This window comes from Sphingobium sp. TA15, assembly GCF_037101235.1.
In the GTDB taxonomy this organism is placed as follows: domain Bacteria; phylum Pseudomonadota; class Alphaproteobacteria; order Sphingomonadales; family Sphingomonadaceae; genus Sphingobium; species Sphingobium indicum.
On record NZ_AP025355.1, the window covers coordinates 1,739,754 to 1,794,123 of the forward strand.

At 66.1% G+C, this 54,370-nt stretch carries 57 protein-coding genes and 1 tRNA gene (2 of these 58 only partly in view); 29 read left to right on the forward strand and 29 right to left on the reverse strand.

Annotated elements, in window-relative coordinates; all coding sequences use genetic code 11:
* From sucD to Sj15T_RS08650, 5 genes are all read right to left on the reverse strand, one after another.
* Positions 1–560 carry the 5' portion of a succinate--CoA ligase subunit alpha gene (sucD, locus tag Sj15T_RS08630; RefSeq protein ID WP_007684281.1) on the reverse strand. 325 nt of this gene lie to the left of the window's left edge, so the window shows 560 of its 885 coding nt (coding positions 1–560); it begins with the start codon at positions 558–560; its stop codon lies off the left edge, out of view.
* A 102-nt stretch (positions 561–662) separates the two neighbouring features.
* Positions 663–1,625: a malate dehydrogenase gene (gene mdh / locus Sj15T_RS08635; RefSeq protein WP_007684279.1), complete on the reverse strand. Its 963-nt coding sequence runs from the start codon at positions 1,623–1,625 to the stop codon at positions 663–665.
* 305 nt (positions 1,626–1,930) lie between these two features.
* Positions 1,931–3,043 (reverse strand): cell division protein ZapE, encoded by a 1,113-nt coding sequence (gene zapE / locus Sj15T_RS08640; RefSeq protein WP_013040647.1) that lies wholly within the window; start codon positions 3,041–3,043, stop codon positions 1,931–1,933.
* A complete protein-coding gene (locus Sj15T_RS08645; RefSeq protein WP_013040648.1) occupies positions 3,040–3,486 on the reverse strand; it encodes a PaaI family thioesterase in 447 nt (148 codons plus the stop codon). Before Sj15T_RS08645 ends, zapE begins: the two co-directional genes overlap by 4 nt.
* 34 nt (positions 3,487–3,520) lie before the next feature.
* Positions 3,521–4,309, reverse strand: a complete 789-nt coding sequence (locus tag Sj15T_RS08650; protein ID WP_007684273.1) for a succinate dehydrogenase iron-sulfur subunit — start codon at positions 4,307–4,309, stop codon at positions 3,521–3,523.
* A 115-nt stretch (positions 4,310–4,424) separates the two neighbouring features.
* Here Sj15T_RS08650 and Sj15T_RS08655 point away from each other — a divergent pair, with 115 nt between their 5' ends.
* From Sj15T_RS08655 to Sj15T_RS08665, 3 genes are read left to right on the forward strand one after another with little or no spacing between them, the layout of a single operon-like run.
* Positions 4,425–5,537 carry a glycosyltransferase gene (locus Sj15T_RS08655; protein ID WP_013040649.1) on the forward strand — a complete coding sequence of 371 codons (1,113 nt, stop codon included), beginning with the start codon at positions 4,425–4,427 and terminating at the stop codon, positions 5,535–5,537.
* Positions 5,538–5,560: 23 nt separating this feature from the next.
* Positions 5,561–6,640 (forward strand): CDP-alcohol phosphatidyltransferase family protein, encoded by a 1,080-nt coding sequence (locus Sj15T_RS08660; protein ID WP_253720653.1) that lies wholly within the window; start codon positions 5,561–5,563, stop codon positions 6,638–6,640.
* Positions 6,637–7,065 (forward strand): HIT family protein, encoded by a 429-nt coding sequence (locus tag Sj15T_RS08665; protein WP_013040651.1) that lies wholly within the window; start codon positions 6,637–6,639, stop codon positions 7,063–7,065. Before Sj15T_RS08660 ends, Sj15T_RS08665 begins: the two co-directional genes overlap by 4 nt.
* On the opposite strand, the gene Sj15T_RS08670 is transcribed toward Sj15T_RS08665, so the two are convergent.
* Positions 7,053–7,820, reverse strand: coding sequence for a phosphocholine cytidylyltransferase family protein (locus tag Sj15T_RS08670; RefSeq protein WP_013040652.1), 768 nt, complete (start codon positions 7,818–7,820; stop codon positions 7,053–7,055). The genes Sj15T_RS08665 and Sj15T_RS08670 overlap by 13 nt on opposite strands.
* Before the next feature lie 119 nt (positions 7,821–7,939).
* On the opposite strand from Sj15T_RS08670, the gene Sj15T_RS08675 reads away from it, so the two are divergent.
* On the forward strand, positions 7,940–9,271 hold the full coding sequence (locus tag Sj15T_RS08675; protein WP_013040653.1) for an oligosaccharide flippase family protein: 1,332 nt from the start codon (positions 7,940–7,942) through the stop codon (positions 9,269–9,271).
* A gap of 3 nt (positions 9,272–9,274) precedes the next feature.
* Here the strand turns inward: Sj15T_RS08675 and Sj15T_RS08680 are convergent, their stop codons facing one another.
* Together Sj15T_RS08680 and Sj15T_RS08685 are read right to left on the reverse strand one after the other, a co-directional pair.
* Complete coding sequence (locus Sj15T_RS08680) at positions 9,275–10,378, reverse strand: FAD-dependent oxidoreductase (protein ID WP_013040654.1); 1,104 nt, start codon at positions 10,376–10,378, stop codon at positions 9,275–9,277.
* A complete protein-coding gene (locus tag Sj15T_RS08685; protein WP_013040655.1) occupies positions 10,375–11,355 on the reverse strand; it encodes an alpha/beta hydrolase in 981 nt (326 codons plus the stop codon). Before Sj15T_RS08685 ends, Sj15T_RS08680 begins: the two co-directional genes overlap by 4 nt.
* Positions 11,356–11,418: 63 nt before the next feature.
* On the opposite strand from Sj15T_RS08685, the gene Sj15T_RS08690 reads away from it, so the two are divergent.
* The 8 genes from Sj15T_RS08690 (at position 11,419) to Sj15T_RS08725 (ending at position 19,057) form a co-directional block, all read left to right on the forward strand.
* Positions 11,419–11,871, forward strand: a complete 453-nt coding sequence (locus Sj15T_RS08690; RefSeq protein WP_007684264.1) for a prepilin peptidase — start codon at positions 11,419–11,421, stop codon at positions 11,869–11,871.
* Between the two features lie 52 nt (positions 11,872–11,923).
* The gene (gene cpaB, locus Sj15T_RS08695) at positions 11,924–12,940 is read left to right on the forward strand and encodes a Flp pilus assembly protein CpaB (protein WP_013040657.1); all 1,017 of its coding nucleotides are present in this window, start codon (positions 11,924–11,926) and stop codon (positions 12,938–12,940) included.
* Between the two features lies 1 nt (position 12,941).
* Complete coding sequence (locus Sj15T_RS08700) at positions 12,942–14,441, forward strand: type II and III secretion system protein family protein (RefSeq protein WP_013040658.1); 1,500 nt, start codon at positions 12,942–12,944, stop codon at positions 14,439–14,441.
* Between the two features lie 17 nt (positions 14,442–14,458).
* Positions 14,459–15,127: a CpaD family pilus assembly protein gene (locus tag Sj15T_RS08705; protein ID WP_013040659.1), complete on the forward strand. Its 669-nt coding sequence runs from the start codon at positions 14,459–14,461 to the stop codon at positions 15,125–15,127.
* Between the two features lies 1 nt (position 15,128).
* Positions 15,129–16,415 carry a pilus assembly protein CpaE gene (locus Sj15T_RS08710; RefSeq protein ID WP_007684258.1) on the forward strand — a complete coding sequence of 429 codons (1,287 nt, stop codon included), beginning with the start codon at positions 15,129–15,131 and terminating at the stop codon, positions 16,413–16,415.
* A gap of 70 nt (positions 16,416–16,485) precedes the next feature.
* Complete coding sequence (locus Sj15T_RS08715; protein WP_007684256.1) at positions 16,486–17,484, forward strand: type II secretion system F family protein; 999 nt, start codon at positions 16,486–16,488, stop codon at positions 17,482–17,484.
* A gap of 13 nt (positions 17,485–17,497) precedes the next feature.
* Positions 17,498–18,490: a type II secretion system F family protein gene (locus Sj15T_RS08720; protein WP_007684254.1), complete on the forward strand. Its 993-nt coding sequence runs from the start codon at positions 17,498–17,500 to the stop codon at positions 18,488–18,490.
* A 135-nt stretch (positions 18,491–18,625) separates the two neighbouring features.
* Complete coding sequence (locus Sj15T_RS08725; protein WP_013040660.1) at positions 18,626–19,057, forward strand: DUF2147 domain-containing protein; 432 nt, start codon at positions 18,626–18,628, stop codon at positions 19,055–19,057.
* Between the two features lie 199 nt (positions 19,058–19,256).
* Here the strand turns inward: Sj15T_RS08725 and def are convergent, their stop codons facing one another.
* Together def and recR are read right to left on the reverse strand one after the other, a co-directional pair.
* Complete coding sequence (def, locus tag Sj15T_RS08730; RefSeq protein WP_007684250.1) at positions 19,257–19,787, reverse strand: peptide deformylase; 531 nt, start codon at positions 19,785–19,787, stop codon at positions 19,257–19,259.
* Positions 19,788–19,835: 48 nt separating this feature from the next.
* Positions 19,836–20,432, reverse strand: a complete 597-nt coding sequence (gene recR, locus Sj15T_RS08735) for a recombination mediator RecR (protein ID WP_013040661.1) — start codon at positions 20,430–20,432, stop codon at positions 19,836–19,838.
* Positions 20,433–20,619: 187 nt separating this feature from the next.
* Between recR and fmt the strand changes: the two genes are divergently transcribed.
* Together fmt and truA are read left to right on the forward strand one after the other, a co-directional pair.
* The gene (gene fmt, locus Sj15T_RS08740; RefSeq protein ID WP_013040662.1) at positions 20,620–21,528 is read left to right on the forward strand and encodes a methionyl-tRNA formyltransferase; all 909 of its coding nucleotides are present in this window, start codon (positions 20,620–20,622) and stop codon (positions 21,526–21,528) included.
* A gap of 4 nt (positions 21,529–21,532) precedes the next feature.
* Positions 21,533–22,279, forward strand: a complete 747-nt coding sequence (truA, locus tag Sj15T_RS08745) for a tRNA pseudouridine(38-40) synthase TruA (RefSeq protein ID WP_013040663.1) — start codon at positions 21,533–21,535, stop codon at positions 22,277–22,279.
* 27 nt (positions 22,280–22,306) lie between these two features.
* Here the strand turns inward: truA and Sj15T_RS08750 are convergent, their stop codons facing one another.
* Entirely contained in the window at positions 22,307–23,026 is a 720-nt protein-coding gene (locus Sj15T_RS08750) for a queuosine precursor transporter (protein ID WP_041386488.1), read from the reverse strand.
* An 86-nt stretch (positions 23,027–23,112) separates the two neighbouring features.
* Here Sj15T_RS08750 and Sj15T_RS08755 point away from each other — a divergent pair.
* Positions 23,113–23,189: transfer RNA gene (locus Sj15T_RS08755), tRNA-Arg, on the forward strand.
* Positions 23,190–23,203: 14 nt separating this feature from the next.
* Here the strand turns inward: Sj15T_RS08755 and Sj15T_RS08760 are convergent.
* Positions 23,204–25,216: an acyltransferase family protein gene (locus Sj15T_RS08760; RefSeq protein WP_013040665.1), complete on the reverse strand. Its 2,013-nt coding sequence runs from the start codon at positions 25,214–25,216 to the stop codon at positions 23,204–23,206.
* 505 nt (positions 25,217–25,721) lie between these two features.
* Between Sj15T_RS08760 and Sj15T_RS08765 the strand changes: the two genes are divergently transcribed.
* A complete protein-coding gene (locus Sj15T_RS08765; RefSeq protein WP_013040667.1) occupies positions 25,722–26,039 on the forward strand; it encodes a hypothetical protein in 318 nt (105 codons plus the stop codon).
* Positions 26,040–26,048: 9 nt separating this feature from the next.
* On the opposite strand, the gene Sj15T_RS08770 is transcribed toward Sj15T_RS08765, so the two are convergent.
* The gene (locus Sj15T_RS08770; RefSeq protein WP_013040668.1) at positions 26,049–26,918 is read right to left on the reverse strand and encodes a neutral zinc metallopeptidase; all 870 of its coding nucleotides are present in this window, start codon (positions 26,916–26,918) and stop codon (positions 26,049–26,051) included.
* A 157-nt stretch (positions 26,919–27,075) separates the two neighbouring features.
* Between Sj15T_RS08770 and Sj15T_RS08775 the strand changes: the two genes are divergently transcribed.
* The 4 genes from Sj15T_RS08775 (at position 27,076) to Sj15T_RS08790 (ending at position 31,268) form a co-directional block, all read left to right on the forward strand.
* Entirely contained in the window at positions 27,076–28,254 is a 1,179-nt protein-coding gene (locus Sj15T_RS08775) for a DUF3734 domain-containing protein (protein ID WP_007684238.1), read from the forward strand.
* Positions 28,251–29,057 (forward strand): 3-hydroxybutyrate dehydrogenase, encoded by an 807-nt coding sequence (locus Sj15T_RS08780; protein ID WP_007684237.1) that lies wholly within the window; start codon positions 28,251–28,253, stop codon positions 29,055–29,057. Before Sj15T_RS08775 ends, Sj15T_RS08780 begins: the two co-directional genes overlap by 4 nt.
* Positions 29,058–29,217: 160 nt before the next feature.
* Positions 29,218–29,772: a hypothetical protein gene (locus Sj15T_RS08785; RefSeq protein WP_013040670.1), complete on the forward strand. Its 555-nt coding sequence runs from the start codon at positions 29,218–29,220 to the stop codon at positions 29,770–29,772.
* A gap of 143 nt (positions 29,773–29,915) precedes the next feature.
* Positions 29,916–31,268, forward strand: coding sequence for an amidohydrolase (locus Sj15T_RS08790; protein ID WP_013040671.1), 1,353 nt, complete (start codon positions 29,916–29,918; stop codon positions 31,266–31,268).
* 263 nt (positions 31,269–31,531) lie between these two features.
* On the opposite strand, the gene ftsH is transcribed toward Sj15T_RS08790, so the two are convergent.
* From ftsH to ptsP, 6 genes are all read right to left on the reverse strand, one after another.
* A complete protein-coding gene (ftsH, locus tag Sj15T_RS08795; protein ID WP_007684226.1) occupies positions 31,532–33,481 on the reverse strand; it encodes an ATP-dependent zinc metalloprotease FtsH in 1,950 nt (649 codons plus the stop codon).
* A 67-nt stretch (positions 33,482–33,548) separates the two neighbouring features.
* Entirely contained in the window at positions 33,549–33,740 is a 192-nt protein-coding gene (locus Sj15T_RS08800; protein ID WP_007684224.1) for a hypothetical protein, read from the reverse strand.
* A gap of 128 nt (positions 33,741–33,868) precedes the next feature.
* On the reverse strand, positions 33,869–34,813 hold the full coding sequence (gene tilS / locus Sj15T_RS08805; RefSeq protein ID WP_013040672.1) for a tRNA lysidine(34) synthetase TilS: 945 nt from the start codon (positions 34,811–34,813) through the stop codon (positions 33,869–33,871).
* A gap of 7 nt (positions 34,814–34,820) precedes the next feature.
* The gene (locus Sj15T_RS08810) at positions 34,821–35,732 is read right to left on the reverse strand and encodes a tetratricopeptide repeat protein (RefSeq protein ID WP_041386490.1); all 912 of its coding nucleotides are present in this window, start codon (positions 35,730–35,732) and stop codon (positions 34,821–34,823) included.
* A 99-nt stretch (positions 35,733–35,831) separates the two neighbouring features.
* A complete protein-coding gene (locus Sj15T_RS08815) occupies positions 35,832–36,713 on the reverse strand; it encodes a helix-turn-helix domain-containing protein (protein ID WP_013040674.1) in 882 nt (293 codons plus the stop codon).
* Positions 36,714–36,816: 103 nt separating this feature from the next.
* Positions 36,817–39,093 carry a phosphoenolpyruvate--protein phosphotransferase gene (gene ptsP, locus Sj15T_RS08820; RefSeq protein ID WP_007684218.1) on the reverse strand — a complete coding sequence of 759 codons (2,277 nt, stop codon included), beginning with the start codon at positions 39,091–39,093 and terminating at the stop codon, positions 36,817–36,819.
* A gap of 143 nt (positions 39,094–39,236) precedes the next feature.
* Here ptsP and Sj15T_RS08825 point away from each other — a divergent pair, with 143 nt between their 5' ends.
* On the forward strand, positions 39,237–40,394 hold the full coding sequence (locus tag Sj15T_RS08825) for a pyridoxal phosphate-dependent aminotransferase (protein ID WP_007684217.1): 1,158 nt from the start codon (positions 39,237–39,239) through the stop codon (positions 40,392–40,394).
* A 123-nt stretch (positions 40,395–40,517) separates the two neighbouring features.
* Complete coding sequence (locus Sj15T_RS08830) at positions 40,518–41,687, forward strand: pyridoxal phosphate-dependent aminotransferase (protein WP_007684215.1); 1,170 nt, start codon at positions 40,518–40,520, stop codon at positions 41,685–41,687.
* 280 nt (positions 41,688–41,967) lie between these two features.
* Here the strand turns inward: Sj15T_RS08830 and Sj15T_RS08835 are convergent, their stop codons facing one another.
* The 5 genes from Sj15T_RS08835 to Sj15T_RS08855 all read right to left on the reverse strand — a co-directional run bounded on the left by Sj15T_RS08835 (position 41,968) and on the right by Sj15T_RS08855 (position 44,938).
* Positions 41,968–42,435, reverse strand: a complete 468-nt coding sequence (locus Sj15T_RS08835; protein WP_013040675.1) for an SRPBCC domain-containing protein — start codon at positions 42,433–42,435, stop codon at positions 41,968–41,970.
* Positions 42,432–42,923: a VOC family protein gene (locus Sj15T_RS08840; protein WP_013040676.1), complete on the reverse strand. Its 492-nt coding sequence runs from the start codon at positions 42,921–42,923 to the stop codon at positions 42,432–42,434. Before Sj15T_RS08840 ends, Sj15T_RS08835 begins: the two co-directional genes overlap by 4 nt.
* A gap of 25 nt (positions 42,924–42,948) precedes the next feature.
* A complete protein-coding gene (locus Sj15T_RS08845; RefSeq protein ID WP_013040677.1) occupies positions 42,949–43,743 on the reverse strand; it encodes a VOC family protein in 795 nt (264 codons plus the stop codon).
* 12 nt (positions 43,744–43,755) lie between these two features.
* On the reverse strand, positions 43,756–44,118 hold the full coding sequence (locus tag Sj15T_RS08850; RefSeq protein ID WP_013040678.1) for a DUF1428 domain-containing protein: 363 nt from the start codon (positions 44,116–44,118) through the stop codon (positions 43,756–43,758).
* A gap of 79 nt (positions 44,119–44,197) precedes the next feature.
* On the reverse strand, positions 44,198–44,938 hold the full coding sequence (locus Sj15T_RS08855; protein WP_013040679.1) for an SDR family oxidoreductase: 741 nt from the start codon (positions 44,936–44,938) through the stop codon (positions 44,198–44,200).
* A gap of 102 nt (positions 44,939–45,040) precedes the next feature.
* Here Sj15T_RS08855 and Sj15T_RS08860 point away from each other — a divergent pair, with 102 nt between their 5' ends.
* On the forward strand, positions 45,041–45,475 hold the full coding sequence (locus Sj15T_RS08860; protein ID WP_007684204.1) for a helix-turn-helix domain-containing protein: 435 nt from the start codon (positions 45,041–45,043) through the stop codon (positions 45,473–45,475).
* Positions 45,476–45,631: 156 nt separating this feature from the next.
* On the opposite strand, the gene Sj15T_RS08865 is transcribed toward Sj15T_RS08860, so the two are convergent.
* The 3 genes from Sj15T_RS08865 to Sj15T_RS08875 form a co-directional block, all read right to left on the reverse strand.
* Positions 45,632–46,444 carry a hypothetical protein gene (locus Sj15T_RS08865; protein WP_013040680.1) on the reverse strand — a complete coding sequence of 271 codons (813 nt, stop codon included), beginning with the start codon at positions 46,442–46,444 and terminating at the stop codon, positions 45,632–45,634.
* A 114-nt stretch (positions 46,445–46,558) separates the two neighbouring features.
* The gene (locus tag Sj15T_RS08870) at positions 46,559–47,569 is read right to left on the reverse strand and encodes a nitronate monooxygenase (RefSeq protein WP_013040681.1); all 1,011 of its coding nucleotides are present in this window, start codon (positions 47,567–47,569) and stop codon (positions 46,559–46,561) included.
* Between the two features lie 120 nt (positions 47,570–47,689).
* Positions 47,690–48,955 (reverse strand): aspartate kinase, encoded by a 1,266-nt coding sequence (locus Sj15T_RS08875; RefSeq protein ID WP_013040682.1) that lies wholly within the window; start codon positions 48,953–48,955, stop codon positions 47,690–47,692.
* A gap of 163 nt (positions 48,956–49,118) precedes the next feature.
* Here Sj15T_RS08875 and Sj15T_RS08880 point away from each other — a divergent pair, with 163 nt between their 5' ends.
* Genes Sj15T_RS08880 through Sj15T_RS08890 form a run of 3 tightly spaced genes read left to right on the forward strand, consistent with a single transcriptional unit; the run spans position 49,119 to position 50,726 of the window.
* Entirely contained in the window at positions 49,119–49,331 is a 213-nt protein-coding gene (locus Sj15T_RS08880; protein WP_253720654.1) for a hypothetical protein, read from the forward strand.
* 33 nt (positions 49,332–49,364) lie between these two features.
* On the forward strand, positions 49,365–50,102 hold the full coding sequence (gene ubiG, locus Sj15T_RS08885) for a bifunctional 2-polyprenyl-6-hydroxyphenol methylase/3-demethylubiquinol 3-O-methyltransferase UbiG (RefSeq protein WP_013040684.1): 738 nt from the start codon (positions 49,365–49,367) through the stop codon (positions 50,100–50,102).
* Between the two features lie 6 nt (positions 50,103–50,108).
* On the forward strand, positions 50,109–50,726 hold the full coding sequence (locus Sj15T_RS08890; RefSeq protein ID WP_013040685.1) for a YdeI/OmpD-associated family protein: 618 nt from the start codon (positions 50,109–50,111) through the stop codon (positions 50,724–50,726).
* A 166-nt stretch (positions 50,727–50,892) separates the two neighbouring features.
* Here Sj15T_RS08890 and Sj15T_RS08895 read toward each other — a convergent pair whose 3' ends face one another.
* Positions 50,893–51,495, reverse strand: a complete 603-nt coding sequence (locus Sj15T_RS08895) for a hypothetical protein (RefSeq protein ID WP_013040686.1) — start codon at positions 51,493–51,495, stop codon at positions 50,893–50,895.
* Positions 51,496–52,239: 744 nt separating this feature from the next.
* Between Sj15T_RS08895 and Sj15T_RS08900 the strand changes: the two genes are divergently transcribed.
* The gene (locus tag Sj15T_RS08900; protein WP_013040689.1) at positions 52,240–53,145 is read left to right on the forward strand and encodes a DMT family transporter; all 906 of its coding nucleotides are present in this window, start codon (positions 52,240–52,242) and stop codon (positions 53,143–53,145) included.
* Here Sj15T_RS08900 and Sj15T_RS08905 read toward each other — a convergent pair.
* On the reverse strand, positions 53,137–53,568 hold the full coding sequence (locus Sj15T_RS08905; protein WP_041386492.1) for an OsmC family protein: 432 nt from the start codon (positions 53,566–53,568) through the stop codon (positions 53,137–53,139). The genes Sj15T_RS08900 and Sj15T_RS08905 overlap by 9 nt on opposite strands.
* A gap of 88 nt (positions 53,569–53,656) precedes the next feature.
* Between Sj15T_RS08905 and Sj15T_RS08910 the strand changes: the two genes are divergently transcribed.
* Together Sj15T_RS08910 and Sj15T_RS08915 are read left to right on the forward strand one after the other, a co-directional pair.
* A complete protein-coding gene (locus Sj15T_RS08910) occupies positions 53,657–54,022 on the forward strand; it encodes a PRC-barrel domain-containing protein (RefSeq protein WP_007684193.1) in 366 nt (121 codons plus the stop codon).
* A 173-nt stretch (positions 54,023–54,195) separates the two neighbouring features.
* Positions 54,196–54,370, forward strand: the start of a protein-coding gene (locus Sj15T_RS08915; protein WP_007684191.1) for an alpha/beta hydrolase. The gene runs 494 nt beyond the window's last position; 175 of the gene's 669 nt are visible here — the first part of the coding sequence; it begins with the start codon at positions 54,196–54,198; the stop codon falls past the right edge of the window.

A 54,370-nucleotide genomic window follows, 5' to 3' on the forward strand; every position in this document is an offset into this window, starting at 1 on the left:
TTGGTGCCGTTGACCGGATCGCCGCCAATGCCGACGGCCGTTGTCTGGCCCAGGCCCGCATTGCTGGTCTGGAACACCGCCTCATAGGTCAGCGTGCCGGAGCGCGAGACGACGCCGACGCTGCCCTTGGAGAAGATGTTGCCCGGCATGATGCCGATCTTGCATTCGCCGGGCGTCAGCAGGCCGGGGCAGTTGGGGCCGATCAGGCGCGACTTGCTGCCCGACAGGGCGCGCTTCACCTTCACCATGTCCAGCACCGGAATGCCCTCGGTGATGCAGACGATCAGCGGGATTTCCGCATCGATCGCTTCCAGGATCGAGTCGGCCGCGAACGGCGGCGGGACGTAGATGACCGATGCGTCGGCGCCGGTCTTCGCCTTCGCCTCGGCGACGGTGTCGAACATCGGCAGGCCGATATGCGTCGTGCCGCCCTTGCCGGGCGTGACGCCGCCGACCATCTGCGTGCCATAGGCCAAAGCGGTTTCGGTGTGGAAGGTGCCGGTGGCGCCGGTCATCCCTTGGGTGATGACCTTGGTGTTCTTGTTCACCAGAATGGACATGAGCGTCCCTTCATTGTCTGTGGACGTGGCACTTTGGGTCTAAAGGCGGACCGACCCAGGCTGCGCACTCACCTGGGACGGTCCGGTGCAAGCTCGTGCGGATCAGGCCAGCGAAGGATCGATGCCCTTGCAGGCTTCCAGAAGCTCCTTCACGGCGTCGACCGACACCTGAAGGTTGGCCTTGGCCTCGTCGTCCAGCTCGATCTCAACGACCTGCTCGACGCCGTCCTTGCCGATGATCACGGGCACGCCGACATAGAGGTTGTCGACGCCATATTGGCCGGTCAGGTTCGCGGCGCAGGGCAGCAGGCGCTTCTGGTCGAACAGATAGGCCTCCGCCATGGCGATGCCGCTGGTGGCGGGCGCGTAGAAGGCCGATCCGGTCTTCAGCAGGGCGACGATCTCGCCGCCGCCCGAACGGGTGCGCTGCACGATGGCGTCGATGCGTTCCTTGGTCGAACGGCCCTGCTTGATGAGGTCGGGGATGGGGATGCCGGCGACGGTCGAATATTCCACGACCGGAACCATGGTATCGCCATGGCCGCCGAGCACAAAGCTGTTCACTTCCTTGACCGACACCTGGAATTCCTCGGCCAGGAAGTGGCTGAAGCGGGCGGAGTCGAGAACGCCCGCCATGCCGACGACCTTGTTGTGCGGCAGGCCGGAAAATTCGCGCAGCGCCCACACCATCGCGTCCAGCGGGTTGGTGATGCAGATGACGAAGGCGTTGGGAGCGTTGTTCTTGATGCCCTCGCCCACGGCCTTCATGACCTTGAGGTTGATGCCCAGCAGGTCGTCGCGGCTCATGCCCGGCTTGCGGGCGACGCCGGCGGTGACGATGATGACGTCCGCGTCCTTGATGTCGGCATAATCGTTGGTGCCGGTGATCTTGGCGTCGAAGCCTTCGACCGGGCCGCACTGCGACAGGTCGAGCGCCTTGCCCTGCGGCACGCCTTCGACGACGTCGAACAGCACGATGTCGCCCAGGCCCTTGAGAGCCGCGAGATGCGCGAGGGTGCCACCGATATTACCAGCGCCGATGAGCGCGATCTTCTTACGGGCCATATGCAATCATCCTCCAAGCCGTAAACCGGAACCGCATGTGCGCTTAGGCCTATCCGGCCGAGGTTTCAACCGCGCAAAAGCCCTCAGGCCAATTTATCTTTGCAATTCATTCGCAGTTGCATTAATAGGGCTGCCGCCTCTGTTGCCCAAGCGCTCCTACCCTGGCGCATGGCCCTTCCCCGCAGCGGCCACCTGCCGCACGCCTCCCTTGACGGGGGCGTGCGGACCCTTTTCGCGAAACCGGATTGCAGGGGAACAAGCGTTTTGGTCCAGTCATACTGAACCCAATCCATCGCGTGCCGGGGCTATTTCTCGCCGTGACCCAGCGCCAGATAATCGTCGGACTGCATTTCCATCAGGCGCGACACGGTGCGCTCGAACTCGAACGCGCCGTCCCCTTCGGGATAAAGGCGCGCCGGCTCCGCATCGGCGGAGGCGAGCAGCTTCACCTTATATTCGTAGAGCGCGTCGATCAGCGTCACGAACCGGGCCGCCTCGTTGCGCTTCTCCGGCCCCAGCACCGGAATGCCGACGATGATGACGGTATGATATTTGCGCGCGATCGCCAGATAGTCGGGCGCGCCCCGCGCCTCGGCGCAGAGGCGCTTGAAGGAAAAGACCGCCACGCCCTTCAGGCTCTTGGGCACATGGAGCGTGCGGCCGCCCTGGACCTTGATCTCCTCGACCGGCACCTTGGCCCGGTCCTCCACCGGATAGTCGGTCAGGCGGAAAAAGGCCTCCGACAGCGCCCTCGTCGCCTCCGGCCCGTTGGGCGCATGCCATAGCTGCGCATCGCCCAGGCGGTCGAGCCGATAGTCGGTCGGCCCGTTCAGGGTCATGACGTCCAGCTTCGCCTTGATAAGGTCGATGAAGGGCAGGAAAAGCTGGCGGTTGAGGCCGTTCTTGTAGAGTTCGTCCGGCTCGCGGTTGGATGTGGTGACGATCGTCACCCGCCTTTCCATCAGGCCGGTGAACAGCCGCGACATGATGGCGGCGTCGGCCATGTTGTTGACGACCATCTCGTCGAAGCAGAGCAGCCGCGCCTCCTCCGCCAGCGAATCCACCACCGGCGGGATCGGATCGCCCGCCTCCGACTTGCGCGCCTCGGCCAGCCGGGCGTGGACGTCGAGCATGAATTCGTGGAAATGGGCGCGCTTCTTGCGCTGGATATGCACCGTGTCGAAGAACAGGTCCATCAGCATCGATTTGCCGCGACCCACGCCGCCCCACATGTAAAGGCCGCGCGGCGGCTCGGGCGCCTTGCGCAGCAGCTTCCACAGGGTCGAACCGCGCGGCGGCGACGCCTCCAGCTCCTGTTGCAGCCCGTCGAGTCGCACTGCCGCCGCCCGCTGGTCGGGGTCGGGCCGCAATTCGCCCGCGGCCACGAGCGCGTCGTAACGGGCGAGGACGCTGCTCACTTGGAAAGCGGCTTCCTGGCTTCGGGCGCCTTGCGCACGGTCGCGTTCGATGCCGCGATCAGATCGTCATCCTGGAAAACGGTCAGGCGCAGGAACATCAGCCGTCCGGTTTCGCGCAGCAACTCCACCTCCGCGCGCAGGACGGGACCGATCTTTCCGGAACCACAATATTGCATGCCAAGGTCAACGGTCACCGCCGCCGCCTGTTCCGGACGGCCCATCGCCGCCAGGGCGGCGAAATAGGCATGGTCGGCAAAGGCCGCCAGCAAGCCGCCGTGCAGCAGGCCCAGGCGGTTGGCGTGCGACGGCCTGCTTTCCAGCATGACCGTCGCCCTGTCCGCCGCGTCGCTGCGCGAATAGCTGGTGCCGATGGCTGAATCGAGGAAGGTTCCCGGCGCCGTATCGGTCCAGCATGACCAGCCCGCCCAGGGCCCTTCGGCCACCGGGCTCAGACGACCCGTTCCGCCGCTCACCGCGTCAGAGCTGCCGTTCGACCATCATCTTCTTGGTTTCCGCGATCGCCTTCGCCGGGCTCAGTCCCTTGGGGCAGACATTCGCGCAGTTCATGATGGTGTGGCAGCGATAGAGACGGAAGGGATCTTCCAGTTCGTCCAGGCGCTCCCCGGTATATTCGTCGCGGCTGTCGGCCAGCCAGCGATAGGCCTGGAGCAGGATCGCCGGACCCAGGAACTTGTCGCTGTTCCACCAGTAGCTGGGGCAGGAGGTCGAGCAGCAGGCGCACAGGATGCACTCGTAGAGGCCGTCCAGCTTCTCGCGGTCGGCGGGCGACTGGAGCCGTTCCTTGCCGCTGGGCGCCGGGCTGACGGTTTGCAGCCAGGGCTTGATGCTGTTGTACTGCGCGTAGAAATGGGTGAAGTCGGGGACCAGATCCTTGATAACGTCCATATGCGGCAGCGGCGTGACGCGCACTTCCTTGCCCGCGCATTCCTCGATCGAGGTGGTGCAGGCCAGGCCGTTGCGGCCGTTCATGTTCATCGAGCAGGAGCCGCAAATACCCTCGCGGCAGGAACGGCGGAAGGTCAGCGTCGGATCATATTCGTTCTTGATCTTCAGCAGCGCGTCCAGGACCATCGGCCCGCAATTGTCGAGATCGATCTCGAACGTGTCGTAGCGCGGATTCTGCCCGGAGTCGGGATCGTAGCGATAGACCTTGAAGCTCTTGACGTTCGTCGCGCCGTCCGGCGCCTTGTGGGTTGCGCCCTTGGCGCTGATCTTGCTGTTCTTGGGCAACGAAAATTCGGCCATTGACACTTTCCTTGCTAGTTGCCGGTGCCATTAGCCGCTTGAACCGTCCATCTCAATACCCTAGTTGCGCCCTATTCGGACCATAAGGCCGGTTTTTCAGAGTTGATCCATTTTCATGACGAAAATCGCTCTTGTCACTTATGAAATGAACCAAGGCGGCACCAATCGCGTCCTATGCCAGCTGGCGGACGGCTTCGCGGCCTCAGGTTACGAAACGACGATTCTCTCCTGCACTTCGGCCGGCGTCCTGAATGCCCATTTCAGCAACAGCCTGCGACAAGGGGTAAAGACCGTCTCTTTCAGCAATGTCGCCTGGAGGAGCAGAAGCTGGGGGCAGGTTCGCACCTTCTTTCGCTACACGCGCTGGCTGACAGAAACCAAACCGGACATCGTGCTGGCGACCGGCAACAATATAAGCTGGTTCACGGGCATCGGCGCGCTGCTGGCCCCCACGCGCACGCCCCGGCTGCTCATCAAGACGACGAACCCCATCATCCGCGAACGGGACAGCCGCTTCATCACCGCCATACGCAGGCGGGTATATGGCGCGCTGTTCCGCAGGGCGGAAAAGGTGCTGACCTTGAGCGACGCGGAAACCGCCATGCTGCAGCGCCAGTTCGCCGCGAATTCCAACAAGTTCACCACCGTCTTCAATGCTTATATAACCCAGTCCTTCGACCGGCCCGGACTGGCCCCGGCTGCCCGCAGCGACAGGAAGGTCGTCGCCGGCGTCGGCCGCCTGGTCGCGCAGAAGAATTTTCCGCGCCTCCTGCGAGCCTTTGCGCAGGGAACGGACGAAAACGTCATCCTGAAGATAGCCGGAGACGGACCGGACAGGAAAGCGCTGGAGGATCTGGCCCGTGAACTGGGCATTGCGGATCGGGTGCATTTCCTGGGCTTCGTGCAGGATATTCCCGCGCTGCTCGCCGACGCTGACCTCTTCATATTGTCGTCGGATTATGAAGGACTGCCTGCCGTCGTCGTCGAGGCTCTGGGGTGCGATTGCCCGGTCATCGCCACGGATTGCTTCGCCAATGCCCGGGATTTGCTGGAAGGCCTGCCGGGATGCCGGGTCACGGAACTCAGCGCGGAAGCGCTCGCGGACGCTCTGCGTGACTGGTTGAATGCGGACGCCCCCCGTCCATCGCTGCGCGATTATGCGGAACCATATACCACCGCCTCGTCGGTTCGCAGCCATTTGGCAGCCATGCGACTTTCCGTTGCATGAATCCGTCAAACGGGCAGACGATCATGACCGCGCTCGGCCCGGTGCGGCTGCTGGGCGAAAACGCCACCCGCATCTGGGGCATGTCCAATGCCGAACGATGCCGCCGCATGGCCGAAAGCTCCGCGAAGAACGGCAGCGCGTTGGCGGACGGCCATGAACTGCTGTTCAACCTGGCCTACGCCTTCGATCCGATGCTGCTGCGGCTGGCGCTGGAGGAGCCGGGGACGGTCTTCGCCTGGGGCGCGGCGCCCATCGTCGGACAGGTGCCGGCGGGCAGCGATCCGCTGGGCGCGGCGCATGTCGTCGATCTTTCGGACGGGCGGAAGCTCTACAACCGGCAACTCCGCAAGCTGGAACAACCCTTCGTCCGGGAACTCACCCCCGCCACCCGGCGCGACATAGAGCGGCAAAGCTATTTCGGCGCCTATAAGGGCGTCACCGACCTGCTCACCAAATATCTCTGGCCCGAACTGGCGCTTTGGCTGACTCGGCTGGCCGCTTCCATCGGCATGACGCCCAATATGGTGACGGCCATCGGCGCGACGCTCTGCGTGGCCGCGACCTGGTTCTTCGCGCAGGGACTTTATTGGACGGGCATGCTCGCCGGCTTCGTCTTCATGGTGCTGGACACGGTGGACGGGAAGCTGGCGCGCTGCACCATCACCTCGTCCAAATGGGGCAATGTCGCGGACCATGGCGTGGACCTGATCCACCCGCCCTTCTGGTGGTATTTCTGGGGCGTGGGGCTTTCGGCCTGGGGGCTGGCGCTGTCGGCGCGGGACTTTGCGCTGGTGATGGCGGCGGTGATCGCGGGCTATGTTCTCCAACGGGTGATCGAGGGAATGTTCATCAAGGACTTCGGGATGGACATCCATGTCTGGCAGCGGTTCGACAGCCGGTTCCGCCTGATCACCGCGCGGCGCAATCCGAACATGGTGATCCTGTTCGTCGCGCTGCTGGCCGGACGTCCGGACATCGGCCTGATCGCATTGGCCTGGTGGACGATCATCTCGCTGGCCGTCCATGCCGTCCGGCTGGTGCAGGCCTATGGCGCGAAGCGCGCCGGGCGGCCCGTCGTCAGTTGGATGGAGGCAGGCGCATGAACGCGACCATCGAGAAATTCGGTTATCCCTCCACACTGATCGCGGAGTTCGCGCACTGGCTGGTGCTGCTGCGCCCCGCCCAGCCGACGCTGGGATCGCTGGTGCTGGCGGCGAAATCCGACGCGGAGGCCTTTGGCGACCTGCCGCCGGCAGCCCATGCCGAACTGGCGAGCGTGACCAAGGCGATCGAAAGCGCGCTCGGCCAGGCGGTCGGCTACGGCAAGATCAACTATCTGATGCTGATGATGGTGGACCCGCATGTCCATTTCCATGTGCTGCCCCGCTATGAGGGCAGCCGCGAACATGCAGGCGTTGCGGTCCCCGATGCCGGATGGCCGGGACAACCCGACCTGGGCAGCGCGGCGAAACTTTCGCCGGAGCAGATCGCCGCGCTGACCGGCTGGCTCAAACTCTACTTCGCGTAGCGCCCTTCGGCCAGCCAGCGGGCGGTGAGCGCATTCGCCGCCTCCACATCCTGCGGGAAGTCGACTTCCTGCCAGTCCAGCCCCTCGATGGAGACGGTGCCGACCCGGTTGCCCTTGGCGATGATGTCGATGGCGCGCAGATACCAGCGCTCCACCCCTTCGGGCGTGCGCATCATCTGGTCGATCTGGTTGCGGAAAATCGCGGCCCCCTCTCCCTTGAAGGCCAGCATGCCGATGGATTCGGCATTGGTGTCGTGCGGCAGCAACCGCTTGCCGATGGCGAGCAGGCGCCCCGTCTCGTCCCGGTTCACCTTCATGTCGTCATCGTCATAGTCGCCGGGCTTGACGTCCACGGTCACGGTGATGGCGTCCTGCGCCCCCGCGATCAGCTTCGCCACGATCTCGTCCGAAACGATGGTATCGCCGTTCAGGATGATGAAGTCCCGGTCCATCTCCTCCCGCACGATCCAGCAGGTGCCGAGATTGTCCGCCACCTGGAAGAAGGGGTTGAATACGGTGCGGATGCGCGCGCCGGTTTCGCGATAGAGTTGCAGGGCATGGTCCTCCACCCGTTCGGTGCGGAAGCCGGTGACGACGACGATGTCGGTCACGCCGTTCGCCACCAGCGCGGCGACCTGCCAGCTTATGAGAGTCCGGCCGTTGAAGTCGATCATGCATTTGGGCACGTCGCGGGTCAGCGGCAGCAGGCGCGATCCCTGGCCCGCGGAAAGGATGATGGCTTTCGAAATAGTCATGGGGCGGGGCATTAAAGCAAAGACCGGCCGATGGACAGGGTGTGTTGCATCGCAGCCGGCCCAATCCTAGATAGGCGCGCGCCCCAGCGACGGCGTTGCATCGAAAGGCCGGAACCCAAGTGACGATCAAGCGCGGATCGGGTGGCGCTCAGGAAGGCTTCGCCCGCATCCTGGCGAACACCGGCTGGCTGCTGGGCGGCAAGGGCGTGGGCGCGGTGCTGAGCCTTGCCTATCTCGCCATCGTCACGCGGACCCTGGGCGTCGCGGATTTCGGCCGCTTCGCGCTGGTGCTGAGCGCCACCGGCCTCATCCAGACGCTGGTCAATTTCGACAGTTGGCAGATCGTGGTACGCTACGGCCAGCCGCATCTGGCGTCCGGCAATGGCGACGCGCTGAACCGGGTGCTGCGCTTCTGCATCCTGATCGACCTGGGTTCGGCCGTCGCGGGCGGGCTGATCGCGGCGTTCATCATCCTCGCCTTCGGGCCGCTGATGCAATTGTCGGCGGGCATGGGTTGGCAGGCATGGATCTTCTGCATGGTGATGATGATCACCATCCGCTCCAGCCCGACCGGCGTGCTGCGGCTGTTCGACCGATTCGATACCGGCGCCTTCGCCGAAACCATGATTCCGGTCGGGCGCATGATCGGCGCGGCGCTCGCCTGGATGCTGATGCCCAATGTCACCGGCTTCCTGATTGCCTGGGGCGCTGCCGAACTGCTCTGCGCGATCAGCTACTGGTGGCTTGCGCTGCGCGTTGGGGGCGACAGGCTCGGAAGCTGGCGGGCCGGCCGGGCGCTGGACGCGCGCAGGGAAAATCCCGGCATCGTCGGCTTCCTCACCGCCACCAATTTGCAGACGACCCTGTCCTCCGTGGGCCAGCAGGTGGCCGTGCTGGTGGTCGGCCTGTTCGCGGGACCGGCGGGGGCCGGCCTCTATCGGCTGGCCAACCAGCTCGCCAATTCCCTGACCAAGATTTCCGGCCTGCTCTCCCGCAGCATCTTCGTGGAATTGAGCCGCACCCATTCCAGCCATGGCCATGAGGCGCTGGGCACGTTGTTCCGGCGGACCAACCGGCTGGCGCTGGTCGCAGGGGCGGTGATCATTGCCCTGATCCTGGCCGTCGGCCATCCCTTGCTGGGCCTGATCGCCGGCAAGGCGTTTCTGCCGGCCTATCCGCTGCTGCTGCTGCTGGGGATAGCGGCCTGCATCGACCTGGTCGGGGTCAGCTATCGTCCGCTGCTGATGGCGACCGACCGGGCCAGCCTTTCGCTGCGCATCACGCTGGTTTCGACTGTGCTGCTGCTGGGGATGCAGGCGGCCTTGCTGCCGATATATGGAACGGTCGGGGCGGCCAGCGCGAATATCGTCGCCTCGATCGCCGGCTTTGCCATGATGGGCCTGGCGAGCCGACGGGTCTTGGCCCGGTCCGACATGAAGGAAGCGGGCTGAAACTTAGCGGAACCGCGCCGGAGAATAAGGCGCCGGATCGATCCCCGCGATCTGCGGCGGCAAAGCCTCTCCCCTGAGAAGGGCAGCGCCCAGCAGAGCCGCCGCGGGCGAGGTCTGGATGCCGAACCCGCCCTGCCCGGCGAACCAGAAAAATCCCCGCGCCGCCGGATCGAAGCCATAGACCGGCGCGCGGTCGCGGGAGAAGCTGCGCAGCCCGGCCCATTTGCGCTCCACCGCCTCGACCGGCCAGTCGACCACCGACTCGAAACGCGCAATCGCCTCCGCCACCGCCATTTCCTCGGGCGCGGCGTCGCAGGGGGGCGATGGTTCCTCGTCATGCGGGGTCAGCCAGACGCGGCCCTCCCCTTCCGGCTTGAAATAGAATTGCGATCCAAGGTCCATGACCAGCGGCAGATCGGCCGAGGGCATGGCCGGCACGCGCAATTGCACCACTGTCCTGCGCAGCGGCGCAATGCCGATGGGCGCCACGCCGCAGGCCCTGGCCACATCGTCGGCCCACGCCCCCGCCGCGTCGACGATCACGCCGCAATCGATCGCGCCCGCATCGGTTTCGATCCGCCAACCGCCGTCCCGCGCTTCGGCGCGCCGCAACGCCGTGGCCAGCCGCACCTCGCCGCCCAGGCGCCGGAACCGCCGCAACCAGGCCTGATGCAGCGCCGCCACGTCGATGTCGCACACCCCCGGCTCCAGCACGCCCAGCGACCATTCCGGCCTTAGTCCGGGGACCAGCGCGGCGGGATCGACCGGAACCAGGTCCACCTTGGCGCCGAACTGCTCCAGCAGACGGTCGCGCGCCGCCGCGTCTCCCGCCCGCCCGACATGCAGCGTCCGGCGCGGCGTCAGAAAGGGGCTTTCGCAAAAGTCCGGATCGGGCGCGGCCAGCATCGGACCCGACGCCGTGGTCAGCGGCTGGACGGCCAGCCCGCCATAGGTCTCCTCCCAGAAGGAGACTGCCCGCCCCGTGGCGTGATAGCCGGCGCTGTCCTCCATCTCCAGCATCAGCACGCCGGCATGTTCCGCCAGCACCGCGCCAAGGCTCGCCCCGGCGATCCCGCCTCCCACGATCACGATGTCGTGCCGGTTCATCCCGCGCCGATCCGGTTCGGGGCGACTTCATCCAGGAAGCGGTCGATGCGCGCCAGCGCGTCCAGCCGCACCGGGTCCAGTTCCCGCAATATCTCATGCGCCGCCTCGCGCCCGTAGACATGCAGCCGCGCGCCGGCGATCCGCGCCGCGATCCGCTCGATGGCGGGCGTGGAGACCAGCCGGTCCGTCCGCGCCGCGAGTATGAGCAAGGGCACCGCGATCCGCTCGATCGCCCCTCCCTTTTCCAGCGCGCGGGTCGAATGCAGCGCCTGCGCCACCCATTTCCAGCTAGGCGGCCCCAGCGCCACCTCCCGCCCATGGTCGCGCCACCACAGTTCATCGGCATAGCGTTCGGGATCGTGGGTCAGCCGCTTCTGCCGCATGCGGCGCTGCCGTTCCGACTCCTCCTTCTGCGTCCAGGCCTGTTTTTCGGCAAAGCCCAGCGCGCACATCGCTTCGGCAATGGCCACCGCCAGCCAGCGGGGCAGCGGCGCGGTGCGCAGGCCCATCATCGGCGCGACGGTCACGGCCGCGTCGGGCGGCGCCATCCCCTCCGCCAGCGCGCGCAGCAGCAGGTGGCCGCCCATGCTGTGCGCGACGATCGCGCTCGGCCCCTCCCCCTGACCGCGCCAATCGGCGGCGAAGGCATCCAGGTCGGCGATCCATTGCCCGAAATCGTCGATATGCCCGCACAGCGGATCAGCGGTCGTGCGGCCCGATCCGCCCTGACCGCGCCAGTCGAAGCCGGTGACCGCCCATCCCCGGTCGGCCCAGTGGCGGATGACCTCAAGATATTTCTCGATCATGTCGCCGCGTCCGCCCAGCACCAGCATCCTGCCGCGACCGCCCTCGCCCAGCCGGTAGCGGCGCAGGCCCCAGCCGTCGGGCGCGGTCCAGTAATCGAGCCGCCCGTCCATCGGCCAGGCGCGCCGGTCGAAGGGAGCGGGAACGAAGCGGGGCGAATCCATGCGCCGCATGGTTACGCTTTGGTAAGCCATGCGGTCTATAGTTTCGAACCCATGATGGGGGATATTTTCCGAATGGCGCTGATCGGCGCCCTGGCATTGCTGCTGATCGTGGCGTCCGTCACAGATCTGCGGTCTCGCATCATTTCCAACCGGCTGAACCTGACGGTGGCCGGGCTGGCGCCGCTCTGGTGGCTGGCCTGCGGCCTGCCGCTCTGGCCGGGCATGGCGGTGCAGTTGCTGGCCGGGCTGATCGTGTTCATGGCGTTCGCCGTCCTGTTCGCGCTCGGCTGCATGGGCGGCGGCGACGTGAAGCTGCTGGGCGCGCTCGCGCTCTGGTTTCCCTGGCAGGCGACCCTGTCGATGCTGATGCTGATGGCGGTGCTGGGGGGCATCGTCACCATCGTGACCGTCGTGCACCATCGCATGACCCGCCGGCTGGGCCAGCCGCAAATCCCCTATGGCATAGCCATCTCGTTCGCGGCGCTTTGGCTGCTTGGCGAACGATATATTAACCAATTTGCGTGAATAAACGGGGGCTCGGGCGCAACTCGTCCGATTGAGGGAGGCGAATTTCATCATGGATGCCAAGAAGATCGTGCTGCTGGTGGGGGCGCTGATCATAGCGGTCACTACAGCCTTGCTTGCACGCAACATGCTGAGTTCGTCGAGCGCTCCCCCGGCGGGCGCGTCGTCCATGCCGGTCGAGGCTGACCAGCCCCATGTGCTGGTCGCGACCAAGGCCCTGCCGGTGGGCACCATTTTGGACGCGGAGAGCTTCCGCTTCCAGCCCTGGCCCAAGGATCTGGTCGAGCAGGCCTATTATATCAAGGGCCAGGCCGACCCCCAGAAGCTGGTGGGCAGCGTCATCCGCACCGCCATTTCCGCCGGCCAGCCGATGACGCTGGGTTCGGTGATCAAGCCGGGCGAGCGCGGCTTCCTGGCCGCCGCACTGGGGCCGGGCATGCGCGCCGTGACCGTGCCGGTGTCGGCGCAGAACAGCGTCGCGGGCTTCGTCTTTCCGGGCGACCGCGTCGACCTGGTGCTGACGCAGAGCGTCAGCGGCGGCGGCGAGGGCGAACCGCTCAAGGTTTCCGAAACCATCCTGCGCAACCTGCGCGTGCTCGCCACCGACCAGCGCATGGACGCGCTGGGCGATGACGGCAAGCCGGTCGTCCAGACCTATTCCAACGTCACCATCGAAGTGACGCCCAAGATCGCCGAGAAGATCGCGGTGGCGCAGACCATCGGCTCGCTCTCGCTCTCGCTGCGCTCTCTGGCGGACAACAGTTCCGAACTGGACGCCGCCATCGCGGGCAGCGACGTGGACCTGCCCGACGGCAGCAATCCCAGCGCGGAAAAGAAGCTGCTGGCCAGCATCGCCGCGCGTCCGGTCGACAAGGGCAGCACCTATTCCACCGGCGCCGACGTCTCGCGCTATCAGCGCAGCAGCGTCCCAGCCAAGCCCTTGCAGAGCATGGGCGCTGGCGGCCCGGCCATGGGCGTGCCGGTCGGCGGAGCCATCGCCGGCCAGGGGCCGGTGATCCGCGTCGCCCGTGGAACCAGTGTGACCGTCGTTCCGGTCGGGGGGAAGTAAGATGAAGGGGTTTACAGTTCACACAGCGGCGGCCAAGCCGCTGCTCGGCCCGGCCATCGCGCTCGGCCTGGCGGTCGCCGTGGCTGCCGCTCCGACGAGCGCGCTCAACGCCGCGCCCGCCTCCATGCAGGACAATGCGATCCTGCTCTCCGTGGGCGGCAGCAAGGTCATCAACCTGCCCGCCAAGATGTCGGACGTGGTGATCGGCGATCCGGACGTGGTCGACGTCCATGTCCGGTCGCAGAACCAGCTTTACCTGATCGCGAAGAAGGCCGGGGAAACCACCGTCTTCGCGACGGCGACCAACGGCAAGGTGCTGTTTTCCGGCACGGTGCGCGTCGGCAACAACCTGACCAGCATCGACGACATGCTGAAGCTGGCGATGCCGAACGCGGACATCGCGGTCAACAAGATGAACGGCATGGTCCTGCTGACCGGCACCATCGCCGCGCCGGAAGACGCGGCGGAGGCCGAAAGGCTGACCCAGGCCTTCGTCGGCAAGGAAGTGACCGTGGTCAGCCGCCTGCGCACCGCGACGCCGCTTCAGGTCAACCTGCAGGTCAAGATTGCTGAAGTGTCCCGCGATGTCGGGCACAAGATCGGCATGAACTGGAAATCGCAGGATCTGACCGGCGGCAAATGGGCCGGCGGCATCGGCGGCGGCACCCGGGACGCCATCACCTTCAACAGCGGCGGCGGGGGAACGTTCAACTTCACAGCGGACGGCGGTTACAGCCTTGGCGGCGTGGCACGCGTGCTGGGCCTCGACATCGGCGCGGTGCTGGACCTGGCGGAATCGAGCGGCCTTGCCACCACCCTCGCCCAGCCCAACCTGACCTCGCTGTCCGGCGAAACCGCCAGCTTCCTGGCGGGCGGCGAATATCCCTACACGGTCAGCAACGGCACGCAGGGCAACAGCATCGAATTCAAGCAATATGGCGTGCAACTGGCCTTCACCCCGACCGTGCTGGCCGATGGCCGCATTTCGCTGCGCGTCCGCCCGACGGTGTCGAGCCTCGACTTCTCCGTCGACTCCAGCGTGCCCGCTCTCAGGAGCCGCACGGCCGAAACCACGGTGGAACTGGGTTCCGGCCAGGCGTTCATGATCGCCGGCCTGCTCAACAACGACACCGCGAACAGCATCAGCAAGGTTCCGGGCATCGGCAACCTGCCGATCCTGGGCAGCCTCTTCAAGTCGCGCAACTTCCAGCGTCATGAGACGGAACTGGTCATCGTCGTCACCCCCTATCTGGTGAAGCCGATGAACGCATCCGACGTGCGCCTGCCGACCGACGGCTTCCGCAACGCCAATGAGGGCCAGGGCCTGTTCCTGCAACAGGGCCATGACGGCATCAGCGGCGCGCACGCGCCGATGCCGAGCCGCGCGCCCGGCGCCCCGGCGCCCACGCCCGGCCCGCAGGCATCGGCCGCTCTGCCGCCCGTCGCCTCCCGTGACATCGGCAAGCGTTCGAAGGACGCCGCGCCGGGCTTCAGCTTCTGATCCGAAGGACGAAAGACATGACTTTCCAGTCTCGCAAGACCCTCTTGCTCTTTGGCGTCCGCCTCGGCACCCTCGCGCTGATGGCGCTGCCGCTCTCCGCCTGCCAGACCGACCAGGCCGCCAATCGCGGCGTGCAGTCGGTCCATCAGCCGGTCGTCAGCAACGCTGCCTTCACCTACGACGTGCAGGCAGGCCCCGATGGCGGCCTCACCGCATCGGAGGCCCGCCGGCTGGACGACTGGTTTGTTTCCATCGGCCTTGGCTATGGCGACCAGGTCGCCATCGCGACGGACGCGGGCTATTACAGCCCGGCCCTGCGCGAAGGCATAGCCGATGTGGTGGCGCGCCACGGCATGCTGGTGGGCGAAGACGGCACCGCCGTCGCCGGCGCCGCGCCGCAAGGGGCCGTCCGCCTGATCGTGCGCCGCGCCATCGCCAGCGTGCCCGGCTGCCCCGACTGGTCCGACAAGCCGGAAACCGACCAGCAATTGGGCACGTCGACCAATTTCGGCTGCGGCGTGAACGGCAATCTGGCGGCGATGATCGCCAATCCGGAGGATCTGGTGCGCGGCCAGACCACCGACAGCGACCTGCGCACCGCCACGTCCAACCGGGCGATTTCGACCTATCGCGAAAAGGCGCCGACCGGCTCCGGCGACCTTAAGACCCTGTCGGGAGGCAATTGACATGAACGCACCCTGGAAACCCGGCGCATCCGGCCAGCGTGACCCCTTCCATGCCTTCGTCTGCGACGATCACAGTTTCGACCTGCTGCGCGTCGTCGCGGCGGAAATGGGCTGGGCGCCGGAAAAGGTGAACAAGGGCGGCATGCGCAACGCCGTGCAGTCCCTGTCGATCACCGCCTCGCCCCAGATCCTGTTCATCGACATGTCGGAAAGCGGCGATCCGCTGAATGACATCAACAGCCTGGCCGAAGTGTGCGAACCCGGCACCGTCGTCATTGCGGCGGGCCAGGTCAATGACGTGCGCCTCTATCGCGACCTGCTGGCCAGCGGCATCCAGGACTATCTGCTCAAACCCTTCGGCGCCGACCAGTTGCGCGATGCGCTGGCCCAGGCGCAGGCGGTGTTCTTCGCGCCCCGCGACGCCGGCCCCGAACGTCCGCATATGACGGCGGCGGTGATCGGCACGCGCGGCGGCGTGGGCGCGTCCAGCATCGCCACCTCGCTCGCCTGGCTGCTCAGCGACAAGCAGAAGCGCCCGACCGCCCTGCTGGACCTGGACGTCCATTTCGGCACCAATGCGCTGGCGATGGACCTGGAGCCGGGCCGCGGCCTGACCGACGCCATCGAAAATCCCAGCCGCATCGACGGGCTGTTCATCGAACGCGCCATGGTGCGCGCAAGCGACACGCTGGCCATATTGTCGGCCGAAGCGCCGATCAGCCAGCCGTTGCTGACCGACGGCGGCGCCTTCTACCAGTTGCTGGAGGAGTTCCGCGCCGCCTTCGAATGCAGCGTCATCGACCTGCCGCGCGCCATGCTGATCCAGCATCCGCACCTGATGAGCGACGTGAACGTCACCGTCGTGGTCACCGAACTGACCCTGGCGGCGGCGCGGGATTCGATCCGCATCCTGTCCTGGCTCAAGACCAATGCCCCGCAATCGCGCGTGCTGGTGGTCGCCAACCGCGTCCATCCCGGCGCCCCGGAAATCAGCCGCAAGGATTTCGAACAGTCGATCGAGCGCAAGGTCGACGTGCTGATCCCCTTCGACCTCAAGGTCGCTTCGCAGGCGGCGAAACTGGGCAAGACTCTGGCGGAAACGGCCAAGGGCAGCAAGGTCGGCGCCGCCTGCAACACCCTGATGGATGCGGTGGTGGGCGCGGCGGAGGATGCGGAGGCCGATGAAGGTCGCCCGACCGCGTCGAAGAAGGGCGATTCCCTGCTGGGCAAGATCAGCGATCTCAAGAGCATGATCCCTTCGCGCCGCAAGGACAAGGCTTCGGCCTGAACAGGACGGGGCGTGCCGCCGAGGGCGGCGCGTCCGCTTTGATGGAACCGGACGGGGAACGGGCAGGCACATGAACGGCAATATCATCCTGATGGCGGTGCTGCTCGCAACCATGCTGGGCCTGGTCGTCATGGCCTTCAGCGGCCCGTCGCCCGAAAAGGCGCAGAAGCGCCGCATGGAACTGATCCGCGGCCGGCACAGCGATTCCACCGACGCCATATTGGAAGCGCGCATGCGCAAGGCGATTTCGAACCGCCCCGCCGGCAATGAAGCGTCGATGCTGGTGTCGCTGGTGCCCAACCCGGAAAACCTTGCCAAGCGCATCCGCATGACCGGCAAGAAATGGACGGTCAGCCAGTATATGACGGCCTGCGCGGTTATATTCTTGGCTCTGTGCGCCCTGCTGATGCTGCGCGGATTCCCGCCGCTGTTCGCGGTGATGCTGGGCCTGGCCGCGGGCCTGGGCCTGCCGCATATGTGGGTCAGCCGTCTGATCAAGGGCCGCGTGCTGAAATTCAATGCCAAATTCCCCGACGCGCTGGAACTGCTGACCCGCGGCCTGCGCTCCGGCCTTCCCATCGCAGAGACGCTGAACGTCGTGTCGAACGAGGTTCCCGGTCCGGTGGGGGAGGAATTCAAGCTGATCACCGAACGCATCAAGATCGGCAAGACGATGGACCAGGCGTTGCAGGAAACCGCCGACCGGCTGGGCACGCCCGAATTCCAGTTCTTCGTGATCAGCCTGGCGATCCAGCGGGAAACCGGCGGCAACCTGGCGGAAACCCTGTCCAACCTTGCCACCGTGCTGCGCCAGCGCGCCCAGATGAAGCTCAAGATCCGCGCCATGTCCTCCGAATCCAAGGCGTCGGCCTATATCATCGGCGTGCTGCCGTTCACGGTCTTCGGCCTGATCTGCTACATCAACTATGATTACATGTCGCCCTTCTTCACGCCCGATCCGGCGGGGTTGTTCGGCCTTTCGACCATGCAGGTGATCGGCATAGGCGGCATGTGCTGGATGAGCATCGGCGCCTTCATCATGGCGCAGATGATCAACTTCGAGATTTGAGGAAGCCGACAAGATGGAAAGCACACCCGTCCCCGCCGGCACCCTTTTCGGCCTGACCGCCACGGATTTCGGCACGCTGCTCGCCGCCCTGGCGACGCTTGCGACGCTGTTCGCCCTCTATGCGGTCATGACCGTGCGCGATCCGATGGCCAAGCGCGTCAAGGCGCTGAACGAACGACGCGAGCAGTTGAAGGCGGGCATCACCGCCTCCACCGCCCGCCGCCGCGCCAAGCTGGTGAAGAAGAACCAGGCGACCGACCAGATGCGGTCGTTTCTTTCCAATCTGAAGGTTCTGCAGGACGATCAACTCAAGGAAGCGCAGATCAAGCTGGCGCAGGCGGGCATCCGTTCGAAGGACTGGGCGGTCGCAGTGATCTTCGGCCGGCTGATCCTGCCCATCGTCATCGGCGGCATGGCGGCGCTGCTGCTCTATGCCGTGGGCATCTACCCGGAATGGGGCGGCGCCAAGCGCTTCATGGCGTTCGCCGGCGCGTTGCTGCTGTCCTACAAGGCGCCCGACATCTTCATCGACAACAAGATTCAGAAGCGTTCCGCCGCGATCCGCAAGGGGCTGCCCGACGCGCTCGACCTGCTGGTGATCTGCGCAGAGGCCGGGTTGACCGTCGACGCCGCCTTCAGCCGCGTCGCCCGCGAACTCGGCAAGGCCTATCCGGAACTGGGCGACGAATTCCACCTGACCGCCATCGAACTCAGCTTCCTTACCGAGCGGCGCATGGCGTTCGAGAATCTGGCCACCCGCGTCAAGCTGGACGCGATCAAGGGCGTGGTCACGACCATGATCCAGACGGAAAAATACGGCACGCCGCTGGCTTCGGCCCTGCGCGTCCTGTCCGCCGAGTTCCGCCACGAACGCATGATGCGCGCCGAGGAAAAGGCCGCGCGCCTGCCCGCGATCATGACCGTGCCGCTGATTCTCTTCATCCTGCCGACCCTCTTCGTCGTCATTCTGGGTCCGGCCGCCTGCTCGATCAGCCAGGCCTTCTAAATTCTGGAGGACGCGGCAAGGGGCGCTGCCGTAGCGTCCCCTGCTGCGCCCCTGAAGGCCGCTGATTTTCCGCCTTGGCGAAGCGGCCGATCCTGCCCTATCCCCTTTTGCAAAGACGCAAATCCGGAGAGGTCCATGGTCGCCTTCACCCGCATCGCCGCCCGCGCCGCGCTGCTCATCCCGCCCCTGCTCGCCGCCCTGCCCGCGCAGGCCGCGCAGCCCATCACCGGCCGCTGGGCCACGGTCGACGGCAAGGCCATCGTCCAGATCGCCCCTTGCGGCAAGACGCTCTGCGGGCGGATAGAGAAGATCGTGAAGCCCACCCCCGGCCGCCCCCCGACCGACATCAAGAACCCCGATCCGGCCCAGCGCGGCAAGCCGCTCACCGGGCTGGCGCTGCTCACCGGCTTTGCCGATGCGGGCGATCTGTGGAAAGGGTCGATCTACGACCCCGAAAGCGGCAAGACCTATAACAGCAAGGTCAGCCGCAACAGCGACGGCACGTTGAAGGTGCAGGGCTGCATCATGATGTTCTGCAAGACCCAGACATGGACGCCAGCGCGCTGATCGAATGACCCCTTTTGGATGAATCCAGCCATCCCCCCTCCCGCAGACGGTAGGGGTTCAGGGGGTTGGCCAGCACGACATCAGCGGCGATTCCCGGCGGCCAGGCCGGAAGCTGGCCGCGCTCGCCCTCAGCCTCCGGCCCGAAAAAGAAATGCCCCGGCGACGGCCGGGGCATTTCTTTTCATCTCTGCCGCCCGGTTCAGGCCGCCTTGCGCGCCTTGGTCAGCTTCTTCATCAGCATGTCCCGCTTCAACCGGGACAGATGGTCGATGAACAGCACGCCCTGCAGATGGTCCATCTCATGCTGGAGACAGGTGGCCAGCAGCCCTTCCAGCCGCTCCTCATGGATGCGTCCGTCCCTGTCCATCCAGCTTGCCCGGATGCTCGCCGGCCGCTCCACTTCCGCGAACTGGTCGGGGACGGACAGGCAGCCTTCATTATAGACCGACAGATCCTCCGACCCATCCAGAATTTCCGGATTGATGAACACCATCGGTTTCTTGACCGGCGGCGCGCCTTCCTCGTCGGATTCGGGTTCCTGCAGGTCGATCACCAGCACCCGCTTGGGCACGCCCACCTGGATCGCGGCCAGACCGATGCCCGGCGCGTCGTACATGGTTTCGAACATGTCGTCGATCAGGCGCTGCAAATCGTCATCGATCGCCTCCACCGGAGACGAGATGGTGCGCAGGCGCGGATCGGGCGCCTCCAGGATGGGAAGAATGGCCATGGCGTCAAAATAATCGGGCGGCCGGAAAATTTCAAGCGACCGCCACAGTCACCCCAGCGGCCGCCGCGCCCGAAGCGCCTGCGCCAACGTGCCCTCGTCCAGATAGTCCAGTTCGCCGCCAACGGGCACGCCATGCGCCAGTTGCGTCAGGCGCACGGGAAAGCGCTCCAGCCGTTCGGCCAGATAATGGGCGGTGGTCTGTCCCTCCAGCGTCGCGTTCATCGCCAGCACCACCTCGTCTATGCCGCCCGCCTCCACCCGCGCCACCAGCGCATCGATGGACAGATCCTCCGGCCGCACGCCCTCCAGCGCCGACAGCCGGCCGCCCAGCACATGGAAGCGGCCCGGAAACAGCCGCGACTTGTCGAGCGCCCAGAGGTCCGCCACATCCTCCACGACGCAGAGCGCCCGCGCATCCCGGCGCGGATCGGCGCAGATGCCGCAGGGATCGACGGTGTCGACATTGCCGCACAGGCTGCACGTCACCAGCCGCTCGTTCACCGCGTCCAGGGCGCGCAGCAGCGGCTCCAGCGCGGATTCCCGCTTCTTGAGCAGGTGCAGCACGGCGCGCCGCGCCGAACGCGGGCCAAGGCCGGGCAGGCGGGACAGCGCCTGCGTCAGCTCTTCGATCTCTGGAGAAGCCATGGAACCGGAATAAGGGCTTGCAAGTCGTGGACACAAGGGGTTTGAGGAGCGTCTTTGAAAATGCGTCTCTCAGCGCTTTTCGGAGGCGGCACGGGCCCGCTCCCCCACCCGGCCACCCAACGGCAATATCATTTGGGTGGCCGGGTGAGGGAGCGGGCCGGCGCCGAGACCCAACAAAAGGCCCGCCATGCGTATCGTCTATATGGGAACCCCCGATTTCGCCGTTCCGGCCCTGGTCGCGCTGGCCAAGGCGGGGCATGGGATCGTCGCCGCCTACAGCCAGCCGCCTCGCCCCGCCGGACGCGGCAAGGCGCTGCGCCCCTCCCCCGTGCATGCGAAGGCGGAAGAGATGGGCATAGAGGTGCGCACGCCGGTTTCGCTGAAGGATGCGGACGTGCAGGCCGCCTTCGCCGCGCTGAACGCCGATGTCGCGGTGGTCGCCGCCTATGGGCTGATCCTGCCCCGCCCGATCCTGTATGCGCCGCGCCTGGGCTGCATGAACATCCACGCCTCCCTCCTGCCCCGCTGGCGCGGCGCTGCGCCGATCCAGCGCGCCATCCTCGCCGGCGACAATGTCACGGGCGTCACCATCATGGACATGGAGGCAGGGCTGGACACCGGCCCGATGCGCGCCAAGCATGTGACGCCCATAGAGGACAAGACTGCCGGGGCATTGACGCGGGAACTGGCCGATGCGGGCGCGGAACTGATGGTCGAGGTGCTGGACGACATCGCCCTCCATCCCCCCGTCGCCCAGCCGGAGGAAGGCGTCACCTATGCCTCCAAGATCGAAAAAGCGGAATCGCGGATCGATTTCGGCCGCGACGCGCATCAGGTCGAACGGCAGGTGCGCGCCTTCAACCCGGTGCCCGGCGCCTTCTTCGAATATCGCGGCGAGCGCTTCCGCATCCTTGCCGCCCATGTCGAGGGGGATGAAGGCCCGGCGGGCGAATTGCTCGACAACAGCCTGCTGATCGGCTGCGGCCATGGCAGCATCCGCCCGACGCTGATCCAGCGCGCCGGCAAGGGCGCCATGTCGGCGGGCGAATTGCTGCGCGGCTATGAGATGCCGGCGGGCAGCCGGGTCGACGCCTGAACCCATGGCCCGTTTCGCCTTCACCGTCGAATTCGATGGCCGCCCCTTCATGGGCTGGCAGCGGCAGGCCCATGGGCCGAGCGTGCAGCAGGCGATGGAGGACGCCATCTTCTCCGTCACCGGCGAACGGGTCGCCGTGCATGCGGCGGGCCGCACCGATGCCGGCGTCCACGGCCTTGGCATGCGCGCCCATGCCGACATTGCGAAGGACATGACGCCGTTCCGCCTGATGGAGGCGCTGAATGCGCGCCTTCGGCCGGCGCCGGTCGCGATCCTCGCTTGCGAGACCGTGCCGGACGACTGGCATGCGCGCTTCTCCTGCACCGGCCGCTCCTATGTCTATCGCATCGTCAACCGCCGCGCCCCGCTGACCTGGGAAAGCGGACTGGCCTGGCGGGTGATCCAGCCGCTGGACGCGGAGGCGATGCAGCGGGCCGCGCAACTGCTGGTCGGTCGGCACGACTTCACGACCTTCCGCTCGGTCCATTGCCAGGCGGAAAGCCCGGTGAAGACGCTCGACCGGCTGGACGTGGAGCGTGCGGGCGACCGGCTTGCCATCCATGCGGAGGCGCGGTCCTTCCTGCACCATCAGGTGCGGTCGATGGTGGGATGCCTCGTCATGGTGGGCATGGGGCGCTGGTCCGTCGGCGATCTGGAAGCGGCGCGGGATGCGAAGGACCGGGCGGCCCTGGGGCTGAACGCGCCGCCGGACGGGCTGTATTTCGTGAGCGCGCATTATCCCAACGCGTGAGACGCGCGCGCGGGCGGGAGTGCTGGGTTAAAGGCTCGTCCGGAACGGCGTGAAATTCGTGCCCTCGTCGAACACGTCCAGCCCCTCGGCGCGCTTGAGGCGGCCGACCACCACATAGGTGACGGGCGTCAGCACCGCTTCCCAGGTGACCTTCATCAGCCAGTTGGTGACCATCACCGTCGCCACCTGCGCGCTGGTCCAGTCGCCGTAGAAGGCGAGCGGATAGAAAAGCAGGCTGTCCACCCCCTGCCCCACCACGGTGGAACCGATGGTGCGCATCCATAAATGCCTGCCCTGCGTCAGCAGCTTCATCTTGGCGAGGACGAAGCTGTTGGCGAACTCCCCCGCCCAGAAGGCGGCGACGGAGGCGAAGACGATGCGCCATGTGCTGCCGAACACCGCCTCATAGGCCTTCTGGTCCGGCCAGCCCTCCGCCGGGGGCAGCTTCACCACCACCCAGCTCATCAGCGCCATGAACAGCATCGCGCCAAAGCCGGCCCAGACGCAACGCCGCGCCCGCGCATAGCCATAGACTTCGGTCAGCACGTCGCCCAGCACATAGCCCAGCGGAAAGAAGAGGATGCCGGCGCCAAAGGTGAAGCCGCCCAGCGTCGAGAGCTTCGCCGCGCCGATCAGGTTGGACAGCAGCAGGATCGCGACGAAGCCCGCCATGCAGAAATCGAAATAGCGCAAGGGCCGCCCGCCCAGCGCATAGGCATCGATTTTCCTGACCCCCGCATCGTTCATGCGCCCCTGCATATCGGGCCGACGCGCAAATGCAATGCCGCCCATGATTGCAAGCTGGGCGAAGCCCAGCTATCGAACGCGCCGACGGCCCCGTAGCTCAGCTGGATAGAGCATTCGCCTTCTAAGCGAATGGTCACAGGTTCGAATCCTGTCGGGGTCGCCATCTCCCCTTTCAGTTCAGCGCTTTTCCTGGTGATCGGCGCGATCCCGGATCGGCCGCATGGCCTGATAGACCATGCCGCTCAGCAGCAGGCTGCCCTGCCGCGACAGATGGTCGTCGTCCGAATAAAGCGGCACGCCATGCATCATGGTCGCGCAATGGCCGCTGCGGCAAAGAAGGCGGTGCGGATAGACGATGCCCGCCGCGAAACGCCGCCGCATCTCGTCGAAGGCGCCGAACACGCCGCGCTGCCGCCGGAGGTAATCCGCCAGCGACAGGTCCAGTCGCGCCGGTTCGCTGTAGAGTTCCGCCCGCGCCAGGCTTTCCGGCACGTTGCGGCGGAATTCGGGAATGGGCGCGACCAATATGACCCGCTTGCCCATGCCGGTCAGCGCCCGCACGCTCTCCCTCAACCCGGCGCGGAACAGCAGGGCGTCGCGGCTGAGGCTCCTGTCGTCATCCGCGTCCCGGCCCAGATAGCAGGGCGTCCCGCCTTCGGGACGGCGCCCATTGGCGCACAGGCCCCAGCGGGACACCAGGAAGACGGTGTGGATGGTCGGGCTGTCGCGCAGCATCGCCAGCACCTGGGCGTTAAAGGCGCTGCAGTCATGGCTGGCGGGCTGGTCCAGCCGGTCCAGCCCCAGCAGGGTGGGACAGGCGGGATAGGATGCTATCCGGCCGGACAGGCCCAGCGCATCGCCCGCCTGGTCGAACGCGGGTTTCAGCGCATGGGCGTGGGAATCGCCCCACAACAGGAAGCTGGGCGGCGTGCCGTTATGCGCGCCCACCGCGCACAGCGCCCGGTGCCGCACCGCCGCCATGCCCGAACAACGCTCCGGCAGATAGGCCATGCTCCCGCTCGCCGCATCGAGCGCCGCGACGGAGGGCGCCACCCGCGCGGGCAGGCCGCCGGACAGATAGAGCAGCGCGCCCGCCCCGCACCCCGCCGCCATCATCGCGCCGGCGAGGGCAAAGGCGCGGCCGGTCGTGAAGCGGCGCGCCCTGCGGAACGGCTCCTCGATGAAGCGCCAGGAGAGAGCGGCGAGGAGGAGCGAGAGCAGGATGATGAACAGTTGCTCCCGCAACCGCCAGTCGCCGTCCGTGCGATAGGTCCAGAAGACGACCAGCGGCCAGTGCCACAGATAGAGCGAATAGGAGATGCGGCCGACCGCCACCGGGACCGCGCCGGCCAGCATTCGGCTGACCGCCGACCCGCCTTGCCCCGCATGCAGGATCAGCATCGCGCCCAGCACCGGGTAAAGCGCGTTCAGGCCGGGAAAGACGGTCGCGCCGGAAAAGCCGAACAGCGCCCAGCCGATCGACGCCAGGCCGGCCAGCGCGCAGATCTGCGCCGCCCATCGGCTCCGCAGCGGCGGCAACAGCCCGGTCGCCAGCAACGCGCCCGCTAGCAGCTCCCAGGCCCGGGGAAAGGGAAGGTAGAAGGCCAGCACCGGCGCCCGGTCGACCAGCAGCAGCGCCGTGCCGAAGGACAGGAGCGCCACCGCCCCCAGCAGGAGCCTTGTCCGCCCTCCCGCCCGGACGGCGCAGAGCATCAGCAGCGGGAAGAGGATGTAGAATTGCTCCTCCACCGCCAGCGACCATGTGTGCAGCAACGGCGCTTCCTCCGCCGCGCTGCCGAAATAGCCGCTGTGCCGCGCGAAATGGAGGTTGCTGGCGAACAGCACCGTCGCCGCCGCGCTCAGGCCAAGCGCGCGATAGTCCAGCGGCAGCAGGATGCGGCTGCCGACGATGATGGTGACGGCGATGGTCGCAAACAGCGCGGGGAATATCCGGCGGATGCGCCGAGCATAGAAATCGGCGATGCTGAACCGGCCCTCCGCCAGTTCCCGGCCGATGATCGAGGCGATCAGATAGCCGGAGATGACGAAGAAGATGTCGACGCCGACGAAGCCGCCGGAAAAGGGCCAGAGGTCGACATGGTAAAACAGCACCGGCAGCACCGCCAGGGCGCGCAGCCCGTCTATGTCGCGCCGATAGGCGGTTGACGGACGGGCTTCGCCGACGGGCAAAGCGGAACAGGATATGCTGGCGGCGATGCTCTTTTCCTCCCTGTTTTAGGGACTTGGCGGGCAGGCATTGGTGATAAAGCCCGTAGCGGCGAGCGCACCGGCGCATCGGGACAGGTGCAAGGGGCAAAGGTGTTAGGCGACGTGGACAGGTACCGGAGACTGACCGATTTGGGTGAATTCCCGCCATTCCCCCTTTCGTCACCCCGGGCTCGACCCGGGGTCCCGCTTTCTTTCTGAGTCCGCGCCCAGCCCAAGGCAGCGGGACCCCGGATCAAGTCCGGGGTGACGGGAAACTAATGACCGCAACTGGCCCCTTCCCGACATTCGAATATGCCCCCTCCGCCCAGGCTCTCATGAGCCACCTGTCTCGCTCGAGCGCCTCCCCAGGAGCAAGGCGCGCCGTGGGGAGAATCCCGCGATCTGACCGTCCGCCATTCCACGGCGGCCCACAGCATTTATTTACCATCAGCACCTATGATGGCGCGATCATGAATGGACGCGCCCCATGATCTACAAGGCCTTCGCCGCCGTGACCCTGATCGCCGCTCCGGTCATCGTATTGACGGTGCAGAGCTTCGCGCCCCGCGCCAGCCATGCCGTGCCGACGGCCGCCGTCGCCCCGGCTCCAGCGCCTGTGGTGATGCCCGCCGGGGCCATGCCCTCCCCGCCGCCGGCCCCAATGCCGGGCGCCGCCGACTTCGGCCAGCCCATGCCAGAGGCGGGAAAGCCCTTCCTCGCTCCAGGCGCCGGGCTGCCCGCCGCGCCGGCATCGAACGTGACGCCGGTCGAGGACGCGCAGTCGTCGGACGAGACGTCCCGATAAGGCCGGGCCTCACATTCCCTTGAACGTATCGCACTGCGCGGGGTCGCCGCTGTCCAGCCCCTTGCGCAGCCAGATCATTCGCTGCTCGCTGGTGCCATGGGTGAAGCTCTCCGGCACGGGACGGCGACCGGCCGCCTTTTGCAGGGTGTCGTCGCCTATGGCTTGCGCCGCCTTCATCCCCTCCTCCAGATCGCCCGGCTCCATCAGGCCGGTGCGCTTGGCCCAGACGCCCGCATAGCAGTCCGCCTGCAATTCGACCCGCACCTGCAACGCATTGCCCTGTTCCTCGCTGACGGCGCGCTGGCGCTGGTTCACCTCGCCCAACGTCCCCTCCAGATCCTGCACATGATGGCCGACCTCATGCGCGATCACATAGGCCTGGGCGAAATCGCCGGGCGCGCCGAAGCGCTGGCGCAGTTCGTTGAAGAAGTCGGTGTCGAGATACACTTTCCGGTCATTGGGGCAGTAAAAGGGGCCCATGGCGCTCTGCGCCGCGCCGCATCCCGACACGCCGCTTTGGGAATAGAAGGACAGGACCGTCGGCTGATATTGCCGCCCGGCCTGCTGGAACAGCGGCCCCCAGACGCGCTCGGTCGATCCCAGCACCTTCAGGGACCAGTGCTGCACGTCGCTCAGCCGGGAAGCGTCGCGACTGACCTGCCCGCCCTGCGGCATCTGGCCGCCGCCGCCCATCAGGCTCAGGGGATTGACGCCCATGACGGCAAGAATGATCAGCACCACCACGATGCCGCCGCAGCCGAACCGGCTGCCGATCAGCGGCAGCAACAGGCCCAGCCCCGCGCCCAGCCCACCACCCGGCCCCCCGCGACCGTCCTGAATCTCGAAATTGGCGCTTTCCCGTTCGTCGTCGAGCCGCATCTCGTCCCTCTCTTTCCCCGCCCTGCCTATTCCATTCCGCCGCCGGTGGAAACGTCCCGATGCCCTGCGGGTTGCGGCGGGCGCGCTGTCCCATGACGAGATTGTAACGAGACATTCAGTTGGAATGCGACAAGACTATTCTATATTGCGGTGCGACATGGCCGATACCGAATCCCAGCCGCGCCGCCGCGCCAACATGCCGCTGCCCCTCCCCCGCGAAGTCGCCCTGTTGCTGCAGGGCGGCGGAGCGCTCGGCTCCTTCCAGGCGGGGGTCTATCAACGGCTGGACGAGCTGGGAATCGACGTCAGTTGGGTCGCGGGCATCTCCATCGGCGCAGTCAACGCCGCCATCATCGCCGGCAATCCGCCGCACAAGCGCCTCGCCCGGCTCAAGAAATTCTGGCTGACCGTGTCGGGCGGCATGCCCAATGTCGTGCTGCCGGAAATCGACCATATCCGGGAGGCCGCCCATCTGATGGCGGCGGGTTCGGTCGCCACCTTCGGCGTGCCGGGCATGTTCCGCCCGCGCCTGTGGCCCGCGACGCTGATGCCGGAAGGGACGCCGGGCGCGATCAGCTTCTACGACAGCGCGCCGCTCAAGGACACGCTGGACGCCTGCGTCGACTGGGATCTGCTGAACGACGGGCCGGTGCGCCTGTCGGTGGGCGCGGTGGACGTGGAAAGCGGCAATTTCGCCTATTGGGACACGCGCGGCCGGGGCGGCAACACCCGGATCGACGCGCGCCACATCATGGCGTCGGGCGCCCTGCCCCCCGGCCTGCCGCCGATCGAGATCGACGGGCGCTGGTATTGGGACGGCGGCATCGTGTCCAACACGCCGCTCGCCCATGTGCTGGACCATCAGAGCGCCGACATGCTGGTGTTCCAGGTCGACCTGTTCCCCGCCGAAGGGCCGATGCCCCGGCAGATGACCGACGTCTATTCCCGGACCAAGGACATTCAATATTCCAGCCGCACCCGCCAGGTGACCGACCAGTATCTGCGGCTGCGCAAGGAGCACAAGGCGATCCGCGCCCTGCTGGACAAGCTGCCGCCCGAATTGCAGGAGGATGCCGACGCGCAGCGGCTGCGCCAGTTGCTGGACGTCGGGTCGGTCAACATCGTCCACCTCATCTACCGCAGCCGCGCCTGGGAAAGCGGGGCGCGGGACTTCGAATTTTCCCGCTCAACCATGCTGGATCACTGGTCGCAGGGCCGCGACGCGGTGGAGGAAGTGATGCACCAGGGCGACCTCATCGCCCGCAACATCGTCAACGGGAAAAGCTCCACCTTCGACCTCGACGCGCCCGACCATCTCAAGGAGAAGCAGGCATGAGCAAGTCCCTGTCCGGCCAGAACTTCGCTGGAAAGACCGCCCTCATCACCGGATCGACCTCCGGCATCGGCCTCGCCTATGCCAAGGCGCTGGCCGGGGAAGGCGCGAATGTGGTCATCAACGGCTTCGGCGATGCGGACGCGATCGAGAAGGAACGCGCCGGGCTGGAGGCGCTGAGCGGGGCCAAGGCGCTCTACAGCGGACACGACCTGACCAGGACCGACCAGATCGAGGCGATGATGCAGGAGGCGGCCGACGCCTTCGGCGGCGTCGACATCCTCATCAACAATGCCGGGATGCAGCATGTCGCCCCGGTCGAGGAGTTTCCGGTCGACAAATGGAACCTCATCATCGCGCTCAACCTCAACAGCGCCTTCCACACCTCCCGCCTCGCCATTCCCTATATGAAGCGCAAGAAATGGGGGCGCATCATCCAGACGGCATCGGCGCATTCGCTGACCGCCTCCCCCTATAAGAGCGCCTATGTGACGGCCAAGCACGGGCTGGCGGGCTTCACCAAGACCCTGGCGCTGGAACTGGCGACCTTCGGCATCACGGCGAACTGCATCTCGCCGGGCTATGTCTGGACGCCGCTGGTGGAAAACCAGATTCCCGACACGATGAAGGCGCGCGGCATGACGCGGGAGCAGGTGATGAACGACGTGCTGCTCGCCGGGCAGCCGACCAAGCAGTTCGTGACGGTCGAGCAGGTGGCGTCCATGGCGCTCTATCTGTGCAGCGATGCCGCCGCCAACATCACCGGCGCCAATATGAGCATCGACGGCGGCTGGACCGCGCAATAGCCATGGGCGTCCTACCGCCAATGGCGGCTGTTTCCTAACATGGATCGTGTCATATTGGGAACAGCTGGAAGGATTTGTATTCATTGAGGAAACCCGATGCGGTCGGCGCAGGTTATCCCCTCCGACACGCCAAGCGGCGAAATTGGAAAAGGGACTCCTCATGAAGAAATATCTCGTTGCGGCCGCACTGGTTGCGGCCCTGCCCTCGGTCGCGTCGGCGCAGGAGGAAGCCGCTCCCGACGGCACCCAGGCCTTCGGCATCGAACCCTATGTCGGCATATTGGGCGGCTATCACAGTTTCGACCGGCGCACCGAATTCGGCAGCGTTCCGGGCGAGACGATCATGAACGGCGCGATCATCAGCGGCGTCGCGGGCGTCAACGTGCCGCTCGGCCCCGTCTTCGTCGGCGTCGAGGGCAATGCGACCAAGGGTTTCAGCGACATCGACTGGGAATATGGCGTGAAGGGACGCTTCGGCGCGCGGGCCGGGGAAAGCGGCATGATCTTCGCGTCGGCCGGCTATCAGTGGGTGAACGGCAAGGGCGGCTGGCCGGACCGCAAGGACTGGATGTACGGCCTGGGCGTGGAAGTCGGTCCCAAGGACATCGGCCTGGGCGGCATCACCGGAAATAGCGGCATCCGCCTGCGCTTCCAGACCGAAACCTATGATTTCGACAGCTTCCGGCCCACAGCCGGCGTGATCTTCCACTTCTGACGCCTCCCATGGCATCGGCAGGAGCGCCCGTCGGCAATGGCGGGCGCTCTTGTCATGCCCAAAGGGGGCAGGGCATGCCGAAGGCCCCTTAAAAGCCGGGTCGAATCCGCTTATGGTCCCCCCTCCATCAGGGAGACCCATCGATGCGTCATGCGTTGACGGCCGTCATGGCCGCCGCCAGCCTTATATCCATTGCCCATGCCCAGCCCCCCGGCGCGTCCGCCCAAGGGGCGACGCCATCCAGTGCCATCGCGGCGACCATCGCGAAGGACATGGACGGGCTGATGACGCTCTATCGCGACCTGCACGCCAATCCCGAACTGTCGGAACAGGAAAGCGCCACCGCCGCCAAGCTCGCCCGGCGGTTGAAGGCGATGAAGTTCGCCGTCACCGAAAAGGTCGGCGGAACGGGCGTGGTCGCGGTGCTGAAGAACGGGTCCGGCCCGGTGCTGCTGATCCGCGCCGACATGGACGGGCTGCCCGTGACCGAGCAGACCGGCCTGGAATTCGCCTCCAGGGTGAAGGCGAAGACCGCCGACGGCGCCGAAACCGGCGTGATGCACGCCTGCGGGCATGACACGCACATGACCGCCTTCATCGAAACGGCGCGGCTCCTGTCATCAATGAAGGAGGATTGGAAGGGCACGCTGGTGATGATCCTCCAGCCCGCCGAAGAAGTGGGACGCGGCGCCCGGCTGATGCTGGAGGATGGACTCTACACCCGCTTCCCGCGCCCGACCCATGCCATCGCCTTCCACGACGCCGCCAATCTGGGGGCGGGGAAGATCGGCTATACGCCGGGCTTCGCGCTCGCCAATGTGGACAGCGTCGACCTGCTGGTGCGCGGCGCGGGCGGCCATGGTGCCTATCCGCAGACGACCCGCGACCCGATCGTGCTGGGCGCGCGGATCGTGACCGCGCTGCAAACGCTGGTCAGCCGGGAACAGGATCCGTTCGATCCGGCCGTCGTCACCGTCGGCAGCTTCGCCGGCGGCGCCAAGCATAATGTCATTCCCGACGACGCGAAGATGCTGCTTACCGTGCGCAGCTATTCCGACGAAACGCGGGAAAGGCTGATCCGCGGCATAGAACGCATCGCCCGGGGCGAGGCCATTGCCGCGGGCGTGCCGGACGACAGGATGCCGCTGCTCTCGGTCAAGGACGAATTCACGCCTTCCACCTACAATCCGCCCGCCTTCGCCAACCGGATGGCGGAGGTGCTGAAAAGCCATTTCCCCGAAGGCACGGTCAGCGAAACCAGGCCCTCCATGGCCGGGGAGGATTTCGGCCGCTATTACCGCGCCGACAAGAGCATCGAGAGCTTCATCTTCTGGGTCGGCGGCGTGCCGGCGGACCGGATGGCGAAGGCCGCGGCGGGCGAGATCAGCCTGCCCTCGCTGCACAGCCCCTTCTGGGCGCCCGAGGCCGACAAGGTCATCGCCACCGCCAGCGAAGCCATGACGGTGCTGGCGATGCACATATTGAAACGGGATTGAGGCTGAAGCCCCTCATTCCCCCTCCCGCAGGCGTTCAAACGAGGCACGTGACTCGTTTGAAGGGACTAGGGCGTGGGCGCGAGCGAAGCGAGCTTCCAGGTTAGCGGTTGCAAACGACGCAGATGTCGCGCCAGCCCACCCCTAACCCCTCCCGCCTGCGGGAGGGGGAATGTCTTGGCTTGGCCAAAAGCCACCCTGCCCGGCAACCCCATGAAAAAGGGCGCCACCTCCCGGCAGCGCCCTTTCCCAATCCATAACGCCGGTCAGGCGCCGGCAGGCGACGGATCGCCGAACGGCCCCTTGCGCCGCCGGGTCTTCGGGATCGAGGATCCGACCGCCGGGATCGTGGAGGGCTTGATCGTCGTGCCGTCGTCGCGGGTGATCTCGCCCTTGTCGAGCAGCGTCTTGATCTCCTCGCCGCTCAGCGTCTCATATTCCAGCATGGCGTTGGCGAGCAGGTGAAGCTGGTCCTCATGACCCTTCAATATTTCCTGCGCCCGCGCATAGCCCTGCTCGACCAGCCCGCGAATTTCCTTGTCGATCAGCTTCGCCGTCTCGTCCGACATGTGGACGCGCTGGCTCTGCGAATAGCCGAGGAAGGTTTCGCCCTGCTGCTCCTCATATTGCAGCGGACCCAGCTTGTCGGACATGCCCCATTGCGTGACCATGTCCCGCGCCAGCTTGGTGGCGTACTGGATGTCGCCAGACGCGCCGCTGGACACCTTGTCGTAACCGAAGATGATCTCCTCCGCCACGCGCCCGCCCATGGCGACGGCCATGTTCGCGTGCATCTTGTCGCGGTGATAGCTGTAGCTGTCCCGCTCCGGCAGGCGCATCACCATGCCCAAAGCGCGGCCGCGCGGGATGATCGTCGCCTTGTGGATCGGGTCGGACGCCGGTTCATGGACGGCGACGATGGCATGGCCCGCCTCATGATAGGCGGTCATCTTCTTCTCGTCGTCGGTCATGACCATGGAGCGGCGCTCGCTGCCCATCATGACCTTGTCCTTGGCGGCCTCGAACTCGTCCATGGCGACCAGACGCTTGCCCCGGCGAGCGGCCATCAAAGCCGCTTCGTTGACGAGGTTCGCAAGGTCGGCGCCGGAGAAACCGGGCGTGCCCCGCGCAATCGTGCGCGGATTGACGTCCGGCGCCAGCGGCACCTTCTTCATGTGCACGGCCAGGATCTTCTCGCGGCCTTCGATGTCGGGGCGCGGCACCACGACCTGACGGTCGAAGCGGCCGGGACGCAGCAGCGCAGGGTCCAGCACGTCGGGGCGGTTGGTCGCCGCGACGATGATGATGCCCTCATTCGCCTCGAAACCGTCCATCTCGACCAGAAGCTGGTTCAGCGTCTGCTCGCGCTCGTCATTGCCGTTGCCCAGGCCCGCGCCGCGATGGCGGCCGACAGCGTCGATTTCGTCGATGAAGACGATGCAGGGCGCGTTCTTCTTAGCCTGCTCGAACATGTCGCGCACGCGGCTCGCGCCGACGCCGACGAACATCTCGACGAAATCCGAACCCGAAATGGTGAAGAAGGGCACGCCCGCCTCGCCCGCGATGGCGCGCGCCAGCAGCGTCTTGCCGGTGCCGGGCGAACCGACCAGCAGCGCGCCCTTGGGGATCTTGCCGCCCAGGCGGGCGAATTTGCTCGGGTCTTTCAGGAACTCGACGATTTCCTGCAATTCCTCCCGCGCTTCATCGATGCCCGCGACGTCATCGAACGTCACCTTGCCATGCTTTTCGGTCAGCAGCTTGGCCTTCGACTTGCCGAAGCCCATGGCCCCGCCCGCGCCGCCGCCCTTCTGCATCTGGCGCAGCACGAAGAAGGCGATGCCCAGGATCAGCAGGAACGGCAACGACTGGTAGATCAGGATCATCCAGAAGCTCGGCTGCTCCTCCGCCTGGCCCGAATATTTGACGTTATAATCGTCCAGCAGGCCGGTCAGCCCCGGATCGTTCACCGGAACGGTGCTGAATTTCTGCCCGCTGGTCAGCGTGCCGGAAATCCGGTCGGCGGCGATGGCGACGTCCTTGACCTGGCCTTCCTGCACCTTGGCGCGGAATTCGGAATAGGCGATGCCCGCCCCCGCGCTCGACGCCGTGCGGCTGTCGAACATCGAGACGAACAGCAACAGGGCGACGATCACCCCGGCCCATATCATCGCGCTCTTGATCCAGGGGTTGCCCTGCGGGTCTTTCTCGTCGTTCATTCACCACTCTCTTTCACCCGGCAAGATAGGGTGCCGCAGCAAAATCGCAAGCGCCCCCCGCCTGAGGTCAACCGCCGGCAAATTGCGACAGGGCGATATAGGCCAGGATCACCGCGACCCCCGCTGACAGACCGCAAAGCATATAGCCGGTATAGAGCAGCATCGGCGGATGGGGCCGTTCCATCCGGTGATTGCGCTGCGCCGCCGAAAGAATGACGCTGGCCAGCAGGCCATAGGTCACCGCCGCAAATTCAAACATGAATCGAAAATTCCCACGCTCAATCGGCTTCATTAACCAGCATAGGCGTTAAGGAAAGGTCATTGCGCCCTGTCAAATCGACGGATTGTTCACCGCATGCGCCAAGCCGTGGAACCTTTCCGTAACGATCATTGCCAGCGTCGCTGCGGCGCCGCCATCAGCGTCCAGCGCACCCCGCCCTTGAGGACGAGGCGGCCGATGCTCATCTTCCCGCCCGTGCGCGCCGCCGCGATCAGCCGGTCCACCGCCTCCCCGCGGAGGGGAACGGCATCGGGCTGCAAGCGCGCCACCATGCGCAGGATCAGGCGGCGGAGCAGTTCGCGAGGCAGGTCGGTCCGGTCCAGCGCCAGCCCGCCCCCATCGGGCAGCACATGGCGCGCCTCCAGATCGTCGACCATCCAGTCCAGCGCTTCCTCCGCCTCCGCCAGGGCCGCCGCGCTGCGCCCCGCCGCCGCCGCGTCGATCCAGTCGACGCCCGCCAACGCCGCGCGCAGGGCCGCCCGGTCGAAGCGCGCATCGCCGTTCGACGGATCGTCGACATGGGGCAGGCCGCGTTCCAGCGCATAGGCCAGCAAATCCGCCTTGCGCATGCCCAGCAGGGGCCGCAGCACCGCGCCCTGCCGCGCCCGCACGCCGGCCAGCCCGCCAACGCCCGCGCCCCGGTTGAGCCGCATCAGCAGCGTTTCCAACTGGTCGTCGGCATGATGCGCCGTCAGCAGCCAGTCCAACCCCCGCGCCGCCCGCCATTCTTCCAACAGAGCATAGCGCTGCGCCCGCGCCCAGCTTTGCACATTGCCCCGCACCGCGCCCTGCGGATGCAGCGTCGCATGCGCGATCCCGCCATCCCGGCACCAGTCCGCGACCATCGCCGCCTCCACCGCCGAGGCGTCGCGCAAGCCATGATCGACCGTCGCCGCTTCGACCCGCCCCGGAAAGGCCCGCGCCGCCAGATCGAGCAGGGCCATGCTGTCCGGCCCGCCCGACACCGCCACGCCGAAACAGGCGCTGGCGGCATTTTCCGCCAGCGCCCCGATGGCCTGCTTCAATTGCGTTTCAAGATCGCCCTCAGCCATGCGGCCCTCAGGCCGTGCACTTGGCCCTGGTCCGGCCCTTGTCCATCATCCCGCGCAAGCCGTTCGACAGGCTGGCGCCATAGACCTGCTCCAGTTCCGCATAGACCTTGCACGCATCGGCGGGTTTCTTGAGCTGGATCAGCGCCTCGCCCAGATAGGCCAGGCTGTCGGCGGCGCGGTCGCCCTTGGGCCGCTTCTGGTAATTTTCGTAGAAGGCGACGGAGGCCAAGGCGGGCTTGCCGTCGTCCAGATAGGCGCGGCCCAGCAGGTTCGCGGCCTTGCTGGCGACGGGGCTGGCGCCATATTTGTCGACGGTCGCCTTCAGCTGCGCCTGCGCCTCCGGATAGAATTTCGCGTCCCACAGGCGGAAGCCATAGGTATAGGCATCGTCCGCCTCATTGCCTGTGGAGGGCCGCTCGATCGCAGCGACGGCGATCTTGCGTTCCTCGCTCGCGCCATTGGCGGCGGGGCGCGGCGCGGCCGGCCGGGCCGATGCGCCAGTCGCCGAAGCGGACGAGGCGGAGGGGCCGAGCGCCGTCGGCGGCACCACGGCAGGCGCTGCGCGGCTTTCCTGCTCCGCCTTGTAGCGGTTGAACGCCTCTTCCAACTGCTTGAGCTTGAAGGCGTTTTCCTCGACCTGCCCGGTGATGGAGGCCAGTTGCGATTCCAGCGCGTTCACCCGCGCCGTCAGGTCGGCAACCGGCGTGGACGCGGGCGACCCCGGCACCACCGCCGGGGCGGCGGGACGGGCGATCTCCGCCTCCAGCGGCGCGCCGGCCGGGAACACCTTGCGCTGCACGGCGCGCATTTCCTTCTCCAGACGGTCGACGCGCACGTCGACGCTGACATTCTGCGCCGATAGCGGCGGCGCGAGCGCGACCAGCGCCAGTGCGGCCATCGCGAAAAAAGCGTTACGCATGATGATCCCCGACTTATATCCGGCCTTAACCATAAGGTTATAATCCGCCCGGTAAAGCGCGACTTTGCGCCAAATTCCGCTGAATCGCCCCTGAACGGATCAGTCGACGGCGGCCGGAGCCGACACCGAAGCAGACGCCGGAGCGACGGGCTCAGGCGCGGCCGGAGCCGACCGCCCCTGCACCTGTCCCGCGGCGGGCGCCGCCCGCGCCAGCAGGGCCTCCGCATTGACCGGCACGTCGGCGATGGTGCGGTCCGGCGGTCCCAGCGGCGCGATCGGCTTGCCGCCGACCGTCACGGCCAGCGCCTGCGGCCGACCCGTCAGGATCATCGGATTGCGGGCATTGGCGGGAAGGGTGAAGCTCTCCCCCTTCTTCATCAGCCCGTCCTTCAACCGCTCGCCGGTCTCGTCATAGATGCGCAGCCAGACATCGTCATTGGCGGTGAACACGACCGTCTGCACCACCGGCGCCGCCGGGCGCGCGCCCGCCGCCGGCTTCGTAGCGGCAGGCGCAGGCGCGGCCTGCTGCGCGGCGATCTCCTCCCCCGTCGGCGGGGTCATCACCTGCGTGCGCCAGACGGCGAAACCGGCGACCAGCAGCACGACGATGGCCGCCGCCGTCCAGGCCAGCGCGCGGGAGGGCACCCGCGCCGGATCGGCCGGCTCGAACGCCTCGTAGCGGTTGCTGCCCAGGTCCGAATTATGCACCGCGCTGCGCACGTCGGCGGCGATCGCCACCTCGTCCACGTCGATGGCGCGGGCATAGGCGCGGGCAAAGCCCACCGCATAGGGAATGCCGGGCAGGGCGGCATAATCGTCGCGCTCTATCGCCTCCAACTGCCGCTGTGCGATGCGCGTCCGGGTGGCGACATCCTGTATCGACAGGCCCTGCGCCTCCCGCGCGGCGCGCAGGCGCGCGCCCGGAGTATCGGGCTGCCGTTCCGGCGCGGCGCCGGATTCCAGTTCGGGTTCTTCTGCCATGCTGCTCCGCGACCTTTGAAGGCTGGCCTTGTCTCATTGCGGGACGGGGATTGTCAACGCCGCGCCGGCCCCAAAAGCGCTGGCCGCGCCGCCCCTATCCCCTTTAATTCAATTCAATAGCATGTTCGCCCGCCCAGTCGACCAGCGCCGAACGAATATCCGTTACCCCCTTGTCCAGCAGATCGCGCATGAACCGGCGCAATTCCGCCGCGTCGACGGTGCGGATCATCGCCTTCACGGGTCCGACCGAGGCCGGCGTGATCGACAGGCGCCGCACGCCCAGGCCGATCAGCGCCATCGCCTCCAGCGTGCGCCCCCCCATCTCCCCGCACACGCCCACCGGCACCTCATGGTCTTCGCAGGCGCGCACCACGCGGTCCAGGAAACGCAATATGGCGATGCTCAGCCAGTCGTAGCGCTCCGCCAGCCGTGGGTGGGCGCGGTCGGCGGCGAACAGGAACTGCGTCAGGTCGTTGGTGCCGATGGACAGGAAATCCAGCCTGGGCAGCAGCAGGTCCAGCACCTCCGCCAAAGCGGGCACCTCCAGCATCGCGCCGTAACGCACGGCGACCGGCAGCTTCTTCTTCTGCGCCACCAGCCATTCGCGCTGATGTTCCACCAGGGCGCGGGCCTGCTCATATTCCCAGGGTTCCGACACCATCGGGAACATGACGTGCAGCACCTTGCCCGCCGCCGCCTCCAGCAGGGCGCGGGCCTGCGCCTTCATGAGGCCATCCCGGTCCAGCGCCAGCCGCAGCGCGCGCCAGCCCATGGCGGGATTGTCCTCCAGCTCCTCCTCCGCGTCGCGGGCCATATAGGGCAACGCCTTGTCCCCGCCGATGTCGACCGTGCGGAAGACGACCGGCCGGTCGCCCGCCGCGTCCAGCACGTCGCGGTAGAGCCGCTGCTGCTTTTCCCGCTGCGGCAGGGTGGCGGAGACGAGGAACTGGAATTCGGTGCGGAACAGGCCGATCCCGTCCGCGCCCACCAGGTCCAGCGCCTGCGCATCCTCCCGCAGGCCGGCGTTCACCATCAATTCGATCCGCTGGCCGTCGATGGTGACGGACGGCAGGTCGCGCATCGCCGCGAATTCGGCCCGGCGCTTCTGCGTGACGTGCAGCCTGTTCTCGAACGCCTCGTCCATGTCGGACGTCGGGCGGATCAGCAGGGCGTTGGCGCCCACGTCCATCAGGATCAGGTCGCCCTCGTTCACCTGATGCCGGATGTCGCGCACGCGGCCCAGCACCGGCACGCCCATGGCGCGGGCTACGATGGTGACATGGGCGGTCAGCGATCCTTCCTCCAGGATCACGCCCTTCAGCCGCCGCCGGTCATATTCCAGCAGTTCCGCAGGCCCCAGGTTGCGCGCGATCAATATGGCGTCCTGCCGCAATCCCAGTTGCGCCGCCGTCCCCAGCTGCCCCGACACGATGCGCAGCAGGCGGTTCGCCATGTCCTCCAGGTCGTGCATCCGGTCCTGGAGCAGCGGATCGTCGATCTGCCGCATGCGCATCCGGGTGCGCTGCTGCACGCGCTCGATCGCGGCCTCGGCGGTCAGGCCGCTGTCGATCGCCTCGTTGATCCGCCTGATCCACCCTTCGTCATAGGCGAACATCTTGTAGGTTTCGAGCACCTCCTGATGCTCGCCCTCCGTGCCGAATTCGGCCGCCCCGGTCATGCGGTCGATCTGCTCGCGCATCTTGGCGAAGGCGGAAATGACGCGGGCGCGCTCCGCCTCCGTATCCTCGGCGACGGTATGTTCTATATGGACGCGCGGCTGGTGGAACACGGCATGCCCCCGCGCCATGCCCATGACGAGCTGCAATCCGTGCAGCACCGTGCTGCCCGTGTCCTGCACCCGGCTGTCCAGCGGGCCGTCATCGGCCAGTTCCGCATTGGCGATCAGTTCGGACAGCACCATCGCCACGGTCTGGAGCGCCTCGATCTCCACCTCCTCATAGCGGCGCGGCTCGACATGCTGGACGCACAGCACGCCGATGGCGCGTTCCCGCCGCACGATGGGCACGCCGGCAAAGCTGTGGAACAGTTCCTCCCCCGTTTCCGGGCGATAGCTGTAGTCGGGGTGCGAGGCCGCCTCGTCCAGGTTCAGCGTCTCGACATTGGTGGCGATCATGCCGACCAGCCCCTCGCCCATCGCCATGCGGGTGACGTGGACGGCCTCCTGCTTCAAGCCCCGCGTCGCGAACAGTTCCAGCAGCCCTTCGCGCACCAGATAGATGGAGCAGACCTCGCTCGACAGCGATTGCCCGATGATCTCCACCACCTTGTTCAGCTTCGCCTGCGCGCTGGTGCGCGCCGCCATCACCTCCTGCAGGCGGGTGAGGATCTGGCGGGCGGCGGCGGCGGGCGTGCTGGGCATGGGTCAAGCGCTAACAGATCGCGCCGCCGCTTTCCAAGGCGAATATGTGCGGTTCCGGCGGATTTTCCCTGGACGGACATGGCGGAAATGAACGATGCTTTCGTTTACAGCCGTAAAATCTCAGGATTCAGGGAGATGAGCATATGGCAGAAATCGAAAACAAGGCCTTCGAACAGGATTTGATCGAGCGGGGCTATTCCCGCCGTCAGATGGGCAAGGTCGCTGCCCTGCTGGGCGCGGGCGCGGCCGCCCTGCGCGTCACCGGCGCCATGGCGCAGCAGGCCGCCAAGGCCGTCGAGGGCGCCGTGCGCATCGGCGCCAACGAATGCTGGACCGGCCCCTTCCCCGTCGCCGCCGAAGCCGCCTTCAAGCTGGTGCAGGAAGGCAATCGCTACGAACCCAATGACGAACATGCCAAGCTGTTCGCCGCCGTCTCCTCGGTGGAGGGCATTCCCGCCGACCGCATCACCGCCTGGCCCGGCTCCAGCGATCCGTTGAGCCGCGTCGCCGTCGCCTATGCCTCGCCCACGCGCGGCATCGTGACCGGCAATCCCACCTATGAAGCCATCTGGCGCACCGGCGAGTGGCTGGGCGCGAAGGTGACGAAGGTGCCGCTGACCAAGGATTACGCCCATGACGTGAAGGCGATGCTGGCGGCGGACCCCAATGCGGGCGTCTATTATATCTGCTCGCCCAACAATCCCAGCGGCACGATGACCTCGCTCGCCGACATCCAGTGGCTGGCCGACAACAAGCCCAAGGACGCGATCCTGGTCGTCGACGAAGCCTATATCCACTGGTTCGACGGCCCCAACGCCGCGAAGATGGCGGCGACCCGCGACGACGTGCTGATCCTGCGCACCTTCTCCAAGCTGTTCGGCATGGCGGGCATGCGCCTGGGCCTCACCTTCTCCAGCCCCGCCATCATGGAAAAGATGATGCGCTATGACGGCGGCCAGGTGACGGCGATGCTGCCGATGACCGCCGTCGCCTGCGGCACGGTGTCGGTGACCCAGGCCGACCTCATCAAGGCGCGCCGCGCCGAAATGAACGCCAACCGCGAAATGGCCGTCGCCCACCTCAAGAAGAAGGGGATCAAGGTCATTCCGGGCAGCCACGCCAACATGTTCATGGTCGACTGGGGCAAGCCCGCCAAGGAAATGCAAGCCGCGCTCTTGGCCGAAAAGGTGCAGATCGGGCGCAACTGGCCGATCTGGCCGAACGTGTCCCGCGTCTCGGTCGGCTCCGCCGAGGAGATGAAGGCCTTTTGCGACGCCGTCGACAGGGTGTGGAAGGCCTGATCCGACCTGACCGCTCATAAATTTCGGAAATCGGGAGGCGGCGCATTGCGGAAATGCGCCGCCTCCTTCGTTTCTCCCCGTGGAATATGCGCAGTTGGTGGAACAATTAGGGGAACAGACGACATGACCATGATGTTGGAAAAGGACGCCCGCGAAGACCTGCTGGAGCGGGGCTATTCCCGCCGCACGATCGGCAGGATTTCCGCCCTGATGGCTGCCGGCGCGGCGGCCGGCAACCTGTTGATCCAACCCGCCTTCGCGCAGCAGCAGGCCTCCCGCGGGATCAAGGGCGCGGTGCGCATCGGCGCCAACGAATGCTGGACCGGCCCGTTCGAGCCGGGCGTGCAGGCCGCCGCGAAGGCCGCCGCCGTCGGCAACTGGTACGATCCGGACAATTACAAGGGCGACCTGATCGCCACCATCGCCAAGGTGGAGGGCATTCCGGAATCCCACATCATGCTGTGGCCCGGTTCGGGCGGCCCGCTGGTCAGCACGGTCGCGGCCTTCTGCTCGCCCACCAAGGGGCTGGTCACCGCCGATCCGACCTTCGAATCCGCCTGGCGCACCGCCGATTATCTGAAGGCCCCCATCGCGAAGGCGCCCCAGGCCATCGGCAAGGGCCATGACGTCAAGGCGATGCTGGCCGCCAACCCCAATGCCGGGCTCTACTATATCTGCACGCCCAACAACCCGACCGGCACCATCACGCCGATGGCCGACATCGAATGGCTGCTGGCGAACAAGCCCAAGGATTCCTTCCTGCTGGTCGATGAAGCCTATATCCACTGGTATGACGGCCCCAACGCCGCGAAGCTGGTGGCGGGCCGCAAGGACCTGATCGTCATGCGGACCTTCTCCAAGCTGTTCGGCATGGCGGGCGTGCGCCTGGGCCTGACCTTCGCCGATCCGGAAGTGCAGAAGCGCATCAGCCTGTTCGGCCCCACGGCGGGCGGCTTGTCGATCACCGCCATGGCCTGCGGCAACGCGGTCTATCCCGAAGCGGGCCTGATCAAGGCCCGGCGCGCCGAAATGATCGCGAACCGCGAGGAAACCATCGCCTGGCTCACCAAGAAGGGCATAGAGGTGCACGCCGGCAGCGAGGCCAACATGTTCATGGTCGACTGGAAGACCAAGCCCGCGAAGGAGATGCAGGCCGCCTTGCTCGCCACGCCGGAAAAGGTGCAGATCGGCCGCGCTTGGCCGATCTGGCCCACCGTTTCCCGCGTCACCGTGGGTTCGGCCGACGACATGGCGAAATTCCGCTCGGCGGTGGAGAAGGTCTACAAGGCCTGATCGCTCCCGAAGGGTGAAGAAAAGGGCGTCCGGTGCAAGCCGGGCGCCCTTTTTCTTGTGCACGGAAACGTTACGCCAATTCCTCCCTATGCGCAGCGTGGGGAGGGTCGAAGAGAGGCACGTGACTCTCTTCGACGCCGCCGAAGGCGGTGGTGGAGGGGAGCGCCCTCAGGGCGCCGCAGGTTGTGCCCCATTCCCCTCCACCACCGCTTTCAGCGGCGGTCCCCCTCCCCATCTCCCGATGGGGAGGAACAGGATAGGCCCGCTCTTGGCCGCTTCCCTACGCACTTGCCGCCGAAGCCTCGCACAATGCCTTGAACTGCTCGGCCATCTGGTCCCACCCAGGATGGAAGCCCATTTCCTTGTGCCTCTCCATCGCCTCGGCATCCCAATGCCGTGCCGTTGCGGTGAAGCGCGTCCCCTCCCCCTCGTCGGCAAAGCTCCAGATCGCGGTCATGAACGGCGTCTGCGGTATCCAGCCGGACGCATAGGCATCGGTGGTCACCACCTTCTCGCCCGGCACCACCTCCAGAAATACGCCCTCCATCGGCCCCGTATCCTCGCCATCGGGACCGAACATGCGCACCGCGCTCCGCCCGCCGGAGCGCAGATCCTCCTCGATCACCTCGGCGCGCCAGGGCTTTGGGCAGAACCATTGATCCTTCAGGTCCGTCCACACCTTCCACGCGATCTCGCGCGGCGCGGCGACATGGCATGTCACCGACAGTTCGAATATGGCGGCGCTCATGACGCGGCCCCTTCGAAGGCCGCCTTCATCCGGGCGGTGTCCAGCTTCTGCATGGTCATCATCTCCGTCATCATCCGCTGGATGCCCGGCCCGTCGCCCGTCTTGTAGAGGTCCATGATCTCCTGCGTCACCAACTGCCAGGACAGGCCATATTTGTCCTTCAGCCAGCCGCACGGCCCCGGCGATCCGCCATCGGCGGTCAGGGCGTCGAAATAGCGGTCGATCTCCCCCTGGTCCCTGCACGCGACCGACAGCGACACCGCTTCGGTAAAGCCGAATTTCGGCCCGCCGTTCAGCGCCTGATAGCTCTCGCCGAACAGGGTGAATTCGACCATCAGCACGTCGCCGCCCTTGAACGGAGCAGGCGTCGGCTGATCCTGCGGAAAGCGGTTGATGAAATCCACCGACCCGCCGAAGATCGACACATAGAAACGCGCCGCTTCCTCCGCCTGCCCATTATACCACAGGCAGGGTGAAATTCTGGACATGGTTCCTCTCCTTATCCTTCGGCCGTCACTCCCCGGCGGCGCGCATGCCCACCAGCGCGAACATCGCGCCCTGCGGGTCGGTCGCCTGGATGATCCAGGCCCCGCCCGGCACCTCCATCGGCCCGTTCAGCACCGTTCCGCCGCCCGCCTTCACCTTCTCCGTCGCGGCGTCGATGTCCGGCACGACGAAGTAGAACAGCCACAGCGGCGCGGGCATTTCCTTCGGCAGCGCCATCATGCCGCCGCTCATGCCGTCGAAGCTTGTCGATCCATCCTGCGAGAACAGCTGGTAGATGCCCATCTCGCCCATATCCATCGCCTCGCCCTTCGCCCAGCCGAACATGGACGTGTAGAAGGCCAGGTCGGCGTCGAAATCGCCGCTATAGAGTTCATGCCAGCCGACATGCCCGCTCGCCATCGGCGGCGGCGGGTCCATACCCTCCGGACTGGAGCCCTTGAGCAGCATGAACGGCGCCCCGCCCGGACCGGCCATCACCGCGAAGCGCCCGACGCCCGCTATGTCCTCCGGCGCCCGCTGCACGCTGCCGCCCGCTTCGGCCAGCCGCTTCGCATCGGCGTCCACGTCGGCGGACCCGACATAGCCGCCCCACCAGGGCCTCATGCCATGGGCGGCGGCGTCGGCCGGGATCGCCATGATCCCGCCCGTCGGCCCGGCGCTGCCGGAAACCACATGATAGCCGTGATCGGCGCCAAAGGGCTGGAAGGTCCAGCCGACGACATCGCCGTAAAAGGCCATGGCCGCCGCCGGATCGCCGGTCATCAGTTCATACCAGAAGAATTTGCCGTTCAGGTCGGTCATCGCCCCTCTCCCTCACGCCCTGGCGTCGAGCAGCACCTCGAACCCGCCATAGATCAGCCGCGCGCCGATGAAGGGCATGTCCTCCCCCTCCTGCGGCTGCATCCGGGGGTCGTTCATGACCTTCTCCGCGCCCGCGTCCCGTGTTTCCTTGTCGGGCCATTCGATCCAGGAGAAGACGACATCCTCATCCTCCTCCGCGATAACGGCGGTGCGGAAGTCGTTGACCTTGCCCGGCTTGATGTCGTTCGCCCAGCATTCGACGATCCGCAGCGCGCCATGTTCGATGAAGATCGGCGCGGCATAGGCCGCGACTTCCCGATACCGTTCCTTATTGCCCTTGGGCACCGGGATCACGAAACCGTCCATATAGCTCATGACGTCTCTCCTCATGCCCCCTGGCCGGTGCAGGATAGGGGGCCGGCTCCGCCTCTGCAAGCGGAGCCCGACGTCCCGTTCAATGCGCGGCGTTCAGCGCCCCGAACACCTGGTCGAATTCGCCGCGCCGTTCCGCTTCGCGCAGGAACTTCACCCGCTCGACGCAGATTTCCTCCAGCGCGGGTTGCTGGCGCAGCAGCCCCATGACCTCCGCTATATAGTCGTCCAGCGGCATCATCTGCGGATTTTCCGCATGGCCGGGCATCAGGTCGGTCTGCACGCCCGGCGGCGCCAGTTCGATCACCTCGATCCCCGTATCCTTGAGCTGATGCCGCATCGACTGCGACCAGCTATGCAGCGCCGCCTTGGTCGCGCTGTAGGTCGGCGTCGCCGCCAGCGGGACGAAGGCCAGACCCGACGTCACCGTCATCAATGTCGCGGCGGGCTGCGCCAGCAGGTGCGGCAACAGGGCATGGGTCAGCCGGATCGGCCCCAGCAAATTGGTCGCGACGGTCGCCTCCGCTATGGCCAGGTCGATTTGCTCCTCCACCACCATGATCCCGGCATTGTGGACCACGACGTTGAGCGCCGGAAAATCCGCGACGAGTCTGTCGGCGAAGGCCGCGATGGCCGCCGCATCCCCCATGTCGACGGTCATCGCCGCCATGCCGGGATGCTCCGCTACCACGGCGTCCAACGCCGCCTGCCGCCGTCCGGCGATGATCACCCGATTGCCGGCCGCATGGAATTCATGCGCCAGCGCCGCGCCGATGCCCGATCCGCCGCCGGTGATGAGGATGGTGTTGCCGCTCTTGTCCATGGGTTTTCTCCTTTGAAGCGATGATGTGAGCGGCAATTTATGCCTTTACTCTCTTTTGGAAAGAAGGCACCGTAAAGTTCCATAGGTACCGGAAAGTAAGAAATGGAAAATCCGCTGGCCAAGCGCTTCGCTCCCGATGAAATTTCTGAAGCGGAGGCCTTTATCGAGGCTAATCCCGAAGCGCCGCTGGACCCGCGAATCGAGCGGCTGGTGAACGAGCTGATCGGCCGCATCGCCGACAAATGGACGTTGCTGGTGTTGGAACTGCTGGAGGAGAAGGGCACGCTGCGCTTCACCCGCATCGCGGAGCAGGTGGAGGGAATCAGCCAGAAGATGCTGACCCAGACGCTGCGCCAGATGGAGCGCGACGGCCTGCTCACCCGCACCGTCCATCCGGTGGTCCCGCCCCGCGTCGACTATGCGCTGACGCCCCTCGGCAACAGTTTGAGCGCCGCCTTTTGCGGCGTCTGGGTCTGGGCGGAACGCCATCTGGAAGCGGTGGAAGATGCCCGCCGCCGCTTCGACGCGCGCGATTGAGCGATTTCCAATGGCGGGCTATCGCATCGGGCGTATAATCGGGATCACCCCTCCCCGTTCGGGCTGAGCCTGTCGAAGCCCATTCCTTTCTTGAAGAAAAGTACAGCCGTTCGAACAGGGTGAGCGGATAACAAGCGGTCCCAAATATATGATGCTCTATTGCACCGGCACGAACGTCTCGCGCATCGGCGTCAGCGGGAAGGTCGGCACCTCGACCAGCACCGGCGCGCCCGGCACCCTGACGGGCGTGAAACCCGACGCGACTTCCCTGGGGGCCATCGGCGGCGGCGGCAGGGGAGTAGGCGACGCCACCACCGTCACCGTCCCGCCGAAGCGCGACTGCCATTCCGCCAGCCGCCGCAGATAGTCGGCATAGGCCGCGTAAAAATCCTGGAACGGCTTTTCCAGCGCGGTCAGCGCTTCGGGCGAATAGGCCAGCAACTGGTCGGACGGCATGGCCAATATCTTCGCGCCGACATCGATCGCCACCGGGCAAAAGCTTTTCGTCACGGGCGGCAGGGCGAAGAAATTATAGACGACGGTGTTCAGCAACTCCCGCGCCTTCAGCCCGCCCGTTCCATAGGCGGCCAGATAATTGCGGTCGACCGCGGCATTGGCCTCCCGCAGCGCCGCCTGATGCACATGCAATATCCGGTTATACTGGATGCGCGCCGGTTCGTTGACGCCATGGCAGGACAGGGCCGCCACGTTCAGCGCCATGCGCACATGCCAGAGCGCGGTATTGGCCGTGACGCCGCGATTGGGAGTCAGATAGCTGCCGTCCGTCGCGACCTCCGGAATGCTCATATCCTCCACCGCGCCCATGGGCGGCAGCGGCTTGATGGTCGGCACCACCGGCGGCGGCGGCGTGGGCGGCGCCTTTTCCGGCGTGGAACAGCCCGCGACCAGCGCGAGCGCGGTTACGGATGCAAGCTCGAAAAAACGGCGAACGACGGGTCGCAACGGCACCCCGAAATCCTTTGATCATTGTCAGGACAGAACAAACTCATGGCAAAGCCATGCGTTCCTGACGAGCGCGCCGGGGTTCGGCTCATCCGGTCCCGGATTCACCCTGTCCTGTTTTCAGGCGCGCCGCTCCAGCGCCACGGCGGCTTCGTCCATCAACTGGGCGATGATGTCGGCCACCGGCTCCTCCTTCGACACCATGCCGACCGACTGCCCGGCCATCAGCGATCCGCCCTCGACATCGCCGTCGATCACGGCGCGGCGCAGCGCGCCCGCCCAATAATGTTCGATCTGCAACTGCGCCTCGCCCATGTCGACCGCGCCGCTGTCCAGCAGGTTGGCGACCTCGCGCTGCTTGGCGGTGAAGGCCTCCGTCCCCGCATTTTTCAGCGCACGCACGGGAATGACCGGCAGGCGCGGGTCGATCTGCACGCTGGCGATGGCGTCGCGGGCGGAGGCGCGGAAGAAGGCCTTCTTGAAATTGGGATGGGCGATGCTCTCGGTCGCGCAGGCGAAGCGGGTGCCAAGCTGCACGCCCGCCGCGCCCATCTCCAGATAGCCCGCGATCAGCTCCCCGCGCCCGATGCCGCCCGCGACGAACACCGGCAACTGCGACGCCATTTCGGGCAGGATTTCCTGCGCCAATACGCTGGTCGACACGGGACCGATATGGCCGCCCGCCTCCATCCCCTCGATCACCAGCGCGTCGACGCCGGAACGGGCCAGCTTCTTCGCCAGCGCCAGCGCCGGAGCGAAGCAGATCAGCTTCGCGCCCTTCTCCTTGATCGCCTCTATGCTGCCCTTGGGCGGCAACCCGCCCGCCAGCACCACATGGCCGACCTCATGTTTCGCGCAGACGTCGATCAGGTCGAAAAGCTGCGGATGCATGGTGATGAGGTTGACGCCGAAAGGCTTGCTCGTCAGCGCCTTGGTCGCCGCGATCTCCTTGTCCAGCAGGTCGGGCGTCATCGCCCCGCAGGCGATCACGCCGAAGCCGCCCGCGTTGGAGATCGCCGCGACCAGATGCCGCTCCGACACCCAGCTCATCGCCCCGCACAGGATCGCGACGTCGCAGCCCAGAAAATCGGTGCCGCGGGCCATCAGGGATTGCAGTTTCGACTTGCTCATTCGTTCTTTCCCGTCATCCCCGCGGAGGCGGGGATCCATCTCCCGACGTTGCGACCGGGGATGGGGTTGGAGATGGATTCCCGCCTTCGCGGGAATGACGACCTTAGTAAAGAGGTTCGCTTACGCGACCGGCGCGTCCAGGCCATAGGCGGTATGCAGGACGCGCACCGCCAGTTCGGTTTCATCCTCGTCGATCAGCACCGACACCTTGATCTCGCTGGTGGAGATGGCGAGGATGTTGATCCCGCGATCCGCCAGCGCCTGGAACATGGCCGACGCCACGCCCGCATGGCTCTTCATGCCGACGCCCACGACCGACACCTTCGCCACCTTCGTGTCCGGGATGATCCGGTTGAAGCCGATCACGTCCTTCTGCCCCTCCAGCACGTCCAGCGCGCGCGCCAGGTCCGCGCCCGGCACGGTGAAGGTCACGTCGGTCTCGCCCTTGTCGCGGCCGACATTCTGGATGATCATGTCGACGTTGATCGCGGCATCGGCCAGCGGGCCGAAGATGTGCGCCACCGCGCCCGGACGGTCCGGCACGCGGGTCAGGGTGATCTTCGCCTCATTCTTGTCATGGGCGATGCCGGTGATGAGCTGACGTTCCATCTTGTCTTCCTTGAGCTTGGCTTCCAGTTCCTCCTCGCTGACGATCAGCGTGCCGGGGAGGTCGTCCTGCGTGGGATCGTCGAAGGAGGAAAGCACCTGCACGACCACGCCTTCCTTCATGGCGAGGCCGACCGAGCGGGTCTGGAGCACCTTCGCCCCGACCGAGGCGAGTTCCAGCATCTCCTCATAGGTGACGAGGTCCAGCTTGCGCGCCCGCGCCACGATGCGGGGGTCGGTGGTGTAGACGCCGTCGACGTCGGTATAGATGTCGCAGCGGTCCGCCTTCACCGCCGCCGCCACGGCCACCGCCGACGTGTCGGACCCGCCCCGGCCCAATGTGGACACGCGGCCATCCTCCATCATGCCCTGGAAACCGGGGATCACCGCCACGGTGCCCGACCCCATCGACGCCAGCAGGTCGACCGTGTCGATCTCCCCGATGCGCGCCTTGGCATGGGCTTCGTTGGTGCGGATCGGCAATTGCCAGCCCAGCCAGCTTCGCGCATCGACGCCCATCGCCTTCAGCGTCATGGCCAGCAGGCCGCTCGTCACCTGCTCGCCGCTGGCGACGACGACGTCATATTCCGCCGGATCGTAGAGCGGCGAGGCTTCCTTGCAGAAACCCACCAGCCGGTCCGTCTCACCCGCCATGGCGGACACGACGACGGCGACTTCATGGCCCTGTTCGACCACATGCTTGACGCGCGCGGCCACGTTGCGAATTCGCTCCATCCCCGCCATGGAGGTGCCGCCGAATTTCATCACGATGCGCGCCATTTGCCTGTCGAGCCTGCCTGCTGAAAAGAAATGAAATGCCCCATGGGGGCGCGAAAACGGCGCTCCTATTAGCAGCAGCGGCGAATATGGCAAGCAAAGTGGAAATATGGGAACCGCCCCTGCCCCCGATCATTGCCATGGAAGGGCAAGGATGGAGGACGCGATGGAAAGCAGCCTGTGGCTGATGGTGGTGGTTGGCGGGCCTATCCTGCTGGCGGTCGTGCTGATTTTCGTGACGCTCAGCAACCGCAGGCACCGGAATCCGGATGATCTGCGCCATACGGAGGAGGCAACGCGCGACCTCTACCGCCGCCTCGACAAGGAGGATGAGGGCCGCGATTACCCGCAACCGGGCGGCGGCGCAAAAGGGCCGTAGCGCCAGCCCGCCGACGCTGGTAGCAGGACGATCATGGCGAACACAGCTTCCAGCACCATAGACCCCCGCGAGGCCGCGCATTTCGGCGGCATGGCCGCCGACTGGTGGGATCCCAAGGGCAGCAGCGCCATGCTGCATAAGCTGAACCCCGTGCGGCTGCGCTATATCCGCGACGCTATCGACCGGCACTGGCCGGGACATGACCGGAGCTTCCGTCCGCTCGCGGGCAGGCGGGCGCTGGATGTCGGCTGCGGCGCGGGACTGCTCTCCGAACCCCTGGCCCGCATGGGCGCGGCGCTGACGGCGCTGGACGCGGCGGAGGAGAATATCGCCGTGGCGCGCAGCCATGCGGCCGGACAAGGCCTTGCTATCGACTACCGCGCCACCCCGGTGGAGCAGTTGGAGGAAAGCGGCTTCGACCTCGTCACCTCGATGGAGGTGATAGAGCATGTGGCGGACCCGGCCGCCTTCGTCGCCGCGCTGGCGGAGAAGCTGGCGCCCGGCGGCCTGCTGATCCTCTCCACGCCCAACCGCACGCCGCTGTCCCGGCTGGCCATGATCACCATCGGCGAAAGCATCGGCGGCATCCCCAAGGGCACGCATGACTGGCATAAATTCATCAATCCGGAGGAGTTGACGAAGCTGCTGGAAGATGCGGGCCTGGAAGTCATCGACAGCGCAGGCATCAGCTTCACGCCCGGCAGGGGCTTCATCCTCTCACCCAATCAGGCGATCGACTATCTGCTGACCGCCCGGCATCGGCAGGGGTAAAAGGCGATGGCGGCCGATCCCCGCATCGACGCCTATATTGCCAGACAGGCCGATTTCGCCCGCCCCATCCTCGCCCATCTGCGCGCCCTGATCCACGCCGCCTCGCCGGAAACTGGGCCGGAGATTGGGCCGGAGGTCGGGGAGACTATGAAATGGAGCATGCCCTTCTTCACCTATCGGGGGCAGAATCTCTGCAACATGGCGGGCTTCCGGCGGCATGTCGCCTTCGGCTTCTGGCATGACAAGATGGCGCGGGCCGACGCCAGCGATGAAGCCATGGGCCAGTTCGGCCGGATCGCCAGTCTGGACGACCTGCCCGCCGACGCGGAACTGACGGCCTTGCTGGCCAAGGCCATGGCGCTGATCGACGCGGGCGACAAAACCCGCGCCGGGAGCAGGCGCGCGCGCGCGCCGCTCCCGCTGCATCCCGCCTTCGCCGCCGCGATAGAGGCCGATCCCGCCGCCGCGGCGATCTGGGCAGGCTTCCCGCCCGGCAAGATCCGCGATTATTGCGAATGGATCAATGAGGCGAAGACCGACGCCACGCGCGACAAGCGCATCGCCCAGGCGGTCGAATGGATCGCGGAAGGAAAGGGTCGCAACTGGAAATATGAAAAGCGCTGAGCACTCACCGCCGCCCGTCATGCTGAACGTGTTTCAGCATGACGACGGGTCGACCGGCAAGCCGGAGCGGAAGCGAAGGGAACGCGGCGGGGACTAAAAAAGCGTTCCGGGGCTGAATATTGCCCCCATGCCGCGCTCCCCCAAAGGCGCGGCACCTCTCCCACTCTCAGCTTACGGGCTTCGCCACCGCCACCAGCGTCGGTTGCGCATCCGCCGCGGCGTCCTTCGTCGCCGCGCCGGCCGCACCGGGCTGGGTCTTGAGGCTCGCCGCCGCCGACTGAAGCGCGACCGCGGCCGCCTCCAGCGCCGCCGCAGCGGATTGCGGCGGGACGGATTGCGGCGTGACGGGCGCTGCCGTCTCCGCCACTGCCACCGCCGTTGTCGCCGGCGTCACCGGATCGCTTGCCGGAACCGGAGCCGCAGCGGCCGTCACTTCACACACATCTCCGACCCCGGCCGGTTTTTCCGAGAAATTCCGGGCCAGCATCGGCAGTTCATTCGCACCGGCGTCGGTCGCCAGGCTCAACAGCGTGTCGGCCATCTGGCAGAAACCCGCCGTCTGGACGCCATCGCTATGACTATTGGCCAGTCTGGTTATGAAATCATCATAGGCACGCTGTCCGTCAGCTATGCCGTTTTCGCGCATGAAGCGCAGTTTCAATGCATTATTATATTTATCGGCATTTCCCATCTTCTCGTAGAATTTATCGTATTTTGCCGTGATCTCGCTATTGGTCGACCGGCATTTCAGCGATCCCAGCATCAACATGATCTGTAAATCCCTGACTCGCGCCGCTTCGACTTCATAGCCTTGCCAACACCGTGCCTCCCCCGCAGACGCGGCACCGCCGAAAAAGAGCGCGACAAAGCAACTGGCGGCACCGGCCGCCATCCTCAACCTGGACATGATGGACCTCGCAGAATCGACTGGACCCCGCAGTTCCAACATTAACATTTTGCCATAAAAATGCCATTAATTATTTGTTGACAGTGACATTAATGACGCATCCGGAAGCATGGCGGAATTGCGTCCTTTCATCGATCTCCGGCGATCAAATAGGCATTTTCCGTTCGGTATTTCATGGCCGGCGGCTTGGACAACCGATTTTGGGTGGGGAGCCGTCATTCCCCCTCCCGCAGGCGGGAGGGGGCTAGGGGGTGGACCGGCGCGACATCAGCGTTGTTTTGCAACGGCTAAGAGTCTGTTTGGAAATGCGCGGAAGATCGCATTTCGAGGCGGCACCAGCCCTCTCCCCCACCCGGCCACCCATATGATAGTGCCGTTGGGTGGCCGGGTGGGGGAGAGGGCTGGTGCCGCGGTGCGCCGAAAGGCGCATTTCCAAACAGACTCGAAGCCGGAAGCTCCCCCGGATCAAGTCCGGGGTCGCGCCCACCCCTAACCCCTCCCGCCTGCGGGAGGGGAATGTCTTGGATTGGCCAATCCCCACATCCCGGACCCGCCCATCTCGGCTTGGACGGTTGCGTCATCGCGCAGCGGGGCTAAGGCGGTTGCATGCCGCCTCCATCCCCATCCAACAGCCCGCATCGTCCGCTCGCCGCCATCGGCCTGCGGCTGGTCGCGGTGATCTGCCTGTCGGTCATGTTCGTGACGGTCCGGCTGGCCGATGCGCGCGGGGTCCATGTGGTCGAATCGCTGTTCTACCGCCAGGCGCTGGCGCTGCCGGTGGTGTTCGCCTGGATCGCGACCACGACCGGCGCGGGATCGATCCGCACCCGGCGCATCGGCGTTCACGCCACCCGCATGGTCATCGGCATGACCGGCATGCTGCTCAATTTCCTGTCCTACATCCTGCTGCTGCCGGCGGAGGCGGTGACCATCGGTTTCACCATGCCTATCTTCGGCACCCTGTTGTCCGCGCTCATCCTGCGGGAGGCGACCGGCATCCACAGGTGGAGCGCGGTGCTCATCGGCTTTCTGGGCGTGATCGTGATGGTCCGGCCGGATGCGGGGCATTTCCCCGCCATCGGCGTCGCGGTCGCGCTGTCCGCCGCCTTCGTCACCGCCTGCGTCAGCCTGGTCCTGCGCGAACTGGGCCGCACGGAAAGCGCCGGGGTGATCGTCTTCTGGTTCACCCTCCTCTCCCTGCCGCCGCTGGGCGCGGCGATGCTGTTCCACGGGCAGGCCCATGACGCCGCGACATGGGGCCTGCTGCTGCTGATCGGCCTGTCGGGCGGCATCGCGCAAATCTGCATGACCGCCGCCCTGCGCCGGGCGCCCGTTTCCGTGGTGCTGCCGATGGACTACAGCTCCATCGTCTGGACGACGCTGCTCGGCTGGGCGATCTGGGGCAATTGGCCGATGGCGACGACCTGGATCGGCGCGGCGCTGATCGTCGGGAGCGGCCTGTACATCGCCTGGCGCGAACATGTCCGCGCCCCGCCCGCGCCTTCAGCCTAGCAGTTCCGCGTCCAGGCTGATCTCCGCGTTCAGCAGCTTCGACACCGGGCAATTGGCCTTCGCCTTGGCCGCCAGTTCCTGGAAATGGGCGTCGTCCGCGCCGGGGATGGTCGCCTTCAGGCTCAGCCTGCTCGCCGTGATGGCAAAGCCGCCCTCCTGCTGTTCCAGCGTCACGACGGCGTTCGTCTCCATCTTCTCCGCCGTCAGCCCCGCTTCGCCAAGAATCAGGGACAGCGCCATGGTGAAGCAGGATGCATGGGCGGCCGCGATCAGTTCTTCGGGATTGCTGCCCGGCACCCCTTCGAAGCGCGTCGCAAAACCATAGGGATGCGCGTCCAGCGCGCCGCTCTGGGTGGAGATCGCGCCCTTGCCGTCCTTCAGGCCGCCGCTCCATACCGCCGATCCGCTGCGATTGATCTTCATGATCGTCCTCCTGTTCGCCTGCCGTGGGAACCCGGCCGGTTCCCCATGGTTCATCATCATAACGCGATTTCTTCGCAGGAGAGTGACGATGTCTGACATGGCGAGGGAAAATCATGGCGACCTGATCGCATCCGACCGGGTCGAGGGCACCACCGTCTACAACCGCCAGGGGGAGCGGCTGGGCCACATCTCGAACTTCATGGTCGACAAGCGCAGCGGGCAGGTCCGCTATGCCGTGCTGTCCTTCGGCGGTTTCCTGGGCATGGGCAGCGATCATTATCCGCTGCCCTGGTCGATGCTGAACTACGACACGGAAAAGGGCGGCTATGTGGTGGACCTGGCCAAGGACATATTGGACCAGGCGCCCCGCCACCTGCCGGACGAGCGCCCCGATTATGACGACGCCTATGGCCGCAGCGTCTTCCACTATTATGGGCTGATCTACCCTTGGTGAGGAGCCTTCCGGCGGTCCCGGGCTGCGTAAAGGCGGCGCCTCCGCGACCCTTTCGGTTATATGAACCCCAGATGAATCGGGTTGCCCAGATTTCGACACATTTTGTCGCTTGCCTATTGTCTACCATATGAATAGAATTAACTCTCCCTCGACAATAGGACGAGGATTTGACCATGGAGCGATTCGGACATTCGGGAGATGCGCGCCAGCCGGTCGTGCTGACCATCCCCGGTCTCAACAATAGCGGGCCGGGCCATTGGCAGACGCTGTGGGAAGAAACGCGCGGCGATTGCGAGCGGGTCGATCTGGGAAGCTGGGCCAGCCCCAACCGCAACAGCTGGGTCACGC

Excerpts from the sequence above, each read along its gene's own strand:
- mdh (WP_007684279.1), bottom strand. The coding sequence starts at position 1,625 with ATGGCCCGTAAGAAGATCGCGCTCATCGGCGCTGGTAATATCGGTGGC.
- Sj15T_RS08650 (WP_007684273.1), bottom strand. The coding sequence starts at position 4,309 with ATGGCCGAATTTTCGTTGCCCAAGAACAGCAAGATCAGCGCCAAGGGC.
- Sj15T_RS08655 (WP_013040649.1), top strand. The coding sequence starts at position 4,425 with ATGACGAAAATCGCTCTTGTCACTTATGAAATGAACCAAGGCGGCACC.
- Sj15T_RS08660 (WP_253720653.1), top strand. The coding sequence starts at position 5,561 with ATGACCGCGCTCGGCCCGGTGCGGCTGCTGGGCGAAAACGCCACCCGC.
- Sj15T_RS08665 (WP_013040651.1), top strand. The coding sequence starts at position 6,637 with ATGAACGCGACCATCGAGAAATTCGGTTATCCCTCCACACTGATCGCG.
- Sj15T_RS08670 (WP_013040652.1), bottom strand. The coding sequence starts at position 7,820 with ATGACTATTTCGAAAGCCATCATCCTTTCCGCGGGCCAGGGATCGCGC.
- Sj15T_RS08680 (WP_013040654.1), bottom strand. The coding sequence starts at position 10,378 with ATGAACCGGCACGACATCGTGATCGTGGGAGGCGGGATCGCCGGGGCG.
- Sj15T_RS08685 (WP_013040655.1), bottom strand. The coding sequence starts at position 11,355 with ATGCGGCGCATGGATTCGCCCCGCTTCGTTCCCGCTCCCTTCGACCGG.
- Sj15T_RS08690 (WP_007684264.1), top strand. The coding sequence starts at position 11,419 with ATGGCGCTGATCGGCGCCCTGGCATTGCTGCTGATCGTGGCGTCCGTC.
- cpaB (WP_013040657.1), top strand. The coding sequence starts at position 11,924 with ATGGATGCCAAGAAGATCGTGCTGCTGGTGGGGGCGCTGATCATAGCG.
- Sj15T_RS08700 (WP_013040658.1), top strand. The coding sequence starts at position 12,942 with ATGAAGGGGTTTACAGTTCACACAGCGGCGGCCAAGCCGCTGCTCGGC.
- Sj15T_RS08705 (WP_013040659.1), top strand. The coding sequence starts at position 14,459 with ATGACTTTCCAGTCTCGCAAGACCCTCTTGCTCTTTGGCGTCCGCCTC.
- Sj15T_RS08710 (WP_007684258.1), top strand. The coding sequence starts at position 15,129 with ATGAACGCACCCTGGAAACCCGGCGCATCCGGCCAGCGTGACCCCTTC.
- Sj15T_RS08715 (WP_007684256.1), top strand. The coding sequence starts at position 16,486 with ATGAACGGCAATATCATCCTGATGGCGGTGCTGCTCGCAACCATGCTG.
- Sj15T_RS08720 (WP_007684254.1), top strand. The coding sequence starts at position 17,498 with ATGGAAAGCACACCCGTCCCCGCCGGCACCCTTTTCGGCCTGACCGCC.
- Sj15T_RS08725 (WP_013040660.1), top strand. The coding sequence starts at position 18,626 with ATGGTCGCCTTCACCCGCATCGCCGCCCGCGCCGCGCTGCTCATCCCG.
- def (WP_007684250.1), bottom strand. The coding sequence starts at position 19,787 with ATGGCCATTCTTCCCATCCTGGAGGCGCCCGATCCGCGCCTGCGCACC.
- recR (WP_013040661.1), bottom strand. The coding sequence starts at position 20,432 with ATGGCTTCTCCAGAGATCGAAGAGCTGACGCAGGCGCTGTCCCGCCTG.
- fmt (WP_013040662.1), top strand. The coding sequence starts at position 20,620 with ATGCGTATCGTCTATATGGGAACCCCCGATTTCGCCGTTCCGGCCCTG.
- truA (WP_013040663.1), top strand. The coding sequence starts at position 21,533 with ATGGCCCGTTTCGCCTTCACCGTCGAATTCGATGGCCGCCCCTTCATG.
- Sj15T_RS08750 (WP_041386488.1), bottom strand. The coding sequence starts at position 23,026 with ATGAACGATGCGGGGGTCAGGAAAATCGATGCCTATGCGCTGGGCGGG.
- Sj15T_RS08765 (WP_013040667.1), top strand. The coding sequence starts at position 25,722 with ATGATCTACAAGGCCTTCGCCGCCGTGACCCTGATCGCCGCTCCGGTC.
- Sj15T_RS08770 (WP_013040668.1), bottom strand. The coding sequence starts at position 26,918 with ATGCGGCTCGACGACGAACGGGAAAGCGCCAATTTCGAGATTCAGGAC.
- Sj15T_RS08775 (WP_007684238.1), top strand. The coding sequence starts at position 27,076 with ATGGCCGATACCGAATCCCAGCCGCGCCGCCGCGCCAACATGCCGCTG.
- Sj15T_RS08780 (WP_007684237.1), top strand. The coding sequence starts at position 28,251 with ATGAGCAAGTCCCTGTCCGGCCAGAACTTCGCTGGAAAGACCGCCCTC.
- Sj15T_RS08785 (WP_013040670.1), top strand. The coding sequence starts at position 29,218 with ATGAAGAAATATCTCGTTGCGGCCGCACTGGTTGCGGCCCTGCCCTCG.
- Sj15T_RS08790 (WP_013040671.1), top strand. The coding sequence starts at position 29,916 with ATGCGTCATGCGTTGACGGCCGTCATGGCCGCCGCCAGCCTTATATCC.
- ftsH (WP_007684226.1), bottom strand. The coding sequence starts at position 33,481 with ATGAACGACGAGAAAGACCCGCAGGGCAACCCCTGGATCAAGAGCGCG.
- Sj15T_RS08800 (WP_007684224.1), bottom strand. The coding sequence starts at position 33,740 with ATGTTTGAATTTGCGGCGGTGACCTATGGCCTGCTGGCCAGCGTCATT.
- tilS (WP_013040672.1), bottom strand. The coding sequence starts at position 34,813 with ATGGCTGAGGGCGATCTTGAAACGCAATTGAAGCAGGCCATCGGGGCG.
- Sj15T_RS08810 (WP_041386490.1), bottom strand. The coding sequence starts at position 35,732 with ATGCGTAACGCTTTTTTCGCGATGGCCGCACTGGCGCTGGTCGCGCTC.
- Sj15T_RS08815 (WP_013040674.1), bottom strand. The coding sequence starts at position 36,713 with ATGGCAGAAGAACCCGAACTGGAATCCGGCGCCGCGCCGGAACGGCAG.
- ptsP (WP_007684218.1), bottom strand. The coding sequence starts at position 39,093 with ATGCCCAGCACGCCCGCCGCCGCCGCCCGCCAGATCCTCACCCGCCTG.
- Sj15T_RS08825 (WP_007684217.1), top strand. The coding sequence starts at position 39,237 with ATGGCAGAAATCGAAAACAAGGCCTTCGAACAGGATTTGATCGAGCGG.
- Sj15T_RS08830 (WP_007684215.1), top strand. The coding sequence starts at position 40,518 with ATGACCATGATGTTGGAAAAGGACGCCCGCGAAGACCTGCTGGAGCGG.
- Sj15T_RS08835 (WP_013040675.1), bottom strand. The coding sequence starts at position 42,435 with ATGAGCGCCGCCATATTCGAACTGTCGGTGACATGCCATGTCGCCGCG.
- Sj15T_RS08840 (WP_013040676.1), bottom strand. The coding sequence starts at position 42,923 with ATGTCCAGAATTTCACCCTGCCTGTGGTATAATGGGCAGGCGGAGGAA.
- Sj15T_RS08845 (WP_013040677.1), bottom strand. The coding sequence starts at position 43,743 with ATGACCGACCTGAACGGCAAATTCTTCTGGTATGAACTGATGACCGGC.
- Sj15T_RS08850 (WP_013040678.1), bottom strand. The coding sequence starts at position 44,118 with ATGAGCTATATGGACGGTTTCGTGATCCCGGTGCCCAAGGGCAATAAG.
- Sj15T_RS08855 (WP_013040679.1), bottom strand. The coding sequence starts at position 44,938 with ATGGACAAGAGCGGCAACACCATCCTCATCACCGGCGGCGGATCGGGC.
- Sj15T_RS08860 (WP_007684204.1), top strand. The coding sequence starts at position 45,041 with ATGGAAAATCCGCTGGCCAAGCGCTTCGCTCCCGATGAAATTTCTGAA.
- Sj15T_RS08870 (WP_013040681.1), bottom strand. The coding sequence starts at position 47,569 with ATGAGCAAGTCGAAACTGCAATCCCTGATGGCCCGCGGCACCGATTTT.
- Sj15T_RS08875 (WP_013040682.1), bottom strand. The coding sequence starts at position 48,955 with ATGGCGCGCATCGTGATGAAATTCGGCGGCACCTCCATGGCGGGGATG.
- Sj15T_RS08880 (WP_253720654.1), top strand. The coding sequence starts at position 49,119 with ATGGAAAGCAGCCTGTGGCTGATGGTGGTGGTTGGCGGGCCTATCCTG.
- ubiG (WP_013040684.1), top strand. The coding sequence starts at position 49,365 with ATGGCGAACACAGCTTCCAGCACCATAGACCCCCGCGAGGCCGCGCAT.
- Sj15T_RS08890 (WP_013040685.1), top strand. The coding sequence starts at position 50,109 with ATGGCGGCCGATCCCCGCATCGACGCCTATATTGCCAGACAGGCCGAT.
- Sj15T_RS08895 (WP_013040686.1), bottom strand. The coding sequence starts at position 51,495 with ATGTTGATGCTGGGATCGCTGAAATGCCGGTCGACCAATAGCGAGATC.
- Sj15T_RS08900 (WP_013040689.1), top strand. The coding sequence starts at position 52,240 with ATGCCGCCTCCATCCCCATCCAACAGCCCGCATCGTCCGCTCGCCGCC.
- Sj15T_RS08905 (WP_041386492.1), bottom strand. The coding sequence starts at position 53,568 with ATGAAGATCAATCGCAGCGGATCGGCGGTATGGAGCGGCGGCCTGAAG.
- Sj15T_RS08910 (WP_007684193.1), top strand. The coding sequence starts at position 53,657 with ATGTCTGACATGGCGAGGGAAAATCATGGCGACCTGATCGCATCCGAC.